Source organism: uncultured Methanobrevibacter sp., from assembly GCF_937881195.1.
Classification (GTDB): domain Archaea; phylum Methanobacteriota; class Methanobacteria; order Methanobacteriales; family Methanobacteriaceae; genus Methanobinarius.
In genome coordinates this window covers 1-57,671 of the sequence record NZ_CALGFC010000029.1, presented here as the reverse complement: position 1 = coordinate 57,671, position 57,671 = coordinate 1, and the positions used below count along the sequence as shown (strand labels likewise).

The 57,671-nt window shown below is 24.3% G+C and carries 54 protein-coding genes and 1 pseudogene; 1 reads left to right on the top strand and 54 read right to left on the bottom strand.

Annotated features, from left to right (window positions below):
• Positions 1–540: 540 nt before the first annotated feature.
• From Q0087_RS04630 to pdxS, 4 genes are all read right to left on the bottom strand, one after another.
• The gene (locus tag Q0087_RS04630) at positions 541–678 is read right to left on the bottom strand and encodes a hypothetical protein (protein ID WP_297898502.1); all 138 of its coding nucleotides are present in this window, start codon (positions 676–678) and stop codon (positions 541–543) included.
• Between the two features lie 214 nt (positions 679–892).
• Positions 893–1,231 (bottom strand): P-II family nitrogen regulator, encoded by a 339-nt coding sequence (locus Q0087_RS04625; protein WP_297898501.1) that lies wholly within the window; start codon positions 1,229–1,231, stop codon positions 893–895.
• 247 nt (positions 1,232–1,478) lie between these two features.
• Positions 1,479–2,693: an ammonium transporter gene (locus tag Q0087_RS04620; RefSeq protein WP_297898519.1), complete on the bottom strand. Its 1,215-nt coding sequence runs from the start codon at positions 2,691–2,693 to the stop codon at positions 1,479–1,481.
• Positions 2,694–4,621: 1,928 nt separating this feature from the next.
• Positions 4,622–5,503: a pyridoxal 5'-phosphate synthase lyase subunit PdxS gene (pdxS, locus tag Q0087_RS04615; protein WP_297898500.1), complete on the bottom strand. Its 882-nt coding sequence runs from the start codon at positions 5,501–5,503 to the stop codon at positions 4,622–4,624.
• 506 nt (positions 5,504–6,009) lie between these two features.
• Between pdxS and Q0087_RS04610 the strand changes: the two genes are divergently transcribed.
• Positions 6,010–6,186, top strand: coding sequence for a hypothetical protein (locus tag Q0087_RS04610; RefSeq protein WP_297898499.1), 177 nt, complete (start codon positions 6,010–6,012; stop codon positions 6,184–6,186).
• Between the two features lie 118 nt (positions 6,187–6,304).
• On the opposite strand, the gene Q0087_RS04605 is transcribed toward Q0087_RS04610, so the two are convergent.
• The 50 genes and pseudogenes from Q0087_RS04605 to Q0087_RS04360 form a co-directional block, all read right to left on the bottom strand.
• Complete coding sequence (locus Q0087_RS04605; RefSeq protein ID WP_297898498.1) at positions 6,305–6,991, bottom strand: HisA/HisF family protein; 687 nt, start codon at positions 6,989–6,991, stop codon at positions 6,305–6,307.
• 325 nt (positions 6,992–7,316) lie between these two features.
• A complete protein-coding gene (locus Q0087_RS04600; protein WP_323384418.1) occupies positions 7,317–8,135 on the bottom strand; it encodes a potassium channel family protein in 819 nt (272 codons plus the stop codon).
• Positions 8,136–8,490: 355 nt separating this feature from the next.
• Entirely contained in the window at positions 8,491–9,450 is a 960-nt protein-coding gene (locus tag Q0087_RS04595; protein ID WP_297898496.1) for an arsenic resistance protein, read from the bottom strand.
• 227 nt (positions 9,451–9,677) lie between these two features.
• Positions 9,678–9,872, bottom strand: a complete 195-nt coding sequence (locus tag Q0087_RS04590) for a hypothetical protein (RefSeq protein ID WP_297898495.1) — start codon at positions 9,870–9,872, stop codon at positions 9,678–9,680.
• A gap of 345 nt (positions 9,873–10,217) precedes the next feature.
• A complete protein-coding gene (gene feoB, locus Q0087_RS04585; RefSeq protein ID WP_297898494.1) occupies positions 10,218–12,233 on the bottom strand; it encodes a ferrous iron transport protein B in 2,016 nt (671 codons plus the stop codon).
• Between the two features lie 402 nt (positions 12,234–12,635).
• Complete coding sequence (locus Q0087_RS04580; protein ID WP_297898493.1) at positions 12,636–12,896, bottom strand: FeoA family protein; 261 nt, start codon at positions 12,894–12,896, stop codon at positions 12,636–12,638.
• Between the two features lie 568 nt (positions 12,897–13,464).
• Positions 13,465–14,187: a hypothetical protein gene (locus Q0087_RS04575; protein ID WP_297898492.1), complete on the bottom strand. Its 723-nt coding sequence runs from the start codon at positions 14,185–14,187 to the stop codon at positions 13,465–13,467.
• 660 nt (positions 14,188–14,847) lie between these two features.
• Positions 14,848–15,132 carry a DUF3194 domain-containing protein gene (locus Q0087_RS04570; protein ID WP_297898491.1) on the bottom strand — a complete coding sequence of 95 codons (285 nt, stop codon included), beginning with the start codon at positions 15,130–15,132 and terminating at the stop codon, positions 14,848–14,850.
• A gap of 277 nt (positions 15,133–15,409) precedes the next feature.
• Positions 15,410–15,757: a prefoldin subunit beta gene (locus Q0087_RS04565; protein ID WP_297898490.1), complete on the bottom strand. Its 348-nt coding sequence runs from the start codon at positions 15,755–15,757 to the stop codon at positions 15,410–15,412.
• A 304-nt stretch (positions 15,758–16,061) separates the two neighbouring features.
• Positions 16,062–16,286 (bottom strand): KEOPS complex subunit Pcc1, encoded by a 225-nt coding sequence (locus Q0087_RS04560; protein WP_297898518.1) that lies wholly within the window; start codon positions 16,284–16,286, stop codon positions 16,062–16,064.
• A 278-nt stretch (positions 16,287–16,564) separates the two neighbouring features.
• On the bottom strand, positions 16,565–17,077 hold the full coding sequence (locus Q0087_RS04555; protein WP_297898489.1) for a Brix domain-containing protein: 513 nt from the start codon (positions 17,075–17,077) through the stop codon (positions 16,565–16,567).
• Between the two features lie 438 nt (positions 17,078–17,515).
• The gene (locus Q0087_RS04550) at positions 17,516–17,647 is read right to left on the bottom strand and encodes a DNA-directed RNA polymerase subunit P (protein WP_224425925.1); all 132 of its coding nucleotides are present in this window, start codon (positions 17,645–17,647) and stop codon (positions 17,516–17,518) included.
• A complete protein-coding gene (gene rpl37A / locus Q0087_RS04545; protein ID WP_297898488.1) occupies positions 17,648–17,917 on the bottom strand; it encodes a 50S ribosomal protein L37Ae in 270 nt (89 codons plus the stop codon).
• Between the two features lie 541 nt (positions 17,918–18,458).
• Positions 18,459–19,253 (bottom strand): exosome complex protein Rrp42, encoded by a 795-nt coding sequence (gene rrp42, locus Q0087_RS04540; protein WP_297898487.1) that lies wholly within the window; start codon positions 19,251–19,253, stop codon positions 18,459–18,461.
• Positions 19,254–19,272: 19 nt separating this feature from the next.
• Positions 19,273–19,992 (bottom strand): exosome complex exonuclease Rrp41, encoded by a 720-nt coding sequence (gene rrp41 / locus Q0087_RS04535; protein ID WP_297898486.1) that lies wholly within the window; start codon positions 19,990–19,992, stop codon positions 19,273–19,275.
• Positions 19,993–20,331: 339 nt separating this feature from the next.
• Positions 20,332–21,219: pseudogene (gene rrp4, locus Q0087_RS04530) on the bottom strand (exosome complex RNA-binding protein Rrp4); the annotation flags it as partial.
• 256 nt (positions 21,220–21,475) lie between these two features.
• Complete coding sequence (locus Q0087_RS04525) at positions 21,476–22,174, bottom strand: ribosome assembly factor SBDS (RefSeq protein ID WP_297898485.1); 699 nt, start codon at positions 22,172–22,174, stop codon at positions 21,476–21,478.
• 743 nt (positions 22,175–22,917) lie between these two features.
• On the bottom strand, positions 22,918–23,685 hold the full coding sequence (gene psmA / locus Q0087_RS04520; protein ID WP_297898484.1) for an archaeal proteasome endopeptidase complex subunit alpha: 768 nt from the start codon (positions 23,683–23,685) through the stop codon (positions 22,918–22,920).
• 669 nt (positions 23,686–24,354) lie between these two features.
• Positions 24,355–24,765 (bottom strand): Rpp14/Pop5 family protein, encoded by a 411-nt coding sequence (locus Q0087_RS04515; RefSeq protein ID WP_297898483.1) that lies wholly within the window; start codon positions 24,763–24,765, stop codon positions 24,355–24,357.
• Between the two features lie 7 nt (positions 24,766–24,772).
• The gene (locus Q0087_RS04510; protein WP_297898482.1) at positions 24,773–25,537 is read right to left on the bottom strand and encodes a ribonuclease P protein component 3; all 765 of its coding nucleotides are present in this window, start codon (positions 25,535–25,537) and stop codon (positions 24,773–24,775) included.
• Between the two features lie 289 nt (positions 25,538–25,826).
• A complete protein-coding gene (locus Q0087_RS04505) occupies positions 25,827–26,255 on the bottom strand; it encodes an RNA-binding protein (RefSeq protein WP_297898481.1) in 429 nt (142 codons plus the stop codon).
• A 647-nt stretch (positions 26,256–26,902) separates the two neighbouring features.
• A complete protein-coding gene (locus tag Q0087_RS04500) occupies positions 26,903–27,448 on the bottom strand; it encodes a 50S ribosomal protein L15e (RefSeq protein ID WP_297898480.1) in 546 nt (181 codons plus the stop codon).
• A 483-nt stretch (positions 27,449–27,931) separates the two neighbouring features.
• Positions 27,932–28,252: a carboxymuconolactone decarboxylase family protein gene (locus Q0087_RS04495; RefSeq protein ID WP_297898479.1), complete on the bottom strand. Its 321-nt coding sequence runs from the start codon at positions 28,250–28,252 to the stop codon at positions 27,932–27,934.
• 103 nt (positions 28,253–28,355) lie between these two features.
• Positions 28,356–32,060 (bottom strand): right-handed parallel beta-helix repeat-containing protein, encoded by a 3,705-nt coding sequence (locus Q0087_RS04490; protein WP_297898478.1) that lies wholly within the window; start codon positions 32,058–32,060, stop codon positions 28,356–28,358.
• 1,092 nt (positions 32,061–33,152) lie between these two features.
• The gene (locus Q0087_RS04485; protein WP_297898477.1) at positions 33,153–34,358 is read right to left on the bottom strand and encodes a glycosyltransferase; all 1,206 of its coding nucleotides are present in this window, start codon (positions 34,356–34,358) and stop codon (positions 33,153–33,155) included.
• Between the two features lie 237 nt (positions 34,359–34,595).
• Positions 34,596–35,018, bottom strand: coding sequence for a pyridoxamine 5'-phosphate oxidase family protein (locus tag Q0087_RS04480; protein ID WP_297898476.1), 423 nt, complete (start codon positions 35,016–35,018; stop codon positions 34,596–34,598).
• Between the two features lie 189 nt (positions 35,019–35,207).
• The gene (locus tag Q0087_RS04475) at positions 35,208–36,215 is read right to left on the bottom strand and encodes an NAD-dependent epimerase/dehydratase family protein (RefSeq protein WP_297898475.1); all 1,008 of its coding nucleotides are present in this window, start codon (positions 36,213–36,215) and stop codon (positions 35,208–35,210) included.
• Between the two features lie 29 nt (positions 36,216–36,244).
• Positions 36,245–36,880, bottom strand: coding sequence for an HPP family protein (locus Q0087_RS04470; RefSeq protein WP_297898474.1), 636 nt, complete (start codon positions 36,878–36,880; stop codon positions 36,245–36,247).
• Between the two features lie 200 nt (positions 36,881–37,080).
• Positions 37,081–37,914 carry a 4Fe-4S binding protein gene (locus tag Q0087_RS04465; protein WP_297898473.1) on the bottom strand — a complete coding sequence of 278 codons (834 nt, stop codon included), beginning with the start codon at positions 37,912–37,914 and terminating at the stop codon, positions 37,081–37,083.
• Between the two features lie 703 nt (positions 37,915–38,617).
• The gene (locus Q0087_RS04460) at positions 38,618–40,705 is read right to left on the bottom strand and encodes an acetate--CoA ligase family protein (protein ID WP_297898472.1); all 2,088 of its coding nucleotides are present in this window, start codon (positions 40,703–40,705) and stop codon (positions 38,618–38,620) included.
• 813 nt (positions 40,706–41,518) lie between these two features.
• Positions 41,519–42,514 carry a carbohydrate kinase family protein gene (locus tag Q0087_RS04455; RefSeq protein ID WP_297898471.1) on the bottom strand — a complete coding sequence of 332 codons (996 nt, stop codon included), beginning with the start codon at positions 42,512–42,514 and terminating at the stop codon, positions 41,519–41,521.
• A gap of 408 nt (positions 42,515–42,922) precedes the next feature.
• A complete protein-coding gene (locus tag Q0087_RS04450) occupies positions 42,923–43,822 on the bottom strand; it encodes a formylmethanofuran--tetrahydromethanopterin N-formyltransferase (protein WP_297898517.1) in 900 nt (299 codons plus the stop codon).
• Between the two features lie 337 nt (positions 43,823–44,159).
• Positions 44,160–45,224 carry a hypothetical protein gene (locus tag Q0087_RS04445; protein ID WP_297898470.1) on the bottom strand — a complete coding sequence of 355 codons (1,065 nt, stop codon included), beginning with the start codon at positions 45,222–45,224 and terminating at the stop codon, positions 44,160–44,162.
• 356 nt (positions 45,225–45,580) lie between these two features.
• A complete protein-coding gene (locus Q0087_RS04440; RefSeq protein WP_297898469.1) occupies positions 45,581–46,933 on the bottom strand; it encodes a 4Fe-4S binding protein in 1,353 nt (450 codons plus the stop codon).
• A gap of 15 nt (positions 46,934–46,948) precedes the next feature.
• Complete coding sequence (locus tag Q0087_RS04435; protein WP_297898468.1) at positions 46,949–47,977, bottom strand: 4Fe-4S binding protein; 1,029 nt, start codon at positions 47,975–47,977, stop codon at positions 46,949–46,951.
• A gap of 129 nt (positions 47,978–48,106) precedes the next feature.
• Positions 48,107–49,231, bottom strand: a complete 1,125-nt coding sequence (locus tag Q0087_RS04430; RefSeq protein WP_297898467.1) for a nickel-dependent hydrogenase large subunit — start codon at positions 49,229–49,231, stop codon at positions 48,107–48,109.
• Entirely contained in the window at positions 49,232–49,720 is a 489-nt protein-coding gene (locus tag Q0087_RS04425; protein ID WP_297898466.1) for an NADH-quinone oxidoreductase subunit B family protein, read from the bottom strand.
• Between the two features lie 324 nt (positions 49,721–50,044).
• Positions 50,045–50,428, bottom strand: a complete 384-nt coding sequence (locus Q0087_RS04420) for a DUF1959 family protein (RefSeq protein WP_297898465.1) — start codon at positions 50,426–50,428, stop codon at positions 50,045–50,047.
• A gap of 63 nt (positions 50,429–50,491) precedes the next feature.
• Positions 50,492–50,827 (bottom strand): energy-converting hydrogenase subunit EhaL family protein, encoded by a 336-nt coding sequence (locus Q0087_RS04415; protein WP_297898464.1) that lies wholly within the window; start codon positions 50,825–50,827, stop codon positions 50,492–50,494.
• Between the two features lie 39 nt (positions 50,828–50,866).
• Positions 50,867–51,124: a hydrogenase gene (locus Q0087_RS04410; RefSeq protein ID WP_297898463.1), complete on the bottom strand. Its 258-nt coding sequence runs from the start codon at positions 51,122–51,124 to the stop codon at positions 50,867–50,869.
• A 369-nt stretch (positions 51,125–51,493) separates the two neighbouring features.
• Positions 51,494–52,357, bottom strand: coding sequence for a respiratory chain complex I subunit 1 family protein (locus Q0087_RS04405; protein ID WP_297898462.1), 864 nt, complete (start codon positions 52,355–52,357; stop codon positions 51,494–51,496).
• A gap of 36 nt (positions 52,358–52,393) precedes the next feature.
• Positions 52,394–52,609 (bottom strand): DUF788 domain-containing protein, encoded by a 216-nt coding sequence (locus Q0087_RS04400; protein WP_297898461.1) that lies wholly within the window; start codon positions 52,607–52,609, stop codon positions 52,394–52,396.
• Positions 52,610–52,745: 136 nt separating this feature from the next.
• Entirely contained in the window at positions 52,746–53,417 is a 672-nt protein-coding gene (locus Q0087_RS04395) for a hypothetical protein (RefSeq protein WP_297898460.1), read from the bottom strand.
• 223 nt (positions 53,418–53,640) lie between these two features.
• Complete coding sequence (locus Q0087_RS04390) at positions 53,641–54,345, bottom strand: EhaG family protein (protein WP_297898459.1); 705 nt, start codon at positions 54,343–54,345, stop codon at positions 53,641–53,643.
• 1 nt (position 54,346) lies between these two features.
• Entirely contained in the window at positions 54,347–54,889 is a 543-nt protein-coding gene (locus tag Q0087_RS04385; protein WP_297898458.1) for an EhaF family protein, read from the bottom strand.
• Positions 54,886–55,146, bottom strand: a complete 261-nt coding sequence (locus Q0087_RS04380; protein ID WP_297898457.1) for an EhaE family protein — start codon at positions 55,144–55,146, stop codon at positions 54,886–54,888. Before Q0087_RS04380 ends, Q0087_RS04385 begins: the two co-directional genes overlap by 4 nt.
• Positions 55,139–55,426, bottom strand: coding sequence for a DUF2108 domain-containing protein (locus Q0087_RS04375; RefSeq protein WP_297898456.1), 288 nt, complete (start codon positions 55,424–55,426; stop codon positions 55,139–55,141). The genes Q0087_RS04380 and Q0087_RS04375 overlap by 8 nt, the downstream gene beginning before the upstream one ends.
• A 35-nt stretch (positions 55,427–55,461) precedes the next feature.
• On the bottom strand, positions 55,462–55,713 hold the full coding sequence (locus Q0087_RS04370) for a DUF2109 family protein (protein WP_297898455.1): 252 nt from the start codon (positions 55,711–55,713) through the stop codon (positions 55,462–55,464).
• A 439-nt stretch (positions 55,714–56,152) separates the two neighbouring features.
• On the bottom strand, positions 56,153–56,653 hold the full coding sequence (locus Q0087_RS04365; protein WP_297898454.1) for a hypothetical protein: 501 nt from the start codon (positions 56,651–56,653) through the stop codon (positions 56,153–56,155).
• Positions 56,653–57,021: an energy-converting hydrogenase A subunit A EhaA gene (locus Q0087_RS04360; protein WP_297898453.1), complete on the bottom strand. Its 369-nt coding sequence runs from the start codon at positions 57,019–57,021 to the stop codon at positions 56,653–56,655. Before Q0087_RS04360 ends, Q0087_RS04365 begins: the two co-directional genes overlap by 1 nt.
• Positions 57,022–57,671 lie beyond the last annotated feature (650 nt).

Genomic DNA, 57,671 nt, shown 5'->3' with positions numbered 1-57,671 from the left:
TATATAATTAATCATTCTTATTAATTATTAATTTTATAATAATCCATTAATTGATTATTAAATTTATAATAATCAATGAATTAAGCATTAATTTTATAATAATTATATAATTAAATATTATTTTATAAAATTCCAGTAAACTTAAATTTAAAATATATTTTAGAAATAAAATAATAACTTATTCTATTTTTAAGAATTATAATATTATAATCTAGTGAAATTTTATATAAAAAAAAAATTAAAAATAGATTTTATATTAAAATGCATATTAAATAATAATTTTAAATTAAAAAAATGGCATTATAAAAAAAATTTATTAATTCTTTAAAAATAAATATCTTATAAAATTATGTTAAGTATTAATTAATAATTAATAGTAGCTATTAAAATTAGTGTTATTAAAATTAGTGTTATTAAAATTAGTATAAAATATTAAAATTAGTTAAAAATTAATTATAATTATTAATTAATACTTAATGATTTAAATAAAAAATAAGAAAAAAAATTTTCCTAATAATAAAATCAAATTATCTATTAATTTTAGTTTTTTTGATTTTTAGTATTATTAGTTGAATTTTTCTCCCAGGTGTTAATAATATTAATAATAATTGCAGTTATAACAGAAATTATCAATAATATTATAATATTTGTATAAACAGGTTCCAAAACTTTATTCATCTCCATATTAATAAAAAACTAGAATAAAATCTTTCTAAATAAAAAAAGAATTATTTAGTAAAAAAAATATTTATTTAAGATATTAGTAGAAATATTAGTTAACATATTATTAAAAATATTAATAAAAATATAATTAAAAATATAATTAAAAATATTTCTATCTAAATAAACGTTTTTACAAAAATAATCCATTATAATTTAATAGATTTTATTTCTAAACAGCTTCTCTACCATCCTCACCAGTTCTTATCCTTACAACTTGCTCTACAGATGATACAAATATTTTACCATCACCTATTTCACCAGTTCTTGCAGATTCCTGTATTGTTTCTAAAACTTTTTCCAGATCTTCTTTTTTTATTACAACTTCAACACGTGTTTTAGGTATTAAATCTATGCAATAATTTGAACCTCTGTAACTTTCTTTAATTCCAAGCTGTTTTCCACGACCTTTAACTTCATTAACAGTCATACCTTCACAGCCAACAGAAACAAGAGCACTTTTAACATCTTCTAGTTTTTCTTGTCTAATTATAGCTACAACTCTTTTCATATTTTAGCTCCTTAATTTACTTTTTAATAATATTTGTTTTAATAACAGTTATATCTTTTTAACATTTTAAAACATTATATTTATTAATAAATTTAAATATCATATTTTATTTTATAATTTATCTTTTAAATATCATATTTTATTTTTTCAAATATATTATTAATTTTTATTTTTTTGAATATATTATTAATTTTAAATATAATGAATTTTTCAATATAATGTTAATATCCTATTGATATATTCTGTTTTATAACATATATCCAGATTCTTCATGAAGTCTTGTATCTAGTCCTTCAACTTCATCTTTCTCTTTGACTCTTAAACCAATAGTTAAATCAAGGACTTTTGCAATTATAATAGTTACTACAAATGCATATGCTAAAGTTGCTACAACAGCAATTATTTGAATTGTTAATTGTCCAGGGTTACCATATAATAAACCAGTTCCTAATTCATTAATGAATGGTGCGGCAAATATTCCTGTAGCTATTGCTCCCCATATACCAGACATTCCATGAATTCCAAATACATCTAAAGCATCATCATATCCTAAACGAGGTTTGAGGTAAGTAATTGCGAAGTAAGAAACAAATGCAGCTCCTAAACCAATCACTATAGCTCCACTAGCATCTACAAATCCTGCTGCAGGAGTAATAGCAACAAGACCTGCTATAGCACCAGATATAGCACCAAGCACAGTTGGTTTTCCTTCTTTAATAGTATCAATACATACCCAAGTTACAAGTCCAACAGCTGCTGCAAGATTACTTACAAGTAATGCTGATGATGCAAGTCCACCGGCACTTAAAGCAGATCCTCCATTGAATCCCATCCAACCAAACCAAAGGAATGCTGCACCAAGTACAGAATATCCTAAGTTATGAGGTAATAATGTTTTGCTTTTTCTACTACCAAGAATCAATACTAATGCTAATGCAGATATACCTGAGGAAATATGAACTACAGTTCCTCCTGCAAAATCAAGTGCTCCCATTTGCATTAACCATCCTCCACCCCATACCCAGTGGGCGATTGGGACATAAACAGCAGTCATCCATATTATAATAAATGCTATCCATGCAGAGAATTTCATTCTTCCTATAACAGCTCCTGATATCAGTGCTGCTGTTAATGCTGCAAAAGTTAGTTGGAATGCAACAAATAACATTGAAGGAATTGTTCCACTAACATCATTTACACCGATTCCACTCATCAATAGGTTCGCCGGATAACCGATCAGCCCATTAATATCTGCACCAAATGCAAACTGATAACCATAAATTACCCATAGTATACTTACAATTGCAAACGCAATCAAAGTTAAAAACATGGTATTTAAAACGTTCTTCTTCTTTGCTAATCCACCGTAAAAAAAGGCAATACCAGGAACACTCATCAAAAGTACTAAAACTGTTGATATAAGTATCCAAGCAGTATCCCCTGTGTTCAATACATCTACCATACTATCTATTTCTCTTGTTATTTTTTTGGTATTAATATACCTATTTGACATTTATAATATGCCAATGGTACTATATACCTTATTAAGTTTATTTCTTTAATAGTGAAAGTCTATTGAGAAATAAATAATTAAAATCAATATTAGAACTAATTATTTAAATAAAATTATAATTTTAAAATTTATTGTTATAATAAATTAATAATAATTTATAAAATTAATATCATTGAATATTATTTTAATTTAAATGTATTATAAAAACACTATTAATAGTATAATCCCTTAAATTTAGCTTATTGTTAATTTTGATAGCTATTAACACATTTCAAAACTTCGGGATTTTGAAAATAATTTTCATGATATGGATTTTATTTTTTTGTTAAGTTATTATAATTTAATTCATTAATTTTTATAATTTATTTTTTAATTTAATTCTTATAGATATTCTAATTTCTTATATTTCTCCTAATATATTATTTCAATATGATAAAAGAGATAATTTGTTTATTTATTAAATCTATGTGAGATTTTATTTGGTCTTAAAATAATTTATTGATTTTTTCTCTATTTTTAATAGAAGTTATTGAGGAATTATTTTTATTTTATATTAATTAAAAAATATTAATTCAATATAATAAAATTTATATCTCTTTTCCATATTGATACTTTCACTTCTAGGAAATAGGAAACCTTTTTCCTATGTAATTAAATTGGATCTTTTTATATATAAATTTTTTGGTGTTTTGTCTAGATATAATTTAAAAATAAGTATATTTAATTATGTCATATAATGAGAATTTTTTAATAATATCCAAAAATTTTTAGAAATTATTTAAAAATAAGTCAATGTTATTGAATATATTTATAATTTTTACTAATTTTTAATAGAATTGACATAAAATTGAGAAAATTTAATAAAGTTTTTTCTAGAATTACTATTTTTTTATTTTTATATTTGATTAATATTAGTTCTTTCAATAAAATTTTTTATAGAATTTTTTATAGAATTTTTTACATATTTTTTATATTTTTAAAATAAAATATTAATAATATATTTGGATAATAAATACAAAATAAATAATAAAAATAATAGTAAAATAAATAAGAATAAAAATAATAAGAAAATAAATAAAAAAGATATAAATTACCAATAAAATAATCATTTATTATATTAACTATTATTTATTATATTAACTATTATAAATTAAGAAATTTTATGAAATTTCAAAATAAAATTGAATAAAAATAGAATATTATAAAAGTAAAATAGAATAAAATAAAATTAGCTATAATTAAATTATATGTTCCAATTAAACCATATCAGTTTTTAGAGGATAAAAATAGAATTAATAATAGAAAAAATCTAAGATTAATTTTTATATAATATCCTCATCAAACCTTTCAATTTTAATAAATATCAAATTAGATATTCAATGCTTTAATCCTATTTGTTACTGAATTATCACTTTTACTTTTTTTCTCTGAAATTTACAAGCACAAAATATACATGATATTAATGCATAGATATGCACTAATTATTACATAAATATGCATTAATTAATATATTTAAATTTATTAATAAATTTAACTAAATATCTGCTTTAAATCTTTAAATTATTAATAAAATATAAAAAATAGTTTTTAATATGGATAATATTTAAAATAATATTATAGTGATAACACTAGGATAATATGATAACATGAGGGTAATTATATTTTAGATTTAATTTAAAAGCAGAAAAAGACATAATTTACAAATTAATGAATAAAAAAGTATTAAGTTAATAAAGAAAAAATTAAAAAATAGTAAATTAAAAAATAGTAAATTAAAAAATAATAGTTATATAAATAAAAAATTAAAAAATAGTAAATTAATAAATAATATTAAAAAAAGTAATATATACTAATTTAATAAATATAATGAATATTAATTACCATCCTCTTTCTTGCATACGTTCATTTTCAGCTATTTCAGAAATTTCTACTCCTTTCATAGCTTCTCCAAGACCTCTTGAAACATCAGCTAATACTTCTGGCTTATCATAATTTGCAGTAGCTTCAACAATAGCTTTTGCAAACTCTTCTGGGTTTTCAGATTTAAAAATACCAGAACCAACAAAAATACCATCTGATCCTAATTGCATCATAAGAGATGCATCTGCAGGAGTAGCTACACCACCAGCAGCAAAGTTTACAACAGGTAATTTACCAATTTTTGCAACTTCTTTTACAAGTGGAAACGGAGCTTCAATAAATCTAGCAAAATTTCGAAGTTCTTCTTCATTTTTACCTTGAATTTGACGAATTTCAGAAGTAACCATCCTCATATGGCGAACAGCTTCGACAATATTACCAGTTCCAGGTTCTCCTTTAGTTCTAATCATAGCAGCCCCTTCATCAATACGACGTAATGCTTCACCTAAATTTCTTGCTCCACATACAAATGGAATAGTGAACTCTTTTTTGTTAATATGGTACTCTTCATCAGCAGGAGTAAGTACTTCACTTTCATCAATCATATCAACGCCCAAAGTCTCTAAAATCTGAGCTTCTGCAATATGACCAATTCTAGCTTTAGCCATAACTGGTATTGAAACAGCCTCAACAATTTCTTTAACTTTATTAGGATCGGCCATTCTAGCTACTCCACCACTAGCACGAATATCCGCTGGGACTTTTTCTAAAGCCATTACTGCTACTGCACCTGCTTCTTCAGCAATAGCTGCTTCATTAGCATTAACAACATCCATTATGACTCCGCCTTTTGTCATTTTTGCAAAGCCTTCTTTTAAAACATCAGTTCCTTTTTTCATATATATTCTCCTTAGTATTACCAATATCAAATGATAAAATATATATTATTATTAACTTTCATAAAATTTATAGATTAATTAAAAATTTTTAACCATTAAATATTTTTAATCAATATAATTTTTTTCTTTATTAATAATAAAACTTTCTAAAAAATATATAAAAGATAATAGTTAGAAAAAGATTTAATAATGATAAAAAATAAATTTCTAGAATAAATATAGAAGTTCATTGAAATTTAATTCTAAATAAAATTGTAAAAAATCTAATAAAATAATAAAAAATCTAAATAAAATATAAAAAATAGTAAATCTAAATAAGGAATTAAATTTAAATAAAAATGAAAAATCATATCAAATAAATTACAAATTTTTATTGTAATATAATAAATATCCAATATAAATTTTTATTTAAACTGCCAATGATAGGTAGTTATTATATATCTAATAAAAATAAAATTATATATTTAATTTTAACTTTAATTAATTAAAATCAACAATGTGATAAAATGGCAACAGGAACACTTATATTTTCACATATTATTCCAGCAGTTTTAGGCTTTTTTGGAGTATTACTACTAATATCAGGAATTATGGATAATGAAAAGAGAATAACAATTATAGGGGCTGCATTATTTATAATAGCTGCTATAAGTCCATTTATTGTATTAAGTTTTATCATATGATAAAATAAATGAAAAAATATTTATTTTTTTATTTAAATTAATATTTTTACTTATATTATACAATATTTATAATTACATTAATTATAATTATATTATATTAATTATATTATATTTATGATCATATGATTTTTACATCCCCATTATGTAATGCAGATCCAACCAATGCTTTTTTTATTCCTAAATTCTCTAGTTCATGAATTTCTTTTTTGTTTATTCCCCCACCAATAATTAATTTATCTTTAAAATAAGAAAAATTATTCAACAAAGTTTTATTAAATCCTTTTTCTGTTCCAACACTAGAAATATCTAACAATATAATTTCATTAGGATTAATTTCAATTAAATTTTTTTTAAATTCATTAAGACCAATTTCAAAATTTTTAGATAAAATATTGTTATTTTTAATATCAATACTAACAACAATTCTTTCTTTTGGATACTTATCAAAAATTTTGTACAATTCCTCTATAGATTCAAGAGTTTCAGTAGCTACAATTAATTTAGTAGCATAATCTAAATAAAAATCAAAAGATTTGATATCTTTTATACCACTATCTAACATAACTGGAAGAATTGTATTCAACATTTTAATTTTATCTAAATTATGTCCTTTTTTTTCAATCAAATCTAAATCAGCAATATAAAGCTGTTTTGCACCATTTAACTTAAGATTATTAGTAATGGAAATAGGTTCACTATCTGAAGCAAAAATAGTTTTAAGAGGAGTATAACTATCTCTATTTCCAGATTTTCCAGAAACAGCAGTGAAACTCATCAAATCTAAAACAGGAATTATTTCTATCATTTTAAACACTCCAATTATAATTAAATAAATATTTTAATAAATTAATAAGAAAGATAAAATAACAATATACAAACAAACAAATAACCTAATTATAGATAAAAAAAATAACATAAGCTAAACTAATAAAAAGCTACACAATCAATATACAAATATAAATTACACAATCAATATACAAATATAAATTACACAATCAATATACACAGATAAAAAATTATATAACTAATATACAAAATAATTAAATAAAAGGTATATAAAGAGATATATAATAATAATTAAATCAAATATGCCCATATTCAATTAAAAAGAAGGTAGTAATGAAAAAATTCTATTTTTCTAATTTTTTAATCATTTCTTTTATCTCAATTAGCTCTTTCTGATTTTTTTCAAATTTTTCTATTAAAAGTCTGTTCTGTTCATCAATTTCTTTGTCCCTACTAATTTTTTCTTCACGGAATTTTTGGAAAATTGAACTTGCTAATGATGCAGTAGCAAAGGTAGCAAATGAAACACCACTAACAATTAAAAAAGCTGCTATGACCCTTCCAGCTAAAGTAAATGGAACAATATCTCCATAACCCGTAGTAGTTATTGAAACTAATGAAAACCAAATTGCATCTTCAAATACTACAATATTAGGATTAAAATTAAATTCGAATATGTAAAATAATACAGAACCAACTATAAAAATCGTAGTAATTGCAATTATTCCATAACCAAGCCCATTTTGCTTTGAAAATGAAATAAATTTAGATCCTAAAAATTTTAATGTGTAAACCAATGCAATTAAATGAATAATTCTTAAAACATATAATATACCAAATATTAATGGGTCCATATTATGCCCAAAAATAATTAAAAATATAAACTCAAAGGGAATAACTGCAGGTATAATTACCAGTAAATTTGATGAATATTTCTTAATATTTTTAAAAAAGAAAAAATTAACAGCTAAAAAGAATATTAAAATTATACAAATAATTAAATCAAATTTAGCAACAATATCTTGATTATTTTGCTGAAATGGGAATAATGACTCCAAAATTAAGAACATTATATCGGCTATAATCAAAAACAAAAAGATAGTTAATAATGCTTGAAAAATGTTTCCTATAGTATTTTTAAGTTGATAATTAATTATAAACACCCACCAATTATATTATAAGATAATTCTATTATTTTATTATCATAAATAAAAATTTATAATTATATATAATATGACTATATCTAAATTTATAGCTATAACCTGTTAATACATATCTAAATATAAAATATTATTTTAATATTATTTAATATATTATAATATGGTTAATCAAAAGTTTTGCTTTAATATTTTTATTATAACTATATATGATTATTATAACTATTATATATGAATATTTCTAAAATTAAATTAATATCTATAATAACAGATAATAAAAAAGCCAAAATAAAAGCAGAAAATTAAGAAAATTAAAGAAAAAATTAAAAATAAGTTAGGGAAATGTAAAAAATGTAAAAAATCAAATCTCATTCCTAATATAATGTAATAAAATCTGAGAAGTAATGGCTAAAACAGGCAACTCAATTAAAGGTCCAATTACTAATGATAAAGCAACTAATGGCTGATTTGGAAAAGCTATTACAGCAATAGCTAGAGCAATAGGAGAGTTTCTTGCAAGAGTAGTCATTGCCAAACTAACAGAATCCTCATAGCAAAAATTCAATTTTTTACTTATAATTCTACCAATTAAAAAGTTCATAATAAAAAACAAGAACATAGGTATAATTAAAATAAAAAGAACCCATAAATTATTGACTAATACATACCCATTAGCAGCAAACATACAAAAAATAGCTAAACTTAAAAAAATTATTTGAGAAGATTCAAAAAAACTAAAGAAATTAGTTTTATAAACTTCTAATTTTTTAATATTTTTAAAAATATATCTAGCAATCTGAGCTAATAAAAATGGTAGAACAACCATTAATAATATACTTTCAAATAAAATTCCATAGTCAAAAGATCCTAAAACTCCTAAAAATAAAAGTAAATATACTGGAAGAAGTATTATTTGCAATACTAAATTTAAAGGAAGAATTGAAGTAGAAAGTGAGATATTGCCTTTTGCTATTCCAGTAAATATGAGATACCAATCAGTACAAGGAGTTACCATTAACATGATAAATCCAATCCAAATATCAATATGTTGATTTAAAAAGATAGCTCCAAGAATATAAGCAAACAAAGGAGTCCAAACAAAATTCATTAAAAGACTAATTTTTGTAAACTTGAAATTAGAAAAACTCTTTTTGAAATCAGTGAGCGATATAGACCCAAATGTTCCAAATAACATTAAAAATAAAAAAGGTATTATAAAATAAGATACATTATTACCAATAATAGCAATTTGACCAAATAATAGACCACATATTATGGCAAAAAGTATAATTACAGATTGAGATTTTTCTAGAAAATTCATATTATCAAATGATAAATAAAGTAAATAAATACCAGTAATATTAACTCCTATTATTAAAATTCTATAATTAAAATTTTATAATTAAAATTTTTATAATCAAAATATGATTATTAGAATATAATTATTAAAATCCAATTAGTAAGATATAATTATTAGGATATAATTAGTAGAATATACTTATTAAAATTAGTATGTATTAGGATATTATTAATTAAGTAATAATTAAATTATTCTTTTTTTCTTTTAAAATTTAATTTATCTTTTAAAGAACCTATAAATTTAAATTCTTCTTCATATTCAGGTGAATTACCATAACCACAATTAGGACAATGTACTGTTTGGCACTCTTTTTTTCCACAACCTTGGCAACTTTTACCTACAATTTTTTCATCAAATTCATAGCCACACATTCTACATTGCATTTTTTCACCATTATAAATTTCTGTAATTAAATATATAATATACAATTTTCTATATTAAATAATAAATTTTTAATATGTAAATTTTTCAATTGAATTTTTAATTGAATTCTTATAATTTTTTATAATCTTTTTAAAAATAAATTATACAATCAATAATAATTTTAATGTTAAAGATTCAGTTTTTAATATAAAAACAAATTTTGTTAAAAAATTATAATAAAATTAAAATTATAATAAAAAAATTATAAAAAATTATAAGAATTATAATAAAATAAAAAAATTAATAAATAAAAATTTTAATAAAAAAATTTAAATTTATTAATCCTAATTTTCAATATTTGAAATTTAGGCAAAGCCCAAAAGTGTACCGCCCTGATAAATAATAAACGATACGATATATGCAGTTACTGTTGTAACAACTACCATGAAAATTGGCCATTTCCAAGAGTTTGTTTCTTGTTTTATAGTACCTAAAGCTGCAAAACACGGCACATATAACAACACAAACACCAAGAAAGAATATGCTGAAAGTGGTGTGAATATTTCATGCATAGCTGATTCAATTCCCGATCCTTCCTCAGCTACTCCGAACAGGGAACTGAAAGTTCCTACAACCACCTCCTTAGCAACTACTCCAAATAATAGTGCTACTGCAGGTTGCCATTCACCAAATCCAATTGGTCCGAAAATTGGAGATATTGCAGTACCAATTTGACCAATTACACTTTCTTGTGATCCATAATCAACTCCCATAGGCAGACTACTTAATATCCATACAATTATAGATGCTGCAAGGATTATTGTACCTGCTTTTTTAATGAATCCATAGCCTTTTTCCCAAGTATGAATAAGAACTCCTTTTACAGAAGGTAATTTATATGAAGGCAATTCCATAACAAAAGGACTAGTAATTCCTTTAAAAGTTGTACGTTTAAGTATTGCTGCTACAATAATAGCCACAGCTATTCCTAAAAGATATAAAGAAAATATAACCTCTCCTTGAAAAGCTGTAAAAAAAGCAGCTACGAATAATGCGTAAACTGGCAGTCTAGCAGTACATGACATGAATGGAATTATCATCATAGTCAAAATTCTATCTCGTTCATGTTCCATTGTCCTAGTAGCCATAATTCCTGGAACTCCGCAACCAAATCCTAATATCATTGGAATAAATGCTTTTCCATGAAGACCTACTAATTTATGCATAAGTTTATCCATAACAAAAGCAGCTCTTGCAAGATATCCAGAATCTTCAAGAATACTAATCATTAGAAACATCAGAAATATTACTGGTAAAAATACAAGTACTCCACCAACACCACCAATTATACCATTAACAAGTAGTGATGAAAGCCAAGTTTCACCAAGAACCGCAATTATACCATCTCCAAGCATTACAAATCCCGCATCAATAAGATCTTGGAATGGTGCTCCAACAGTGAAAGTAATCTGAAATATGGCCCACATTATAATTAAAAATATTGGAAGACCCAAAAATCTATTAGTAACAACCCTATCAATTTTTTCTGTGAGTGATTGTTTTTCTATTTCTGGTTTTGTTATTGATTCTTTAACTAGACCATCAATGAAAGAATACCTATAATTAGCTATTACTTCTTCAGTAGTTTCATTAAAAACATCTTGAAAATGTTTTTTAACTTTTTCTACTTCATTAAATATTTCAATGAAATTTGAAGAAGATTTAACTTTTTCAATTATTATATCATCATTTTCTAATAGTTTTATAGCTGTCCAAGAAGAAGGAACATCCATTAATTCTTTATTTTTTTCAATTAATGTTTTAAGATCATCTAAATGTTCATTTAATTCCTTACCATATACTAATTTTTTGCTACTATCTATAGGATTTTTAACAGCTTCTTGAACTGCTTTTAACAGTTCATCTTTACCAGTATTATCTCTAGCTTCAATTTCAACTACCGGAATTCCTAATAATTCAGATAATTCAGTTATATCAATATTATAATCCCTTTTTCTAGCAAATTTATTCATATTAAGAGCAATGACTAAATTTGCGCCCAATTCCATCATTTGAGTAGTTAAATATAAATTTCTCTCAATATTGGTTGCATCAATAACATTGACAATAACATCAGAGCTTTCATCAACAATAAAATCTCTAGAAACTATTTCTTCAATAGAATGAGCACTAAGTGCATAATTTCCTGGAAGATCAATTACATCGATTCTAGAATCATTAAAATTTAGATGCCCCTCTGCTTTTTCTACAGTTTTACCTGGCCAATTTCCAACATGTTGCCGAAGACCAGTCAATTGATTGAATAAAGTTGTTTTACCCACATTAGGATTTCCAGCTAACCCTACTTTTATATTATTCATTAATTTTCCACCTTACTAAAAATGATAAATTTATGGAAAAATCAAGTACGAAATATATAATTTTTAATATTTTAATAAATTATAACTAACTGAAAATTGTAAAATAATTATAAAAATTTATTGTTATGACTACCTTTCTAAAAAATACAAAAATTTTATAAAAAATATAAAAAGATTAATGAAAATATAAAAAATATTTCATTAAATTATAGAACTATTCCATTAAAATATAACTCTATTTAATTATAATATAAACCAATTTCATTAAAATACAAACTTATTTAATTAAAATATAGATATATTTTATAAATAAATATTAAATATAATAAATATGGAATCCATTAATAATTATTTCATTATTTAGTAATAATTTATAATAATTTAGAATATTAAAAATATATATTAGTTCAATACTTCAACTTTGATATTTTCTGCTTCATTTTTACGAAGACATATAGAATATCCTTTTAATCTAAATTTAATAGGATCTCCTAAAGGAGCTATTTTTTCTAAAGTGATTTCAGAACCTTTAACAAATCCCATGCCTAAAAGATGTCTCTTTAATTCAACATCCCCTCTATCAGAAAAAGAAACAATAGTCCCTTTTTCACCGTTTTTAAGTTCATTTAATGTTTTTATTGAATTAATCTTTTTTTCCTCCATCTTTTCACCTTCTCACACCTTTTAATTTAAATTAATTAGAAATTTATAAAAATTTTTAAAAATCCTAAATATAATAAAATTTAGTAATGCCTAAATAATGGCTTATATGAAATAAATAGATAAATAATATTATTAAATCCTATTTAAATCGATTTTATTATATTTAGAACAAATATATTTAGTTAAAACCAAATATTATTTTAAATTTAGGCATACCTAAATAATATTTTTTATTTAGGAATACCTAAAGACAATTTTATATTTCTATTAATTAGTATATAAATGTTTAGATAAAATTAGGTGAACAAAAATTATTTTAAAAATTATTTAATTTAGGTATACCTAAACTAGATTAATATAATATCTTCATCCTATATAAATGTTTAGGTTTACCTAAAAATTTTTCATAGTTGAATTATAATTATTTATAAAAAAATATAGAATAGAAGAAAAATGAATAAAATTAAAAAATAATATAAAAAATAAAAGAGGTATAAAAAATAAAAGAGGCCTAAAAAATAGTTAAAATATAATATAAAAAAAATAAATCAAAAAAGAGATTAAATAATCAAATAGCTGTATAATCAAGGTTACCTTCATTGTATAACTTTTGTAAATCAGATAAATGGCTAATCTCATAAGGATAATACCTATTAGATAAATAAGGCCAAATTAAACCTTTTGCAACATAATAATATGCACCAAAACGACCATACTGTTTCCAAGATATTTGAGTATAAAGTGGAAAACCACAACCAGGATTAAGGTATGGGCCTCCTTGCCTTACAGTTCCATGATAAAACATTGGAATAGGTCCTTCTTGCCCATAATTTTTAGCTTCTTGATCAACATACGCTAAAGCTTCATCAAGAGTTTGGAAGGATATTCCATCTGCACGATAAGTATACCTATCCTCAGGAATCCCAAACATAAAAGTATAAAAAACTTCTCCCCAATCAACATAGGTTTTATATGTCGAAGGATCCACAAATGCTAATTCTATAATCTTAACTTCGCCAGATGAAGAAAGTGGACTTTCTTGAACGAATTGACGATAATTAGAATCTCCACCATAATGAACTACTAGAACACACTTTGAACCAGTTTTAGCAGCATAATCACCAAGTACTTCTGCATTACCATGATCTGGAAACATGTCAGGATTACCTATTTTTGTTATTGTAAGGCGTCCAACTGGCTCTACAAGACTAATTTGAGTCATTCCCCATAAATATGCTCCAAAAATTAATATAAGAGCCAATATTATTGTAATCAAAGTTGATCTTTTCATTTTATCACAAAAGTAGAATTAGAAAATTGTATATGATGATATAGAATATTAATATAGAAATTTTGTAATTTCTACTATAAAAAATTTTAGATTTTTAGATATAAATTAAATATAAAAATAGCCAATATAAACTTTTATATTAAACATAAAAACTAATTGATATAATAATTTAAAAAAGAGAATAGCTAATTGAATAGAAAAAGTAAAAAATCTATAAAAAATCTAATTTTATAAATAAAAAAATAAAAAACCCCATTTATAATAGATTGGGGAAACACCCCAAATCTAATATATTATAGTTCATTTTATGATAAACTAAGGAGTTGGACCCATACTTATAATATAAACTTTATAGTATTTAAAGTTTACTTGAGATTTTATAAAATGAAGTTGATAAAATTAAAATAAAATTAAGTTAATCATAAATTTTCATTAAAGACAAAAGAATTAATATAAATCAAGATTTAGTAAAAAGTTATTAAAAAATATTTTAAAATAGGAAAATATTTTAAAATTGGAAAATAGTTTAAAATTAGAAAATAGTTTAAAGTGGATAAAAATAATTAAAACTGATTAAAATAAAACTAAAATCTCAAAAAATAAAAAAAATTATATTATTAGTAGATTAGAATCTTCAAGTTAAATAAATAATATAAAATATTATTCTCGGTAATTTTCGTCAATAAATATATCCAATTGCTTATAAGATTCTTCAATAGCAATTTCAATATCATCATTTTTAATCTTAGAAAGCTCATCAAGAGCAATATCAACATCAATATTAATATCTAATTCCTCACCATCGTAAGTTGCATCAATATCAAGATCTAAATCTAAAACTTCTTTTGATGGAATTTTGGACAAAATAATTTCATTAGCTTTATCCGAAAAATATTGTGATATAGTGTCTAAATCCTCTTGAGATAATTTTTTAAGTTTGTTCAAATTAAAACATCCTAATTATATCCCCAATTAATAATTTAAGGGATAAAATTTGTAAATAAAATAATAAATAAAAATAGCTAATAAAAATAGCTAATAAAAATAGCTAATAAATAATAAAAAATTCGTTTTTAAAACCTATAAAAATAAAAAACTTTCATTAAATTAAAATCTTCATTTTCAGATTTATAAAAATAAAAAATTTATATAAATTACAATAATTTTATTATAACTGAATAAATTTTATAATTATTAAAACTATTATAATTATTAAAACTATTTATTGTGCTTGATTTTGCATAGCTTCTTGAATTGAAGATTGCATCTCTTGAAGTTTTTTCATGACTCTTTCTTCTTGTCTAGTCATTGTTTTTTCTCTTAATTTAAGAGTTTCTATTTTTTCTTCAAGTTCTTCATTAATTTCATTTCTATCTACTTTAATTAATAAATTTCCAGCAGTTTTAAAAACATCAGCATTCTCATCGGTTTTCTTTAATTCTTCAAGAGCACTTTCAGTTTCCTGAATTTGAATGTCTAAATTTTGTTTTTGTACAGTTACAGCTTGAGCTTGCTGTTGTAATTGTTGAAATTGAGTTAATTGATGTTGTATATTTTGAGGTACTTCCATATTTTCACCTTTATTATTTTATGATAAAAAAACTAAATATAATAACAAATTTAGCCCATGATATTAATATATTATAATATATTAATCAATTGAAAGCTTAATTTAGCTATTAATTTATTTATTTCTATAGCTATTTACTTAATTATAATAAATACCTATATAAATTTAATGATTATTCTAATAAAATATACTTAATTTACAATTCAATGTTTTAATTTTATAATAAATAAAAAACTTGTAAAAAAGTATAAAAAAGTATATTTATTATAGTATTTATTATTATCTAATATAAATATAAATTTTATTATTCTTCAACTAAATCATTAATATCTATTGCTAAACTAATCCATTTAATAGCAGAGTTTATAGAAGCTCTAAAAGAAGTTGCATCTTCAGATTTAATATTTATAATAAGTTCAGTATTATTTAAAGTAATATTCATTTTAGACCTATAATCTGGAGAAGAATCAAATTCTAATAAAACAGAGTCAAAAACAATTTTAGCAACTTTTTCACTTTCTAAATCTATGATGATATTGCCTTTAACTGAATTTAAAGTGTTGAAAGAACTTTCTGAAATAATAACTCCTCCATAAATAAATAATAAATTAATAGCTAATAAATAATATATTAATAGCTAATAAATAATAAATTAATAGCTAATAAATTAATTAATAATTTAATAATTAATATAATATTTAATATACAATAAATTGATATATAAAATTAATATTATAAAATTAATATTAAGAATAAAAGAATTAAATTAAATAAAAATATTAAATATGCACCTGATTTATAAACATATTACAATATAATAATTTTTCTTACATTGATTTTAAGTCCTGTATCTTCACCATCTCTATTATAGAAATGAATAGTAGCTATTCTTTTATTAAAATCTTCAACTTCATCATCATATTCATAATCTAATTTTTCAACATGAATATGATTTTTATTATAATCCTTATTAGATTCATCAATAGGTAAAATTTCACTGAGGATCTCTAATTCTGGAATTTCTGACTTAAAAGATAATTCAGAGGTTTTTATATGTAAACGTCTGTTAGTTGTATTTACTGATCCTAGAATAACTAATAATTCCTCACCATCATTAGAAAAAAAAGTTATTTTACTTGGATTACCTTTCATTTCATAAACTAAAGCTATATTCCTTAGACCCGAAGTAGCAGATTTCAATTGTAATTCTCTCATACTCATTTTACCACGATTTACATAATCTGTATCAAGAGCATGTGATAAATTTTTACAAAAAGCACGAGTTTTTGATGATGGTTTTCTTGAAGTTGAAATTAACATAAAAATCCTTTAAAATACATTATAATGAAAAATGAATATCTAAAAATTTTATAAGAAGAAAAATAATTAAAAAATTAATCTTAAAAATTAATCTTAAAAATTAATCTTAAAAATTTGTCTTAAAAATTTTAAAAACTAAAATGATAGTATTAAATAAATCTGTTAAATCATAGATTAATTTTAAAAAATTAGTAATTAAAAATAGATATTAATATTTAAGATATAGATAAATATGAAATTAATATTTTATAAACTAAATATTAATCGATATCTACTAATCAATCTAAAATAAATAGTTGAATAAATAATATCATTAAAACAAGCTATTAATAAATAAAAAATTTAATAATTAATTATATAAAGCTATTATATTATTTTTAGATAAATAAATGTATAGCTAATATTTAAATAATTATTTTGAGCTTAATATTTAAGTAATTATCTTGCTTTAATATTCCTTTTAACAGCTGGAACTTTTTTGAAGAGAATCCTATATCTACATTTTGGACATTTGTTTTCCATGTAGCTTTTTGGATCAATTTCAGTTCCACATTCAGAACATTTATACAATTAGTCCCCTCCGACTACCCTCTTAATGTTTCTAGTGGCTGTTTTGAGCATTGGAGTTTGAGGAACATAAGCTCCACCAGTAAATACAGTACCACATTTACTACATTTCCAAATACCTACAGCTTGTCTTTTAACAGCTGGTCTATCACATTTAGGACAAACATGCTTCTTTTTCATGTTTTCTTCAATGGATTTTACAGTTCTTTTAGCTTTTCTTCCGTATCTTGCTCCAAATCTTCCTGTAATTCCCACTTTTTTTGTTCTTGCCATAATATCACTTTTGTAAACTTAAAATAAATTATTTTTTAAAATAACCATTATGAATATGTATAAAACTAAAAATATCTAAGGAAATTTATCTATTAGTTATAACTATTTCCTTAATTAGTAAAATTCATATGATATAATAAATTGGTCTTAAATAGTATATAAAGTTAATGTTTTTAAGTATAATTTTTCTAAATATTATTATTAAGGCCACTAAGATTTTATTTTAGATTAAAGATTAATAAAATTTAATTAAATATTTGTTAAAATAAAATAAAGAATTAATATATATTTTAAAATTTATAAATATTATTTAATATTCAATCAAAAATTTAATAAATAATAATTAATATTTAATCTAAAATTTATAATTAATATTCAATCGAAAATTTAATAGATAATAATGAATATTTGATCTAGAATTTAATAGATATTATTTAATTTATGATATTAATAAAATTAAATAATTAATTAAAAATTATGATAAGCTAATGAAGATTTTATAATTTAATCAAAAAGAAAAATTAGATTGTTAAAATGCTATTTAAGCATTTTTAACTTTTTCTAATAAATCAGGTACCTTGGAATATGCTGTTTTAACCGCTCCTAAAATATCTTCTTTTGTCAATGTATGGTCTCCACCTTTTTGCATAGCACATATACTACCAGATTCAGTTATTCCAATTGAAAGTCTAGCATCCAATATTGCTTCCTCATCTAGGGCAGGATCTAAAACCATTTTTTCTCCTATTTTAACAAAAGTACACATAGCTTCTTTGTCTTTCAAAGGTAAACCAGATGTAGATTCATTATCAACGACAATTTCACCATCAACCATTTTAGCTTCAGGCAGTTTGGTATTTAGAAGCGCACTCATTACAGCTAATGTAGCTGTATCAAAAAGATTTCCATCAAAATCAATTATATGTAAATCAATAAATAGCATCCAAACTTTCTTACCTGGTTCAATACATAATTTTTCAAGATCAACCATTCCACTTTCACGTATACCCCTATCTACAACACGTGCAAGTTCAACTGATGTTTCACTTGGAGGTCCTGGTTCAAAAGTTGGATCTGCCATAGGTAACATTTCTCCATTTGTCATTAAAACTCCTACATCAGGAGTATCGGGGAATGGTTCGCCAATTTGAGGTTTTATACCTACAATAACTTGACTATTACCAATTTTAACTCTTGCAGAACCTTCAGCTTTAGATATAACCCCAGTTTCAACAATAATGTCCCTATATTCATCAAGATTTCTACCATCTTCTCTTTTATCATTATTAATAAGATCAGTAATGCATTCTCTTGTAATTTCAGGTATAATATTCATATAAATCACTCACATAAAATTAGCTTTCAGATTCAACATCTTGAGCATATCTTGTTTTAAGAGCTTCAATTTGAACTTTATTAACTTGTCTGCAACCTTCCATTGCTAAATCAAGTGCTTTTTCAAACTCTTTCTCAGATAAGTCGCCATCACTTTGTAATAAAGTAATTTCTTCAGTCCTTGGCATCATAGCTATAGGAACATCAGCTTGACCTTCTTTATCTTCTTTTTCAGATAAGTCTAAAACAATTTCATCATTGACTTTACCTGCAGCACAACCAACCACAAGATCTTTCATAGGAATTCCTGCATCAGCTAAAGCAACAGAAGCAGCAGTAATACCTGCACACCTAGTTCCTCCTTCAGCTTCAATAATTTCTATGAAAACATCAACCATAGACCTTGGAAATCCTTCTAACATTAATGAAGGCCTAAGTGCTTCAGCTGTTATTTTTGATATTTCTGTTGATCGTCTGTCTGGGCCGGGTCTTTTTCTATCATCAACTGAAAATGGTGCCATATTATATCTACACCTAATAACCCCAGTATTAGGTTTTAGTAATCTCCTAATATAAGACTCACGTGGACCATAAACAGCAACTAAAACCTTATTTCCACCAACTTCCAAATAAGCAGATCCATCTGCTCTTTCTAATACTCCTGCTTCAATTTTTAAAGGACGAATTTCATCATATGCTCGTCCGTCATCCCTTTTGTCATTCTTAGTGATAATAATCACCTCTTAATTAAAATCATTTATTTTTGAATTTTCAATAAAGACTAAATAGTAAATAGTAATTAAAATGAATCAATAACTATACTATTAGACAATAACTGAATAATATAAATATTAACTATTTTAAATCGAAAATATGTTTTAAAGATAAATCTAACTTCTTTTTCTCCAAGTAGTAACTGGTTTTATCCTATTATTAGTTTCATTTTTAGAAGAATTTTTTATATTCAAAGTAGGAGAACTAACATCATTTTTATCAATTTCACCTAAGCTATTATCATCAGATGAATTTTGAGCTTTAAATTGATTAAAAGTATCTAAGTAAGTACTTTTTTTATTTTCAGTATCTCCCTTTTTTATTTCATCTTCTAAATCTGCTTCAATCTCTTCTTTAATATTTTCAAGTTTTGGTTTTTCTAATACATCAAATTCTTCATCATCATATTTTTTTTCTTTATTATTAGAATGATTGTTTCCATTTCTTGAATTATTATTATCATCATCATTTAATGGTTCAAAATCATCAGAAGTAATTTCAAACTCTTCATCTTGAGGTAATTTTCCATCAACTAAAAGATAAAGTTTATCTCTGACTCTGTTTGTAAGTCCAGATGTATGAGCTTGGGCTTCAATTAAATTTATAATGGTTTTAGTGATCTGTTCCATTCCTTTTTCACCTTTAACCCAAACAAGCCCATTTTGACCAACAACAATCTTACATTTAGTTTTATCCTTAATCATGTTGATCATAGACCCTTTTTTACCGATTAATCGTGGAACCTTAGTAGGAGTAATATCAACCAAAATTCCTCCTTTAAATTTGCCCATTCCTCGGCCCTTTAAACCTAGCTTAACTTTTTTAACTTCATCTACATCAACAACTCTTAAAAATAGAACATCTCCCACATTAAATACTTTACTAAGTTCTTTTTTTTCTCTTCCAAAAACTTCAGATGCTGGTAATATTCCAGAGTAAGGTGAGTTAATATCTACTCCCCACATTGAAAAACGAACGTCATCAATTTCTCCAATTACTACATCACCTTTTTTTGGAACATATTTACTTTTAAGAGGAATCACACTAATCTTTTTGTTCCTGAGGGAAACTAAACCCATTAAAGATGAACAGACCGCATTTCCATCTTTGAAAGTTCCTCTTCCAGAATAAAAGCCCTCTTCAGCTAATATTTGTCCTGGAACAACTAATTCTTTGTCTTCTACGTGTATCATGTACAATATGCCCCCATAGGGTAATAAAATTTATGAACATCATGCAATATAATTTATTTTGATTATTAAATCATATTATAATTTTAAATATTAATAATGTAATTTCAAATATTAACAATGATATCATTAATATGTCATTAATAAATATTATAAAATTATTTAATAAATATTATTAATGATAAATATTTAATTAAATTTTAAAAATTCAATTTTCAAATAAGAAAATGAAAAATTCTTATTAGATTTTAAATAATTATTAAATAACTTTAGTTTCAGCATCCCCACCAGAGAGTTCACCCATTTTAAGATTAAAATCCTCTTGCAATCCTCCAGGAATTTCAACTATAGCTATCCAAGAACCATCCTGTTGCCATTCTTCATTAAGAATTTTGCCAAATTTAGATATTACAGAAAAAGCATTTCCAGCAACTGAGCCAGGTAATCTTACCGCAACTTTGACATGCTCAAATCTAATTGGTATCTTAACTTTTATAGCTTTCAGAACAATTTGTACTTGTTCATCAACTGATTTGAAAGGGTCTATTTTAACCTTAGTTTCTTCCATAGCATTTTCTATCCTGTTTACAGGATGTGGAAGTCCATTTTGAGGATTTATAGATTCTTTAGCTATTTTATTTATTACCATTAATCTTTTTTCTTCCTGCATATCTCTTTTTTGCTGTGCAGTAAGTTGAATATGGCCTTTGTTAATTATTTCTTTTGCAACTTCTAAAATGTCAGTATTATCAAATACTTTAATCATTGCATCATCAGAAGACTTATCTCCTTTTTTAGCATCTTTAAATATTTCTTCAACAGCTAAAACATCTTCAATAATAACATTATCTTTTTCAGGATTTTTAAAGTCTGCAGCTAAATCAGGATCAACTAAAATTTCAAATTTCTCTCCATGAGATTCTAGCCTAGCTATAATAGCTTCATCAATATTTACCATTATTTTTCCTCTATATTCATTATCCTTTATCTAATTTCTAATTATAAATTGTTTAATATAAGAATATTAATAAAAGTTCTTAAGATAATAGTATTATAATAAATGAAAGAAATCTAATTAGTATTATATATTAAAAGATAAAAATACTTTAATAATATTAAGTTAGCTAATATTTTAATAATACTAATTTAACTATATTTTAACAACATTAATTTAACTAATACTTTTGTAATATTAATAGATTTTAAATAAATATAAAAAATATTTTTACAAATATAAAAAATACTAATTTAAATATCCAAATAATAACCTTTTAAATTACTAAAGTAAATCAAACTAATAAATAAGTCATCAACTTATTAAAATAATAAATTAATAATCGGTTTAAAGATAAATTAATATTAAATTATTCCTTAATTAATATATAACTCTATTTATTAAGCAGATTAATCAAAACTAATTTTTTAAAATATCGAATAATTTTAAAGACTACATAATTATAAAAAAATTAAATATCCTTTAAAATATAACAATACCTAAAAAATTTAATGACAATAAATAATTTAAATAAATAAGTCGATTTAATATTTTAATAAGTTAAAAACTCAAATTAAAAAAGATTGATAAAGATTAAATTAAAATTAAATTAAAATTAAACAAAAATTAATCTAAAATTAAATTAAAACTAATTTAAAATTAATTAATATTAATAATATTTAATTAGAATTTAACTAAAAATTTAATTATTCTTCATCATCAATTTCTTCATCTTCATCATTAATATTTTTTCTTTCTAAAAGGAAATCAACATGCTTTGATACTTCTTCATCAGAAATTTTTCTATATTTTTTTGTTTCTTTATCAATGACCGCAATTTCAACACTTTCAGCAGTAGTTTTGCCTTCAGTAGCATCATAAACTGCATCAAGAGCTAAATCAATAGCTTCATTAATAGTCATGTCTTCCTTATAGTTTTCTTCAAATAATTCCATAGCAGCAGATCTTCCAGAACCAATAGCTGTTGCCTTATACTCAATTAAAGCACCACTGGGATCAGTTTCAAACAATTTACATCCACTATTATTTACTCCACCAATAATAAGAGCAGAACCAAATGGACGTACTCCTCCATTTTGAGTATACATTTGTTTCATATCACAAATCTTTTTAGCTAAAGATTCGACTCTTATAGGTTCATTATAAGTGATTTTATTAATTTGAGATTCCATTCTTGCTCTTTCAATTAATGCCCTTGCATCAGCTACTAATCCAGATGTAGCTGCACCTATGTGATTATCAATTTGAAAAATTTTTTCAATGGATTTTGATTCTACAAGTTTGCTTGTAGTTCTTTTATCTACTAAAAGCACAATACCTTCTTTTGATTTTACACCTAAAGAAGTAGTACCTCTTTTTACTGCCTCTCTTGCATATTCTACTTGAAATAGTCTTCCATCAGGGCTGAAGACAGTGATTGCCCTATCATATCCAGCATTTTGTAAAGGTTGCATATTTTGATACCTCTCATTTTTTTAGCAATGTTATTTTTAATTGTTATTTTGATTTATTAATTAATAAATATTAAATTAAATATTAATTAAAATTAAATTATTTTTATAATATATTAGTATAAATTATTTTTATATATATTAATGGTTATAGTCAACTATCAATTATTAAAATAAATTTAAATTTCATATATTAACTTCATATATTTTCAATTTCATATATTTTTCATAAAAAATAAATAATAACCATGAAAAATATTTATATAAGTTTATTTATATAAAAAAGATTTCTTTAATTACTATTTTAAATTATAATTTAAATAGTTACTTTAATAATATATAAGATAAGTTAATAATTACATAATATATTACACAATTTGATAAACATAATATTATCAATTAAAATATTATATATGCATTAATATTTATAAACACATTATTACGAATTTTTTTATTATTTTATTTATATTGTTTATGTTAGGCATAATAATTTTTTATAATATTAATCTTTCATATTATTTTTAATATAATTCATAATAACATTTATAAAAGCATATTTATAATATATGTAAAAATTTTAAATTAAAAATCCAAATCAAAAACTAAACTAAACCTCCATGATTTAGTGATAGATATTTTTTTATGTTTTATCCTTTCATATTTATATACAACTTAGTTAATAAACTTTTCTATCGATGATGCTATAGTCCCTGATATACCTATAGTTGTTATGGCTATTTTTTTATTATTATAATTAGATAATAAAGCTAAGCTTCCACGAACATTATCTTCAAAACCTCTTTGACAACGAAGAACTGCCTTAAAATGATAATATGAAATTTCATTATTAAAATTATTATCCATAATTGAATTACTATTTTTAGAAGAATAGTTGTTTAAATCATAAAATCTCATCAACCAAAGGTTAAAACTACTAGTTTCTAATTCCCCATATAACCTTAAACATCCATACCAAATAGCTGAAACTAATTCTTCTTTTGAGATTTTTACTTCGGACTTTATATCTAATACCAAATAACGATTATTAGGACGTAGAGTAGGAGGTAATATTTTTAATTTCATAATATCTTCACAAATCATCAAATATTTTTTTATCAATTTTTTTAACACCAATAACAATCATATTTTCTCTATCATTGTTAAATTCAACTAAATTAGAAGGATAATCAACCAGACATAATTCTAAATCTTCTTGAGAAAGCCCCAACTGATTAAAAATAGCTAAAATATCCCTAGGAGATTTCATTTCCCATATAGAAGATGCACCCGAAGTTATTATCAATGGAAATTTGAATTTGTTATACAATTTAATTATTTCTCTAAAATAAGCTAATGTTTTCGCCCTATAACTTAAATAACTAGACAAAATATCATTGAAACAAAGTTCAATAGCTACATTATTCCTAACTGCTTCTTTAGCTAAAACATGATTAATACCACAAGAAGACCTATTTCTAAAATAAGGTCTTGAAAGAACATCTATTAACCTATTTTCACAAGCAGCCCTATTTACAGCTAAATCTCCCCCTAAAACAGTGACATATTTAGACTTATTCCTATATTTTTTAGAAATTTTATAAAGTTCATTTTGATTTTTAGGATTAATTTCAACCCCAAAGTCAAATTTTATTCCATCTTTATTCCCAATATTATGAATTTTCATTATTTCATTTATATCTTCAATTAATTCATTTTTATAATCAATAGCTTTTTTAAAATTTTCAGGAGAATAATTAAGATTAATATACTTCCATCCTAAATTATACGCATTTAAGATCAAATCTTTATCTAATTTATAATTTTTTCCCTTTAAATTTAAATCATGAAAATTCATTAAATACCTCATAGATAATTACTTTTAAACTCATTCATGTTTATATAATACTTTTAAAAGATTATTCTTTGATACTGCTTTTAAAATATAATTTTTAATGTTTAATCTTAAAGTTTCATATTATTATTTAACATATTAATATAATTAAAATATTGTTAAAGTTAATGAAATTATAAGAATCTCCTGTTAATCAACTAATAAATAATAATAGTACCAATAATAGTACCAATAATGGTACCAATAATGGTACCAATAATATTAATAGTACTAATAATATATAATCTTAAAATTAAAGGTAATCTTCTAAAACCTCATTTAAAATAGATATTGCCACATTTTTTTTAGCAGGAAAAGCAGCAATTTTTATTTTAAGATGAATTGAATCTCCAGTATCGCAAATTTCCCATTTTTCTTCACAAGCGGAAGTTTTAGAGAAACGAAGGAATAAATTTCCATTTTTATCAGTTTTACTTTCTAAATCAGCAGATAATTTAGATAAAGAATCATTATCCATCTTTAAAAGATTATTTAAAAATTCTTTTGTCTCTTTTTTCCTATCAATTTTTCCAGAAATAATGATAATTTCATCTTCAAGCATACCTTCGGCTACTTCACGATTTGGTTTAGCTGTTGGAAGAAGATTTTTTAACCCTTTAATTAGATCTTCTTCATTTTCATCTTCATAAACAAAAATTCTGTATCTTATATTGTGAATCATTTTAATCAGTGCAAAATTAATTTAATTAAATATCTTAATTATAATAATTTAATTATAATAGATTAAATAATTATTTAATCAAATAATATATTTTTAATTTAGAATATATTTTAGTTTAGAATATATTTTTTAGTCTAGAATATGGATTTCTATACAATAATAAAATAGTCTTTTTATAAATATTATTTGACTATATCCCTAGTTATATATTTGATTATATTTTTAGTTATATATTTAATTACATTTTTTAATTATATATTTAATTTATATGTTTAATAATTATCTAATAATCTATTAAATTAATCAAGTTAATAGTGTAATATTTATTATATATTTATTTTAACCAGGTTTAAATATTTAATTCATATCCTAATTTTGATTTAAAAAGATTAAATGAATAACTAATAAAATAAAAATTAAAAAGCAAAATTAATCTATAATAATAATAATAAAAAAAATAAAAATATAAGCTAAAAGTAAAATCTAATAATAAAAATAAAATCTAAAAGTAAAAATAAATTACAATAAATTACAGAATTGTAAAAATAAGATATTTTAACTAGAAATAGTTTGTAACTAAAATAATAAATAAAAATAAAAAAAGGAAAAAAGAAAAGGAAAGGGAAAACAAGAATAAACTTGTTTTATTAATTTCTCTTTTCAGAACCTTTTCCTCTTGTTTTTCGTCCTCGACCTTTCTTACCAGCACTGGTTAAACCTCTAAGAGCTCTACTTCTGTGCTGTTTTTCACAAATCCAATTAATTTTAGGATCGTTAATAATAGAAGGACTTTGTGGATCTACTAAAATAACTTCAAAGAATTTGAATTTACCATCAGACCATACCCAGTATGAGTTTAAAACTTCCATATTTGGATATTTTTTACTTACACGTTCTTCAGCTATTCTTTGGATAGATTTTGAAGGAGTTATCTTATTTACACCCATACGTTTTGGTCTACGACCTGCAGTAAAACGGCTTTTTCTCCTTCCACCACGACGTACTCTTGTTCTAACAACAACATAACCTTTTTTAGCTTTATATCCAAGGGATCTAGCACGATCGATTCTTGTAGGCCTATCAATTCTTTGTATTACTTTTTCTCGTCTCCAAACTGGAGCTCTTTCCCACATAAGTTCTCTTACATAAGACTTATCAGGATTTTTCCATGCATCTCTAATATATTTATACATTTATACACCTCTTGTTCAGCAATTAAGCCACATCCAGGGAAAATTCATGAGAACTATCCCAAAAAGAGTTTTTTATTTAATAAAAAACACACCTAAAACAATTAAAAGAATTATAAAAATTATAATTTACATTGAAAATTTTAGATGATATTATAATATTCAACAAAAGCCATATAAAAAGCTTTCTGTTAAAATAAAAAAATAATCATGAAAAAAATAAAACCTCATAACTAAAAGATTGTAGATTAATAAAATAAAAAACTATAAAACCAAGTAGAAAAACTTGACAAAATTTAATATAAAAAATGGGAAATATAAAAAATGAAAAGTACAAAAAATGGGAAATATAAAAATGAAAAATATATAAAATGAAAGATATAAAAATGAAAAATATATAAAATGAAATATATAAAAATAAAAAATTAATTAATAAATTATTATTAATTAATAAATATTTAAAATAAATCAATTAGTATAAATAAACTAATCAATTACATCATATAATATCTTAACTGCTTTTACAAATGGAGGCATTCCAGAAGTAAGAAGAACAATTCTTAAAACATCCATTATTTCGTCTTTTGTAGCATTAAACTCATTAACTGCACTTTGTATTTGTTTTTGAACAGCTCTATCATCAGAATTTGATGCAGCAATAGCGAGTGCAATGAATTTTTGTGTTTTATAGTCAAGTGCTTTACCTGTATAAACAGCATCATTTAAAGTTACAATTGATTCATATATTTCAGGATAATCTTTTTTTATTGGACCCATACCTTTTCCATAAAATACATTTTCTTTCACAAAATCACCTTTTATAGCTTCTTTATATATTTATTAATTATGTTTTAGATGATATAAATAATTTTTTATAAAATAAATAATCATAAAAAATAAAATAAAAGTTTTATATTAATAAAACCTTTTTATTATTCTTGTAAGTTATTTCATTCATTGTTTTTTTAGGATTTAAAATAAAATACTGTTTTTTACAATATTTATGGTGAGCTTTATCTGGATAATAAGTAACAACAATATTTATCTTCTTATTTCCAGATATAGGTTTTATATTTATATATTTAGCTCGAATTTTAATTCCTTTACGAATATGCCATAACTTTAATTGTGTTTTCTTAGATTTCAAACTACCTTTATTCTCAATTGTAACAATATATTTACTTACTTGCCGATTATGAGTATTTCTAATTTTTTTAATTTTTAAAATAGCTAAATCAACTTTAGGGTTTACAATTTGATATTTTGAAGTATTAATAGATGAATAAATAATATCTCCATCATACATTGCACTAATCTTATACTTTCCACCTTTTAAAGAAGGAATATTAAAAATCGCAACTCCTTGATTATTAGTTTTTTTGAAATATGTTTTTTTATTAATAATAATATTAACAGATTGATAAGCCAAAGGATTACCCTGAGAATCAGTCAATATAATTTTAATATAAGTTTTTTTACCTTGATTTATAGTAGGTGCATATATACTAATTTTAGTATTCTTTTTAGTTGAAAATAAGCTTAAAGTAACATTTTCATTATCAATTAAAAAGTTGTAGCTAGTGAAACAATTTAGAATTCCAGAATATAAAGTTAAATTATCATTAAATCTAGCATCAAAAGAATTAACAACACATGAGGTGTTTAAATCGACTAAACACTCAAAATAAGGCAATTTTGAAGAATCAAAATTACTATTATCATTTAATCTAAAAACATATTTAAATAATGCTAAACCTTCATAAGCCACAGGAGTAGTATTGGTAATATTTACAATAAAATAGTTATTTAATAAAATCCCATAATATGCAGACGGAGTATTGTTTCCCCACCAATTATAATCTGCTATGACTTCACTATTTGTAACATTTAAATCATAAAAATTATTGTTAAACAATCTATTATAAACAATAAACACATTTTCACTATTATCAATATCAATACTATGAGTGTTATTTATAATATTACAGGACATAACAGTTATATTCTGAGATCCATAAATATAAATTGCTCCTCCCATTATTGCAGTATTATTTGTAAAGTTTGAATCTTCAATTGTTAAATTAATTGTTTCTTCATTATATATAGCTCCTCCTTTTTCTGTTGCAAAATTATTATTAAATTTAGAGTTAGATATTTCAATTTGATTACCTTTAATATAAATAGCACCACCAAAACCACTGACAAAATTATTTATAAAAGTAGAATGGTTAATTTTAGTACCATTAATAATCTCACCAACAATATAAATAGCACCACCCCCAATATCAGCACTATTATTAATAAATGTTGAATAATCAATATTAAGATTATTTATAATTCCATTAATGTAAATCGCTCCACCAGGACCAAAAGCTTTATTATTGGCGAAAGAAGAGTTTATGATAAATAAATTACCTAAAATATCATTGTCAACATAAATAGCCCCTCCAGGGCCATTAAACAAAATACTATTACTATCAAAATTAGATTTGATAATTGAAAAATTTCCTGAGATACTAGTGAAGTAAATAGCACCACCAGGATAATTAGCATTGTTATTATTAAAGCTAGAATTAGTAAAATTCACATTACCAATTATATCTGCAAAGTATATAGCCCCTCCAGGAGAACCTGCATTATTATCATTTAATAAACAATTTATTATATTTACATCACCATATATAATACTAGAAGCAATAGCCCCACCAGGACCATTAACATTGTTGAAATTAAAGTTAGAATTTTTTAGAGTAAAATTACCCCCAATAGTACAAAAATAAATAGCACCAGCAGTTCCACTACCATTATTATAGTTAAATGTAGAATTAGATACAATTAAATTACCATAAATATCATTAAACGAAATAGCCCCACCAGGACCATCAGCACCATTATTATCAAATTTAGAATCAGTAATAGTTACATTATTATAAATAACTCCTGTATTTATAGCACCACCAGGACCATATTTAGCATAATTAGAGATAAAAGTAGAATTTTTTATTAAAAAATTACCCTTAACATCTAAAAAATTAATAGCACCACCAGTACCTCCTAAAAGATTATTACAATCAAAAGAAGAACTAATAATAGACATATTGCCCAAAATACTACTAAAACTAATAGCTGCACCAACACCTCCTGCAGAATTATTATTAAAGCTTGAATTTATGATAAGTAAATTACCTCCAATATAATTACCAAAGTATAAAGCACCACCAGGACCACTAACATTATTGAAATTAAAAGAAGAATCACATATAGTCAAATTACCATCAATAAGACCAAAAGAAATTGCCCCACCAATACCTACAGCAGAATTATTATTAAAATTAGATTTAATAATATCTACATTACCATAAATATTATTAACAAAAATAGCACCACCAGGACCATTCAATTTATTTGAACTAAAAGAAGAATTAAATATAGTCAAATTACCAAATATATTACAAAAATTAATAGCTCCACCCATACCAGAAGCATTATTTTTGTTAAAAGTGCTATTGATAATAATAACGTTTCCTAAAAGATCATTTCCAAAATAGATAGCTCCGCCAGGACCATTGATATTATTACTGTTAAAATTAGATTTAATAATAATTAAATTGCCTAATAAATAACTATTAAAACCAATAGCGCCCCCAATTCCACTTGAAACACTATTATTCTCAAATGATGAATTGAAAATAGTTAAATTACCATTAACATTACTATCAAATTGAATAGCTCCACCAGGTCCACTAACATTATTTTTATTAAAAATAGAATTAAATATATCGATGCTAGAATTGACACTAGCTAAAAAATAAATAGCACCACCAACACCAAAAGCATGATTTTCAATAAAATAAGAATCAACAATACTTATAAAACCACTTACATTATTGTAAAAACAAATAGCTCCACCAGGCCCATTAGCATTGTTATTTTCAAATTTAGAATTTGAAATACGAGTATTACCACTTACAGAATTATTAAAAAATATAGCCCCACCTACATAACAGGTATTATTATAAAAGCTAGAATTGATTATATTAATCCCATTAACTTTTCCATCAAAATATATAGCTCCGCCAGGCCCAATTGCATTATTAGAATCAAATGTAGAATTGATAATATTTACATCATTAACATCACTAAAAACAGCAATAGCACCGCCATAATTATTACCATAAGGATCATAATCCACAGTATTATTCATAAAAATACAATTTTCTAGAGTTATAGTGCCCTCAGAATAAATTGCACCACCCCTATTAGAATGACCATTTTTAATTGTAATATTTATTAATGTTATAGAATTCCCACTAGAAATGTTGAAAATACCTGAAATACCTTTACCATCAATAATAGTGTTTTGTTTATCTTTACCAATTATAGTAATATTTTTATTTACTTGTATATTAGTATTATTTTCACCAAAATAGACACCATTATCTAAAAGTAATGTATCATTATTATTTAAACTATCAACTGCATTTTTTATTCCACCATCAGTAGAATTATTAATATGAATAGGATTTGCTCCATTAACAGATGTAAATGAAACAAAAGCTAAAAATAATAATAAAATAGTAATATAACTAAAATGCCTAGAATTTTTTTTAATCATTTATAAATCCCCCCAATATTTATATAAATAAAAAAATAATAATCTAAAAAATTTAAAATTAGATTAATTAAATTTTTTCTAAAAAATTGAAAATTAAATTAACAATATTTTTAATAATTAAATTTAACCAGTAAAATTAATCTTAATAATAGTGATAATAATTAATTTAATTGTCATTTAAATTCAAGTTAAGAATGCTTATATTATTAAAATTAGAATTAAAAATGTTTAAATTAATAAACAAAGATTATTAAATCAGTAAAACTGAAAAAATTTTTATATTAAATTTATTTAAAAAAATCAATAAGATATAATATAAGTAATTTAAAAATAGAATTTTAAAAAGACTAAATATTAATTCTAAAGAAAATTTAATAATTTAAGGTTATTATACTATAGGCAAAAAATTTTTATTATTATAAATAATCTAAAAAATAGAATATCCTAATCTAAAAAATAGAATATCATAATCTAAAAAATATATAATAAAATTATAGATAAATAATATAAAAAGGTAAATAATAAACCAATAATACAAATAAAAACCTATAAAAATGCCTTAATTATTGAATAATTTAATAACTATAAAATTTTATTCCAATCAATATATTATACAATCAAAAATCAGTTATAGCTAAATTAAAGGATTATATTACAATTCAAATATAGCAATAGAAAAAGAGCAATAAGTAGTAAATTAATCCAATAATATAATATTTTAACCCCCCAAATAAAAAAATATCTTATCGAAATAAAATACAATAATTTTTAAATTTAATAATATAATCAAAATATTTCATTCTAATTATAATAGATATAAAGTATAATATAAAGATTACTAAATTTAAGTGAAACTAAAAATAAATGTAAGTAAACATTGTTAATATAGATTGAAACATTCTATCATTTTAATAATTAAAAATGAAAAAATAGACCGAAACAAAAATTAATTAAAAAGATAGTAAGTATTAAAATAATATATTTTTTAATAAAAAAGATAGTATGTAATAAAACAATGAAAAATTTTAATAAAAAAATAGTAAGTATTAAAATAATATACTTTTTAATAAAAATAATATAAACTGATGAAATTTAATTTTCTTTTTTAATTAAGTCATATAAGACCTTTTCGAAATTATCTGTAATAACATTCCAATCATTATCTTTAACAAAATCACGACCAGAATTAGCTATATCTTCATAGTTTCCATTTTTTATAATAGATTTAACACTTTCTAAAACATCTTTAGCTTCATTAACATAAACAATACCATTAGACTCTCCAAATTCTTTGAATATTCCTGGAAGTTTAGTTGCAATAACAACTTTTTTCATAGCTAAATATTCATATAATTTAATTGGAACAATATCCTGCATAATTTCTTCATCAATATAAGCTGGAAGAAGGCAAAAATCAGCTAAACTTAAAAACTCGGGGATTTTAGTATAAGGTTGTTTACCGGTTAATATTAATTGACCAGATAAATTATAATCCTCTTTAATTTTTAGTATATCTTCATAAGCATCACCATCACCAACTATGACAATTTTGATGTTTGGATATTCATTTTTTCTTTTACCTAATTCAATAGCTAATTCTTTCATACCTGCAAAATCATAAATCCATCCCATGAAAAAAAGAACAATATCATTTTCAGCAATATTTAATTCATTTCTTATTTTAAAATCATCTAAATCTGGATTATAAGAATCAAAATCAATTCCTGCATCAATTACAATAGTTTCATTTTTATTTGACCCTAAATCAATAGCTAAACTTTTTAACTGTTCATTAATTGTAATAACAAGATCAGAGTTAGAAACTGCTTTTTTATTAATCATTTTACCAAATGATTGAAAAGCTTTTTCCGGAATTAAAGTGTATAAAACATCGATAAGGTAATAAACAAAAGGTATGTTCTCTTTTTTAGCAATTTTAGAAGCTATATAAGCATTCATAAGACCAAGCGCAATAATAACATCAGGTTTGAAATCTTTAATCTGTTTTTTTATTTCCTTTTTATGAGAATTAGCTAATGATAAATAACTAATAACTGGAAGTTTAATAAAACTTGGACGAATAACCTGTATATTGGCCCTTTCATCAACTTTAGAAACATTATGAAAAGTTTTTTTAGGATAAACTAAACTATTATCTGATTTGTCCTTTGGCCAATCAATAGGATAATCGATAACATGAATTTCATGCCCCCTTACAGCCATTCTATCCATAAGATGATGTTGCTGATGTGGGTTTCTTTCTAACCAGTCAGACTCCTGAATAACTAAAATTTTCATAATATTCACTCTAATAGATGTAAAATAAAAAATATTCTCTAAATTTCCTAAAATAATCAATAATAAAATATCAAAATACAAAATTAATGAAATTTTAATTGTTAATCAATATTTAATAAATTTTTAGTCAATATTTAACAAATTATTAATTAATATTTAACAAATTATTAGTCAATATTTAACAAATTATTAATTAATATTTAATAAATAATGAAAACAAACAAAAATTATAAAAATCTAAAATTCAATAATATCTTTCGGATCAAGATTAGTAGCCATTGTCCAAAAATAAGCTTTTCCAGAAGAAATTCGGAATATAAAAAGTTCATCACTTTCAGCAGTTAAACCAAAATCTTTTAAAAATGGCCTATCTTCTAAACAAAGTTTTTTCATTTCAAAGTCATCAATAATCTCTGCTTTCCCTTCAACACGAAGCATTGTTCCAGTACCTTCATCAGGTTTGAAAAATGCTATTTCAATTTTATTATTATTTTTAATTTGATTAACTAATTCTTTCATAGAAGATGATTGAAAATAAAAACCAGTCTCATCAGCATACCACATACCCATAGCTCTAACATGAGGTTGATTATCTTCAGAAGTAGCTAACCATGCTACAGGGTTTTCATTTGCAAAATCAACACAATCATTAAAATCCATCTTTAAACCTCCAATTTATAAACCATATTAAAAAATAATTAAAAAAAATAAAAATAAAATTAAATATTCAATATTAAAAAATTTAATATTAAAAAATTAATATTGAAAAAGTAATATTAAAAAAGTAATATTGAAAAAGTAATATTAAAAAAATTAATATTAAAAAATTAATATTAAAAATTATTTAATTTAATAATCAAATTCTGCGCTTTCTTCAATATCATCCCAATTATCTTTAAACCATTTGTATGTATATTCAAGTCCTTCATCAAATGAAACTGATGGTTTATAGTTTAAGATATCTTTAGCTTTATCGATGGAAGATAAAAGTTTATTTTTAGCATCCCAATTTCTTCTAGCCCTATAAGAAATACCTTCTTTATTTCCAGTCAAACTATTTACTTTATTAGCCATATCAATAACTTGATGATCCTTACTAGAGCCTAGATTAATAGCTTCACCAATAGCTTTTTCTTCAATCCCCATAGCTAAAAGACCATTAACAATATCTCCAACAAATGTCCAATCCCTAGTTTCACTCCCATCTCCAGTAATCGGAAGTGCTTGATTTGTCATAGACCAATAGAAAAAATTAGGAATTACATTCCTATATTTACCTGGAACTTCACCAGGACCAAAAACATTGAAAAATCTTGCATTTACAATTGGCATTTCATAAAGATTATTAAAATAATTAGTATAAAGCTCTCCAAGGAGTTTAGTTACTTGGTAAGGAGTGTGTAATGAAATAGATATATCATGTTCTTCAAAAGGCATCTTAGAATCAAGACCATAAACACCACAACCAGAAGAAGAATAAACAAAACGTTCTACACCAATCAACTGAGCATGTTGAAGTACTTTAAGGATACCAATCCCATTAACCATTAAATCTTTCTCAGGATTATCAACACTATTTTGATTCGCAAAATGAGCTGCTAGATGAAAAACATGAGATGGTCTTTCTTTAAAAACTCTTTTTAGAACAGATTCATCAAGAATATCTCCTTTAACAAACTCAATATTGTCATTTTTTGGTATATTCCATTCATAAGCAGATGATAAATTATCTAAAATAATGACTTTTTCTGCACCTAATTCTGATATTTTTTTAGATAAATTACTACCAACACATCCTGCTCCACCAGTCACAAGAACTGTTTTTCCCTGATATTCATTAAAATTATTTTTACTCATTGTAATCCTCAATAATTAACTAAAATACATTATTTTCTTGCTTTGCCTATTTTTCTTGCAATAACAAGTTCTCCAACAGCAATTAAACCAACAAAAAACTTTTCAAGTCCTCCAGTAGCCCATATTGCCTCCCCAAAGGTAGCATTCCGAATATTTCTTTCATAATCTTCTGCTTTAACACGTTTTCCAGTTGCCCTACGAGTAATGATAGCTGAAGCTTCCATTAGTTCTTCCCATGTAACCCCTTTAAGCTCTTGTTGCATAGCTTCATAAAGTTTATACACTTTAACATCATAAAGAGAAGATAATGTATCAATAATATCAAAAGATCTGATTACTCCTATAACAACCTCTTCCTGATTGATAACAGGCATACTTATTAATTTATGATTTGAAGTTTCAATAACTGCCAATCTAGAAGGATCATTCTCATGAATATATAGAATTTCTTCTTTTGGATGCATAATTTCAGAAGCAGTTTTTTTTCCTTCTCTTAATCCCTTAGTAACATCTAATGAGGTTATCCAACCGATTAATTTCATATCAGGACTAACAACCGGAGTAGTGAATCTTCTTGATTCTTCCATCTTTATAGAAACATCAGTTACAGTATCTTCTGGTGATACATAGATAAAATCTTTATCCATCATTTCTTTTGCTTTCATAAAATCCCTTCAAAATATAATTTTAGTTAAGTAATTTTTAATCATTGTAATTTTAGTGTTTTTATAATTTTTCCTTAAAATTGAATATACAATTATAAAACAATTGATTTTTTTAATATAAATCATAACAGATAGATAATTATAAATAAATTTTAAGATAAATAATATAAATAATAATAGTAGATATATTTACTTTTAAATTAATCAATTTCCTCATTATTTGTTAAATTTTTCAAGCTTAGAGCATTTACTGGACATTTACTTGAGCATACATTACATCTAATACACTTGTCATTATCTAATACAACTTTTTCGCCATCTAATTTAATAGCATCAACAGGACAAGATTCTTCACAAAGATAACATTGTACACATGCATCTTGATCTATACAAAGAGATTTAGTTACAATCACAGGACCTAAAATTCTATCCAAAGTTATTGCATTAGTATCACACAGATTAACACATGACCCACAACCAACACAAAGTTTTTTATCAATATAAGGATATTCTTTATCCTCTAAATAAGGATAAGAAGTATCATCAGCAGCTTCGATTATTGATTTTTCTTTAATAGTAATAGCTTTTGTAGGACAGAACTTAATACAATTCCCACAATTATTACATTTAGTTCTATCAATACTAATATTTTCCATCCGAAGAACACGATGAGGAACTTTTACTTCTTTCAAAGAATATTCAACATTATTATCTTCTTTATTAATTGTCGATTTAGTATCCATTACATAAATACAAGAAACGGGACAGGTTTGTGCACAAATTTCACATTTAACACAATTATTTTCAACTCTAGATTTTTTGACCACACTAGAAGGAGAAATTGCATCAACAGGACACTCTTCAACACAAAGATCACATCTAACACAACGCGGAGAAATAGTTATAAGCTTATCATACCCATCATAAGCACCAATATCAACTTCAAAATCATCGATATCATCATCTAAATCTACTGATTTAAGAACAACTTCTCTTTGAAGATTCTCAATCTGTTTTTTAAGTTTTATTTCCATAAATCTTCCTCTATAATATGAGCATATCAATATTAATTTTTATAATAACCCAAATTATGTAATAAATTATTGAATATAAATAAATCAGAAATTATATAATAAATTACAAATTAAATCACAAAATACATAATAATTAATCTTTATGATAAATGTAAAAATCATAGGATTATATTATAAAAGATAAAAATATTTTTATTAATTCTAATATATATTATTATCTTCTTAATTCAGAAGAGATTGAATTTTTCATTTATTATTTTTACATTTAATTATTAAAATTACTGTCCTATCCATATTTTTACCATAGAACTTTAAATTTTTTACAATTTATTTATTTAAGGCAAATTAATAGTATTTATTTAATAAAAGATTATAAAATTTAATAAAAGATTATAAAGAGAAATAAAATAAATATTAACAAACTTAAAACTAACTACTAATTAAAAAATATAATATTAGTTCAATAAACTTTAAAAAAAATAATTGAAAATATAATTTGATTTTAAAAAGTCTAAAACCAAATTAATTAAAGATAAATAGCCATTATTAGATCTAAAAAATAAAATTAAATATAAAATTCATATAATCTATAAAATCCTGTTGAAAATAGAATAATAGGAGTATAATGAAATCAATATAATCCTATTAAATCTAAAAAAATAAAATTAAATGAAATATATAAAATTTATAAAATATTATAAACCTAATTATTTTCTTTTAATACTAACCTCATATCAACAGCTAATGCACCTTCACCTTCATCAAAAACAATTAGAGGATTAATCTCAAATTCATTAATTTCAGGGAAATCAGTTACAAGTTGAGAAATCCTTAAGATTACTTCAGTAATTGAATCAATATCCGCTGGATTTTCACCACGAGCTCCCTCTAAAAGTTTATGTGTTTTAATATTTTTTACCATAGAATAAGCTTCTTCATGATTTACTGGTGCAATTGCAAATTTAACATCTTTTAATATTTCAACATATATACCACCAAGCCCAAACATGATCATTGGACCAAATGTTGGATCTTTAACCATTCCGACAATAACTTCCTTACCACCAGATAACATTTTTTGTAATTGAACCCCTTCTAAATCAGCATCAGGTTCTATTAATGGAATATTTTCCATCATATCATTATAAGCTTCTTCAACTTCCTCTTTATTATTTAAATTAAGCTTTATTCCACCAACATCTGATTTATGAGAAATCTGAGGAGAAATGATTTTCATAACAAGAGGATATCCAATTTCTTCAGCAGCAGCCACAGTATCCTCAAGTTTAGTTGTAATAGCTGTACCTACAGCAGGTATTCCATAAGCTTTTAAAATATCAAAAGATTCCAATCCTAAAGATAAATCACCATTATCATAGGCATTTTTAATAATCTCTTCAACTAATTTTTTATCAACATCAAATTTAGGAGGTTCCTGATATTCCATATCTTTTATTTTACTATATCTATATAATGCTTTCATACTATTAACAGCCATCCTAGGATATAAATAATTAGGAATACCTTCCTTTGAAAGTATTTTCTCAGCTTTTTCAAACTCAGTTCCTCCAAAGAAACTACATAAAATTGGTTTGTCTGTTTTCTTAACAGCATCAATAGCTACTCTAGCTGTACCTTCACCATCAGTTACAGATTGAGGAGTCACTAAAAAGATCACACCATCAACATTAGGATCATCTAAAACCACATCAAGAGCAAATTTATATGTTTCAGGGCTTGCATCACCTAAAATATCAACAGGATTTTTAACACTAGCAGTAGGAGCTAAACCTTCTTTTAATCTATTTTTAGTATCTTCTGAAATTTCAGCAAGTTCCATTCCCTGCCTTATTATTTCATCAGTGACCATAATACCTGGACCACCAGCATTTGTGATTATAACTATTTTATTACCTTTAGGTAATGGTGATAAAGCAAAAGCAGTACTATAATCCATCATTTCAGCAAGAGAATCAATTCTTAAAACTCCTGCTTGGGAAAATGCAGCTTCATAAGCTGAATCTGACCCTGCTATTGTACCTGTGTGAGATGAAACCGCTTCTGAACCTTTAGAGGTTCTTCCTGATTTGATAATAAGAATAGGTTTCTTTTTACTAGCTTCTCTACATGCAGTTATAAAATTTGGACCATCCACAATTCCCTCAAGATATCCTATTATAACCTCAGTATTAACATCCTCAACAAAATTTTCAATACAATCCTTTTCATTAATAATTGCTTTATTTCCAAGACTTACAATTCTAGAAAATCCGATATTTTTTTTATCTGCATAATCCAAAATAGCAGACATTATAGCTCCAGATTGAGACATGAAGGAAATTTTACCCTTAAGAGCCATGTCAGCAGAGAATGATGCATTCATATCATTATAAGTATCTATAACTCCTAAACAATTTGGACCTACTAATTTAATGTCATATTTATTACATATTCCTATAAGTTCATTTTCTAGTTTAGCTCCATCTTCGCTAATTTCTTTAAATCCTGCAGATATAACTATTATATTTTTTATTCCAAGTTCACCACAATTTTCAACAGCATTAATTATATGTACAGCAGGTATAGCAATTACAACTAAATCAACAGGACCATATTCTTCTAATGATTTATATACTGTTAGTCCTAAAATTTCTCCACCCTTAACATTTACAGGAATTATTTTACCTTCATAACACTTTAATAGTGATTTTATTATATCATTACCAATTTTACCTTTTTTATCTGTTGCACCTATTACTGCAATTGATTTAGCATTAAATACTCCATGCATTCTATCACCTTGTACTTTTAAACTACAGATTAATCTTCGATATAGATAAAAAATCTAATTAAAACCTCTAATATAGATACAACATAAATTTATCAATCGAATAATCTTTAATTAATTTAATATACAATATTTTAATTTATTATTTAAAGTTAGGAATGAACATACATATAAAAACTAAACAAACTCAAACACTAAAATATAAATTTAATCAATAATTAGATTGTAATTAAATAAATATTAATTAAATGAAATATTAATTAAATAAAATATTAATTAAAATATTAAAACATCCGAATAGCTAAAATAAAACATCAATAATATTTTAATTATAGCATGCGAAAAAATGGATTAAAACATAAAAATAATTTAAAAATAATAATTATTAAATTAAGAAATATTATTAAATTAAGAAATATTATTAAATTAAAAATAATACACTTATTAAATTAAAAATATTATTAAATTAAAAGTAATATAATTATTAAATTTATTATATAATAAAATTTCATTCAAATATTAAACTTAAAATATTCAAATATTAATCAAAATTTCAAGAAATATTAAGAAGATATTAATATAAAACTTAATATGCTAAATATAATATAATTTTTATTATTTTAATCTACTTTTTTTATATTACACTTTTTATAATATAAACATTTTGAAAAAATAATGATAAATAAGCCAGTAATAATAAAAATAATTACTTTTACATTAATAATTAGGATTCGTATAAATTGTAAACCCTAAAACAAGAAATTATACAAAAAACATGAAAAATTCATGGAATAAAAAATAATAATAGAAAATTATTTAATGATTAGTATCATCTATATTATTTTCAAAATTTTCTAATTGAGTTTTATTTGGAAGACCAATAGTACAAATATTTTCAACACATTTTGAAGCAACCCAATTTCCAATTAAACAAGATTTTTCAAGAGAATATCCTTTTAAATAAGAATATAAAAATCCTACATTAAATGAGTCCCCAGCAGCAGTTGTATCTACAACATCAACATTGAAAACTGGAACTTTAACCTCCTCATCTTTATTATTAATGGCATAAACACTTTTTGATCCTCTTTTAACAACAACTGTGTCAATTCCATCGTCAAGGACATGAATAGCAATATCCCTAAATGATAAACCTTCATCAGAATCTATTAAACCATCAACTTCAGAATAATAATTTTCAAATAGTAATTTAAGCTCATTTTCATTAATAAGGAGAATATTTGTCCTATCTAAAAGTTTTTTTATATCTTTAATCTCTTTTTTGGCATAGAACATTCCTGGATCTAAACTCAATATAACAGAATCTGGAATATAATCCAATAGTTCCAATTGAGTATTAAATGAATCTCCTAAAAAAGAAGAATAATGAATTATTTTTGTATTTTGGATATTTTTAAGATTAATTTCATCAATAGATATTTCATCATTAACTCCTGAATCAACATATAATGCACGTTCACCATTCTCATCAATAAATCCAAGAACTTTCCCAGAATTACCTTTTTCAGACATGATTAAATTATTAACAAATACTCCCTCAGAGATTAGTTTTAATTCAATACATTCTCCTTCCTCATCATCAGCTATTTTACCAATGTAAGATGTGTTTAATCCTAAACGAGAAAGACCCATAATAGTATTAGCTGCTGATCCTCCAGGATTGGAATCTAAATCTTTAATATAACTTTCTTGGTCTTGACAAGCAATTTCATTAACATAATACATTTTGTCAAGATTTAAAGCACCAAAACCAATTACATCAACAGGAATATTATTATTTATAATACTCATATTTTACTCCCTAATATTTTAGATTATTTTATAGACATGAAAAATAATTTAATAATACATAAATTTAATAATACAATTTTAATGAGATAAAAATTTATTAATACACTCCTAGTAAGATAAAAATTTATTAATACACTCCTAGTAAGATAAAAATTTATTAATACCCCCTAGTAAGATAAAAATTTATTAATACCCCCTAGTAAGATAAATATTCATTAATACCCTTTAATAAGATAAAAATTTACTAATTAACCAATCTAATAATTAATAACTTAAATAATTAAATTTTAAATAAAATAGTAGGATATGATAATAAATAAAAGAATATAATACTAAAATTTATAAAAAATCATTTTATAAAAGATTTAATAAAAGATTCATTTTATAAAAAAATACTAAATGATTTATTTATAAAAGATCTAATAAATTAATATTATACTCTCCAAGTTCACCATTAAAGTTCCCAGCAGATATTTTAACAATATCATCTGCATATTCACTCTCTAAAACAGCCCCAATAGATTTTTTCATAGCTAATTTCGCAGTATCCATATTAATTCCATTAATAACAATTTCAGGAATATAATTAACTTCATCAGGGACCTTAGATAAATTTTTAATATCTTTCTTCAATGATGGACAATAAGGATGGTTTGTAGTAGGTCCAATCCAAGGATAGTTTGTTTCAACCTTAGAAGCAGCAGAACATATCCCAAAAGGAGCTATTGCACCTTCAACATCCATTATTGCATCTATAGCTAATTTCCCTGCTTCAAGAACTGCTTCTTTAGTTTTACACATATACCAAAAATTAGCACCCATTATTCCCTCACCATAATATAATTCATTTTCTATTTGAAAGTCAGGAACTGCAATAGGAACATTTATCATTTCACGATTGTAGACATTTTCAATCCATTCATATCCATCACCACAATGTCCAACTTGTTTCATCATGTTAATAGACCCTTTTCCATCAGCTATTTTAGTATAATTGAACATTTTCGTAAAAGGTTTAACCAAAACATCTTGACGAATTCTATAAGATAATTCTAATTCATATTTTTCCATATCATCAAGGCCAAACCAATATTGTACAATTGCACCAATACGACCATCAGGAGTTTCATCTTTATCAACAAAACATTCCACTCCTCCTTCAATTCGCCCAATAACTGCACTAGGAGTTGAAGTAGAATCATAAGCAGCTTGTTTTAGAGTATCTTTATCATCAGCAGTTATTAATGCCCTAATATATTTTCCAGAAAAGCATTCTGCAAAAGTATCTTCAATTAGATTTTCGTTTATCATAAAACACCTTATTATTACTATATAAATTATAAACAATATTATTATATTAATATTATAAATTATAAAATTTACTATAATATATATTATAAAATAAAAAAAATTAAGAAGTAATAATAAAAAGGAAATATAATTAAAAAAAAAAGGAAATATAATTATAAAAAAGAGATATAATTAAAAAAAGAGAATATAATTAAAAAAAGGATCTATAGTTTAAAATGAAAGTATGATTATAAAAAAGACTGTAAAAAATTTATTATTATATTATAAGATAATTGATAATGAATAAAATAAAAAAAAGATAAAATATATTAAAAATTTATTAAAAATTATCAAATTATCCTAAAGAACCAATATCTTTTCCTCTGAGTTTTTTTCTCATTTTTAAACTTTCAGAAACAAGCATATCAATATTATCTTCTTTAACAATCTCAATTATCGGCAAATCTTTATTCTTAAATATTTCATTAAACTCCTCTATAAGAGCAAACCCGATTCTGAAACTTTCAAAAGCCCTTTTAGTATCAGTAGAATAAGATTTAACAAATTCAAAAACATATTCCCTATTGAATTTACTATGAAGATCTATCAAAAAAGAAGTAGGAATAGTATTATCTGAAATTATAGCTATATCTGCTTCTCTTATAGCTACTTCATTACCATTAAAAGAAACAGCAATCCCTCCGTTTTCTTTTGCAAAATTTAAAGGTTCAACATCGGTATGACTATCCCCTACATACATTATACTAGCTTTATTAAGTTCCAATTTAGACATTATGTCTTCAATAGCATTTTTTTTACCAATTCCGCCAATACATTTAATATCTTTTATTATATTAAATATATCCATCATAGGAATTTCTTCAAAAAATATTTTATTTAAAGTTTCAGTATCTAATTCACCAGTTTTAGACTCTTTTTTAGCAATTTTAACAATATCTTCTTTAAATTTAAATAATTTTTCTCTTTCTTCATTAGATATCTCATAATCATCTAAATTATTTAATTTTGTAAAGTATGTATTTTCAAAAGGAAAATCAAGATAATCAGATATAGCTTCAATATATTGACCATAACTAGTACTTACAATAAAAGAGTCCATAGTATTTATAGCTAATTTGATTGTTTTTTCTGCATTTTGAACTAAAAAAATATGTTCTTTAGAAAAATTAATAATATCCTTATTAGATATATTGTAAGCTTTAAAAAATGGTATAATAAGTTTAAGAGTATTTCCAGAGTTATAACCTTCTTTTTTAACTACATCGACTAAATAATCATCAAATAAACTAATAATCCTAAAAAAATCGTCCCCAGAAGGAATAAATTCTTTTGCAAGTTCATATGCATTATCATTCAAAGATAATGGGCCTTCACAGTCAGTTACAAATAATCTTTTCAAAAAATTTCCTCCATTTAAAAATAATAATAATAATAATAATAATAATGATAATAAGAATAATAATAGTAAGAATAATAATAAAAATTATGATAATAAGAATAATAATGACATGAGAATAATAAAAAATTCTATAATAAATTGATACTTTAAAAATTATTAAGCCATTAAAAATAATTTACTAATATAGTTTTAGAAATATATGACTAAATAGTTTTAGAAATATATGACTAAATTTTAATTAATAATTTAAGTTAAATGATAAAAAAATTAGATGAATAAAATAATATAATTAATTACCATATTATAATCACTTATAATTGTTAATAATTAACCATTTTATAATCAAAAATTAACTATCATTTTTTTAAGCAAATTTTAATAGCATTAACAGGACATAAAGCTTCACATTCCCTACAAGATATACATAAATCTTGATCAACAGAAATTTCATCATCATCTAAACTCAATGCATCAACTGGGCATTGGTTTACACAAACTCCACATGCTTGACATAAATCTTTATGAATTTTAAATTCACCATCTCTAACAGATTCAATATTTCTTCTAATGAAATAAATATCATTTTCACGAGTTTCAAAAAATTCTTCAGTTAATTCAATAGCTGTTACAGGACAAGTTGAAACACATTTACCACAAAATACACAGTTATCTTCAATATGAATTGGTGATGGTAACTCTAACCAAATAGCATTTACAGGACAAATTGGAATACATTCCCCACAGCCAATACAATTATCCTCAAAAACTTTAATTTTACGAATAGGAGGGAAATATTCGACTAAATCATTCATATCAACTACAGAAATATCAGAAACTGTAATATCTTCAATTTTATTAATTATAGATTTAGTAACATTTATTTCAAAATCTTTATCTTTTTTATCAGATGATTCATGAGCCAAATCTGATAAAATTGAATCAACTTTTGCAATATCATTTGATAACTTTTTGATATCTTTATCAATAATGCTGGAAGCTATTTCTAAAGATCGAATTTTATTAAAAGATTCATAAGCTTTTTTACGAGAAGAATATTTAATAGCTGAAGATGGGCAAACTTCCATACATTCCTCACATCTTGCACAATAGGAAGGGTCAATGTAAGGTAATTTACTTGTTTTACCAACATTAATAGCTCCCCTAGAAGGACATATTCTTGTACATGTCATACAACCAATACAATTTTTTTGATTTACAACAATTGCTCTTCCACCAGAGACAGTTCTAGGGAGTATTTCCCCATATTTAATTGCATCTGTTGGACAAGATCTAAAACAATAGCCACATCTAACACATTTATCTTCATCAATTTCACTATGAACCTCTTCACTCCCAGAAGAAGTTAAATGAATTGCTCCTGTTTTACAAGAAGAAACACAAGCCCCACATGCCCTACAAAGTTTAGAATTTATATTAGGAATATTTTCACTAATAGGATCAGCTAACTTTGTTTTCATTTTTATAGCATCATATGGACAAGCTTCCCTACATAAAACACAACCAAAACATTTTTCATTTATTTTAGTAGTGTCATCATCTGAATCGATATAAATAGCTTCAACTGGACAAGCTTTAAGGCAAGGTTTATCTTTACATATTTCGCACTTACTATTGTCGATTTCATAATCGACTTCAACTTCCCTTAAAGGCTTAGTGCATTTTTTAGTAGAAACCTCGATAATAATCATCCCCTAATATAATATTCACCTATTAGCTAATTGAGATTCTTTTAATGTGATTAAAATTACTTTTTCTCCATTAACATCATCAAGTAAAAATTTTGCTATGAAATACTTAACAACAGAGAAAGGACAAGTTTGATAACAATTACTACATCTTAGACATTTATCAGAGTCTCTTTTAACTTCATTCTTTTCAGAATCATAACTAATAGCTTTTGTTGGACATTCATCAACACATAAACGACATTTTTTACACTTAGATTCATCCCAAGTGATAATTCTAATTTTTAATCTATCAGTAGCATTTTCAATTATTTCTAATGCTACTTCTTCATCAGGCAATATATTTAATGCCTTATCCCAAATTTCGGATAAAGGCAATTGTAATTTAAGAAGTTTTTCAGAAGGCAAATTATTGAGTTCATCTTCTTTACTTTCAATAAACTCTTCAAGAGTGTTTACAACAAGTCGAATTATTGCTTTTTGATCTTCAAGGTTATCAATAAATACTCCTTTCATAGCTCCTTTCACAGGACATGCCTCTAAGCAATTCCCACAAGAAATACATTTTGATTGGTCCACCATAATTTTATTATCTTTTTCAATAATTGCTCCTTCTACAGGACAGGATTTAATACATTTTTTACATTTAATACATAAAAAATCATCTACAGTATACTGTCTTTTAGATGGAATTATATTAAATTCTTCCCTAATTAAATGATTCTCACCACAAAGCAATGTTTTAGGTTCTGTTGGACAGACTTCTGCACAAAATCCGCACCTAATACAAGCTCTTTTATTTATAACAGGATATGCTTTACCTTCACCATCATGATCATCTCCATCCCTAACAAGTTTAATAGCATGAGGAGATGGACAAGATTGAGTACAAGCCCCACAACCGATACAATATTCTTTAAGAACTTCTGGAAAATCCCTAAACCTATCCGGCTTTTCAACAATATCATGTTGAGATTTTGCATCAGTAATCCCTTCTAAAAAAGATTTCCTAGCAAATTCATACAAATACCAAATTACAGAAGACATATTTTACCCTTAATTAATAAATTAGATAATAAATTATAGTTTAATAATTAATTACATTCAAATTAATAATTAGATATAATTATACTTACAATCCATATTTAAATACAATTAAATTTAGAATTATATAGATTACTTCAAATTATAAAAATCTTTTGAAGTTTCACCTTTATCAACATCTATAATAGCCACCCTTTCAGCACAAGCAATACAAGGATCTGCACTTGCATAAGTAGCTACAGCATCTGAAACTGTTGCAACATCTTTAAGCATATATTTAGCACATGAGTCAATATTCATAATACTAGGAGTTCTAATAGAAATATGCTTAATTAAATTACCATTAGTTTCAATCATATAAACAACTTCACCTCTTGGAGCCTCATTTCTCCACTCAGCATATCCAGAACCAATCTCAACTTTAGTTCTGATATCGCCTTCAGGCAAAACATCAATTGCTTGCCTTATTAAATCAATAGAATTAGAAATTTCTGTAAATCTATTCATAGTCCTTGCATAATTATCTCCTTCTTTTCTCCAAACAGGTTTAAAATCAAGATAATCTCTGTAAGTATGATGTTGTTCTCTTAAATCATGCTTTAAACCAGAAGCTCTTCCAATAGGTCCAACTGCCCTACCTTTTAAAGCTTGATCTCTTGTCATTTTACCAACATCTTTAGAACGAAGACCAACAAGAGGCCCTTCACTGAAAATTTCAGTATATCTATCTAAATCTTTTTCAATTAAGCTAATATTTTCCAATATTGCATCAAGGTGGACTTTTTTTGCATCCATACGAACACCACCAACAACATTCCAACCCATATTAACCCTATTACCAGTTAAAAGTTCAATAGAATCCATTGCATGTTCTCTCAAAGATAAAACATACATAAATAAAGTTTCATGTTCTATAGTCTTGAAATATGTAGAATTAGCTAAAAAATGACTTTGAATCCTATCTAACTCATTAGTAATAACTCTCAAAAGTTGAGCACGTGCAGGGGCCCTAACATCAGAAATTTTTTCTATTGTTTCTGCAAATGTTTGTGTATGTTCATAAGAACAAATTCCACAGACTCTTTCAGCAAGGTAAATACATTTTTGCCAAGTTTTACCTTCCATAATCTTTTCAATTCCTCTGTGAACATAACCATAATCAATTTCGGCTTTTAAAACTCTTTCACCTTTAGTTTGTAATTTTAACCTTAGAGGTTCTTTTAAACCAGGGTGAATTGGACCAATAGGTAATATCATTTATTTGCCTCCATTATTAGATTCTTTTGCAGTTTCTTTTCCATTAGCTTCCCTTCCTCTAGCTGCAATTGCTCCAGGAGCAACTGTAAGAATAGCTTCTAAAATTTCACTAGGTCTTGGAGGACAGCCAGAAATCTCAGCATCTACTGGAATAAAGTCAGAAACAGGAGCGTGGACTTTTCCACCTTCTTGGTTAAATACATCCCCAGATAATGGACAATTACCAACACAAGCAACTACTTTAGGTTCAGGGGCTTTTGTATATATTCTTCTTATTTTTTTAATCCATTGTTCAGTAACAGCTCCAGTTATTAATATAACATCTGCTTCACGAGGATTATTGTGAACATAAATTCCATATTGTTCAAGATCATATCTAGGAGATAATAGTGAAACAATCTCTACATCACAACCATTACATCCCCCACAATTAACTAAACAAACATGGATGGAACTTTTTCTAACAATATCTTTAAGAGTATTTAGCATTTACTGACCTCTTAGATCAAACTTAATTTTAAATTAGATTTAAATAATATTTAATGATTTAAACAATCTTAATATTTAATGATTTAAACATTCTTTAATAATATAAACTAAAAATTATTATAATAACTATAAACTAAAAATTATTATAATAACTATAATCTAAAAATTATTATATTCTATTATAACTATTTATAATTAGATTATATTTATTTATATTTATTTGATTACTATTTCATTAATTTTTATTAATTTTTTAATAAATATATTAACAATTTTTAGCAAATGTATAATTAAAACATTAATAACATATAATAATAAAAATATTTACATAGACAATAAGTCTAAAACTTGCTTTTTGCCATCTTTTAAAACTAAATCATAATCTTTTCCATTAATTATTTCTTTTACTAATGAAAATTTAATCCTATTAGCTTCTTCAATAGTTATTATCTCCATTACATCACATAACCAACAAAATCTTAAATCTGCATGAAGCTTTTCAGAAAGGCATTTCGGCTTAGCTGATTCAAGAGTGGCATGAAGAGCTTCTAAACTAGACATATCTAAATTATTCATTAAGATTTTTTCAAGTTCTTCATTTGAAATTTCTAATTCATTAGCTAAAGGAGTAACAACATCTTCTTTCCACTTAAAACTCCGAAGAATTCTTAATTTCATTGTTTCCAATAGCTTTTTATCCTCATCCACATTATCACCAATATAAAGTAAAAATTTTTAAACAATAATTTTTAAACATATTTCCTTAAAAATCTAAATCAATATATAAACACCAAACCATATTAAAGCAGATATGATTATTCCTATAAAAGTTTCTTTTCTCCCATAACCTGGCCTCATACCCATTACTAAAGCTATTAGGAATAAACCTATAGATATCAATATTTCTGGAGAAATAAAACCAATTATAATAGAAATAATTCCATAATTAAATAATAATATCCATCCAATTATAGCAATTATTAGAGAAACTATTTCAATATCATTTATAATAAAAGGTTCTCCATGCTTTTTATAGCTTATTAAAAGACCTAAAATAGATCCTATAATAAAGACAAGTATATATATTAAATAGGATAATTCATTCATTCATATCACCCAGTAAAGATTATAATTGGTTAATAAATACTACATAGGCTTATAAAGTAGTATAAATGATACAATAATGATAACTAAAGTTATCATAAATATTATATTTTCTAAATTTTCAGTTATATGTGCAAATTTTTCTTTATTTTGAAGTAATATCAAAGGAAACATGAGAAATCCAAAAATTGTTACAGGGATAACCTCCCATCTTTGAATTACCATAGCTAACCCACTAGCTATTATAATCCCAAGAGCAACACATGAGGTTAATACAATAAAATCTTTTTCTTTATTCATAATATATCCTCTTTATTCATAATATCCCTCATTAATTAATTCATTGATAATTTTAAATCAAATCTAAACAAAACTTTAAATTAAAGTCAATTATAGTTTTAATACTTAAATCAAATGATAAGCCTATTAAATTATAATTTAATCAATTATAAATTTAAATCAAATATAATATTTAATATTAAATTATATCATAACAATTCATATTATAATAATTCATATTAAATAATTCAAGTTATAATCATTTAATATTATAATAATTATATCTTATAATAATTTTATTTATTTTTTAATTATGAACTTAAAAATGATGAAAATTAAATATATTCATTTTAAATTAAATATATTCATTTTAAATATATTTTATCATATTTAAGCTATAAACATTAGTAATAGAGATCCAACTATTCCAATAATAGCTAAAGAAATCTGACTCATGACAGAATGATTAGGGTTTAAAATTGGAGTAGTAACATTTATAAGCGCAACTATAGCAGTAATCAATATCATTCCAATTAAGTATCCAATTATTGAAAGAGGTCCGAAGAAAACTGTTAAAAACACCCATAACAATATATACCATGCTATGGACTCTGAAAGCATCATATAACCTCTTAAAACACCAAAGTGCTCAGTTTCAAAACCAGAAATAATGTCTTTTCCTTTAGTTATTGAAAACGGAGAATATGGTGATTTAGAAACTATAAGAACAAAGAACATTAGTGCCGCTAATGGTATTGAAAATATTAAAGGACCATTAATTGATTGATATGTTACAATCTCTCCCAAATTCATAGTTCCTGTTTGAAGAAATACAATGACCAAAACTGCAAATAGCGGAATTTCAGCTGCTGCTGAAAAAACTGCCCTGACACAACTCATTTTACCATAAGGAGAACCAGATGAAGATCCTGCATTGTGTTCAACAATTTTATAAACAGCATATACACCAAATATTATTAATAGTGAACCATAAGAAACAGGTCCAGCAATCACAGCAACTACCCATATAGCACAATACATACAAGCAATAGCTATATAAAATGGCATAGATGCAGTTTTTGGGAATGAAGATTCTTTAAAAAAGAATTTTAAAGAATGAAGAAAATGTTGTATAATAGGAGGCCCTGGTCTAAGCTGTATTCTTGCCATTACTTTCCTATGGAATCCTAACAGCAAACTTCCAAGTAAAAAAGCTATTACAACATTAATAATGATATTAGCCATTAAATTCATGGTATCAACTAAAGATGAAAAACTAAACATAAAGACTTAATATCCAATGAATGGTTCTTCAGTTCTTTCCTCCTTCTCTTCTTTTTTAGCTTTTGCCATAGTTATTAAACCTAATGAAAGTATAAATATTGGTATGAATACAATAGCTATCCCATAAACAATCCAAGCAGATGGACTAAATATTAAAGCATATAATATTAGTAGTATTGATATTATTAACAATGAGTAACTAGTTAACATTAGTTTATTCATTTTCACACCTAATTATTCTAAATTTTATTTAAATTAAATTTTTATAATTATTTATTTTATATAATATTATTTTATATAATATCTATTTTATATAATATGATTTTATATAATAGATAATAACTAATATAGATCTGAATTATGTTACAATTATTAGTAGTACTTCAATCACCCTTATAATTATCATTAAGGAACTTAAATGAATAATTAATAAAAATGGAGAACCAGGAGTCCTAAACATTTCTGCTTTTGTAGCAAAAAATGGAGCTATACCAGTTTCACCAGCTACACCTATTAATATAAGTATTGCTCCAAAGATCATCATAGGAGATGTACCAATTCCTGAAAGTACAAATAAGCTTAAAGTACCAGTAGCAGCAAGAATTATAGCTGCTCCACCAAACAATGGAAGTGATGAAATCATAGCCATTATACCATATTGATAAGCGGCATCAAGAACATCTACCTGTTTTACTGCAGAAACTATACCTACATTAACAATACCTATTAATGCAATGAATAGAGTCAAATTGAATAAATCTCCAGTAATCATTGCTCCAGCAGTAGCTAATCCACAAACAATAGCTAAAAATCTTCTTATTTTAAATTCACTTAACCCTATTGAAACTTTATTTTCTTTTAAAGTTCCAAATTCTGCCTCGACTTGAGTTTCAGTTCTACTAATAGCTATAAGAAATGTGAATATTAAAACAACTGCAAACATGAATAGATGGAATGGGGTTAAATATAATACAATATCCCCTAAAGGTATTGTTCCAAGTAAATTACCACCTAATGATGTAATATCCATATTAATCCTCTTTATTTTATGATAAATTAATCCATTATATATTATTTTTTAATAAATTTATTTTATAAATTATTTTTATAAATTTTTTTTAGTAAATTTTTTAAACTAATCTTTTTTAATAAATTTTTTAAACTAATATTTTTTAGTAAATTTTTTTAAACTAAATTTATTAATATTTTTAATTTGAATCTTCTTTCTAGATTCATTAATCTCAATAAATCTATTATTCTCTTCTAAATTCTTCAGTGAGAATTGATCCAATTAAACCTAATTTTGAAGCTACTTTTAGAACTAACCCACAAGCAGCCATAAACAATCCAAGAAGCCAATATTGAGGAACTAAGAATAATAGAACAAATCCAACTATCCATAAACACCATGAAATACCAGATACTGCCCCAATACCTTCAATTACAAATACAGGCAATCCTCTTGCTTTTCTACACATCATATAAAACAATATTCCCCCACCAGCTACTGCACCACCGGTAAATCCAGTTAAAAATGCTCCATAAAGTATCATTACAAGAGCTAAAAAATTTGGAGCAGTTTCCATTATTTCCATGTCTAATTTTAAAGGAAGTGGGAATACAGAAGGTTTTTCTGTAATAGTCCTATCTTTAGGAACAGCATTTTCAGCTTTTCTCATTTCTCGAGATATTAAAATTTCTGAAATAGCCATTATCTCTGCTAATTCTACAACTAATCCTGGAAGTATCAATGCTTCAGCTAAATCAGTTCCAACAGCAGCAACAACTATTAACATTGCAAAACCGACAAGATCAGTTAGTATTAAAATATGAATGTCTCTTTTTTGAATTGCAATTCCAGTTAAACCAATGAATCCTACTAAAATAGCTACATATAATGCAGGAAGATATAAAGATGCTGTAATAGCTGGAACAACTTCTGGAACTAAAGTTACCATATCACTGCTCCTCCTTATTTAAATTCAAAGAATCATTTTTAGAATTACTATTACCATTATTTTCTTCTTTTTTTCTATTTATAGTAAAATTAAGGGCTAACCAAGAAGCTATAATAAATGCCATCATCAAAATAGATGATTCTAATATTGTATCGAAACCTCTTGTATAATAAAGAATTTCATCTATAAGGCCTCCAGGCGAAGAATATATCGAAGTTCCAAAATAAGGAGAAATCGACGAAACAAGAATCGCTTGAGGAGTCATATAAGAAGTTATCATACCTAAAGACTTAGCATTTTCAGGATATTGAGCTTTTGTAATTCCTGGAACTTCTAAAACAACACCTCCTCTATCATAAGGAGCAAGTGGAGAACCTTCTTCAACTTGAACTTGAGGTGCGGGACGTGGATATAATTGATTAACATCTAAGCTCAAAGGAACTATAAAACCAACCAAAATAACTACTGCCAAAATTATAGAAAATAATTTAGGAATTTTATCAGGATTAGCAAGAGAATTCCACAGACGTCCAATCCGACTCATACATCTGCCCCCATTTCTTCTAATCTGGTTATAGCTCTAAGTAATATAAGAGTAATAGCAGCAGTAGCTGCTACAAAAGTCATTAGTGCTAATGTATGATTATAAACAAGAAATATTAATGATATTCCAACTGCAGCAATTTCTGTATTGAATGTTCTAACAATAGGATCATTGACACCAGGGCCTGCTACAGTAGCTATACTTCCAACTATAGCCAATATACAACCTGCATAAAATAACATTTGAATTTCAATCAAATAGCTCACCTTCAGGATTGTTTTTATTTCTCTTTCTAATATCATTAATTTTTATTATAGATAAAAGGAATATAACAGTAGAGATTGGTCCAAACAAGGCAATTACTAAAGCCACATCTAAATATCTAAATGAAACAACAGCCAATAATAACCCTGCTTCCATTACTGCAAACATTATAAGTTTATCAAGTGGCTTAACAAGCATTATGATACCTGCAGCACCGATAAACATTAGGATTATTGATATTGAGGTTACATTAAGAAAATCTAAAAAAATCATTAAATTCACCAATTATAATAGTAATATATTATATTTCACTCCTCAAGAATAATTTCATTTTCTAATCTATCTAAAGTATAAGCTATTGCATTAGAACCAATAGTAGAAGTTATGAAAAATGTAATAGCAATTACAAGACCAAAAGGACTATTAACAGTCAATGCAATAAGTGCTGAAACAGCAAAATCAATTACATTAACATAAAGCATTCTTTCAGCTTTATTCTTAGCTAAAAGTGTTCTTATAGCCATTATGATAATAATTACTCCAATAATTTCTTCTATCATACTTAACATTCCAATAACACAATTTTGTTTATAGATACAACTTACATCAATATAATTTTTACATTATCTAATTTTTATAATATAACATGTATCTATAAAATATAATTTAAATATAAATTTTAATTTAATATAAAATTTTAATATAATTTTGATTTAATATAAAACTTTGATTTAATATAAAATTTTAATATAATTTTGATTTAATATAAAACTTTAATATAATATAAAATTTTAATATAATTTTAAATAAAATACCAATATTATAAAATTTGTACTAACTATAATATAAGTTTAATATATTTTGTCTAACAAATAAGATTAATTATTATAATAATTTTAATCTTAAAATTTATAAATCTTATAAATTTTTATAAATTAAATACTAAAATCATATATAAGTTAATTAGCTAATTTTTTACCAAATTTCATAATATAATGATTATTCTAATTTAGTATGTCTATTAAATGATTTAGCAATACATCCAATTAATTTAGATGAGCTTGGATGATGTAAACCTTGAATAGTAGTTATAGCTATTACCATTCCTACAACAAACATTTCTGGTGTTAAACCAATGAAAGATGTAAGATATATTAAAACTATTGTAGTCAAAGCACCAGTAGTCCCAGCATATCCAGGATCTGCACATAACCTATTTCCAATATACACAAAGAAAGCAGCTATTAATCCTCCTTCAATTCCAATCAACATATAACCGATTGAAGCTAAAAGAGTTCCTGCAGAAGCGTCCGGAGAACATAGTATGTTTCCTTGGAAAAATCCCCCTGCTAAATCACCACCTCTCTTTTTAATTTCATGACCTACAATATCTGCACCTTTAACACCAGGAGCCTCGGGTAGTCCAAGGTAAGTATCAATGAGAACAAAATTTAGCCAAGCTATAATAGTTGCAAATATGATTCCTAAAATTTCATTCATTAATTACCCTCCTCTGTTTTGGAAATTTCATTAGAAGAATTTATATCCAAATCACTCTCACTCTCATTATTAGAAGGCTTTGGAAAAACATAATCAAAGGCATATTTAACAAATAAACCAGAAACAACACCCCAGAACACAGCTAATATCATTCCGTTATAAATCCAATAGAAATTCACTGAAAAACAAATTGCTAAAAATCCCATAGCAAAAATAGGAGTAGGAAATATCGCACTTTTATCAAAAGAAAACCTAATAGGTTTTTTTGGAAGTAGGGGTAAACCTAGCCCTAAAGCTATTACTATAGATACAATTACGGTAATTAATATATTTAGTAATAAGTATGTTTCATCAACATGAATAATCATGATAAAATGTAAGCTCTATAAGATATATAAATGTTGTTACTTGAAGCTTGAGTAAACCAATATAAAGTTAATAATTTTGTATACCTAACATTGATAATTTATACATAACTAAGCTAGAATCAAAGATTAAAACTAAGAAAATTTGAATATAGAAATATTTAAACATAAAATGATAATATTTCACCAATTATCTTAAGATATATTGAGTATTCTAAGCTATTTATTAAGATTTTCATAAATTTTATTAACAAAAAAACTCGAAATAAGAATTAAAAGTTATTATTAATTAAATAATGATTATTCTTAATAGCAATCCAATTAAACATACATATTAATCTATATTTAAATTGAATCAGAATATTAAATATTAGTATTTATATCAATTGGCATTAGGGATCATATAATATAGTAGATAAAAATAGTAAATTCAATCTATATTTTACTAAATTAAACAAAAAGAATATTAAATATTAATAATTTTGATAATAGAACTAATAAAAACCAATAAAACTAAACAAAAAAATTAAAAAATTAAAGATTAATTTAAAAAATGATTAAAAAATTTAAAATTAAATTTAGAAAAAAAATTAAAAAATTAAAGATTAAAGAATTTAAAATTAATAGATTTAAAATTTAAATTTAAAGATTAA

What these genes read in the sequence shown, in the direction of transcription:
- Q0087_RS04365 (WP_297898454.1), bottom strand. Translation starts at nt 56,653, where the DNA reads ATGAATGAAATTTTAGGAATCATATTTGCAACTATTATAGCTTGGCTA.
- Q0087_RS04440 (WP_297898469.1), bottom strand. Translation starts at nt 46,933, where the DNA reads ATGATTATTATCGAGGTTTCTACTAAAAAATGCACTAAGCCTTTAAGG.
- Q0087_RS04485 (WP_297898477.1), bottom strand. Translation starts at nt 34,358, where the DNA reads ATGAAAATTTTAGTTATTCAGGAGTCTGACTGGTTAGAAAGAAACCCA.
- Q0087_RS04430 (WP_297898467.1), bottom strand. Translation starts at nt 49,231, where the DNA reads ATGATATTACCTATTGGTCCAATTCACCCTGGTTTAAAAGAACCTCTA.
- Q0087_RS04505 (WP_297898481.1), bottom strand. Translation starts at nt 26,255, where the DNA reads ATGATTCACAATATAAGATACAGAATTTTTGTTTATGAAGATGAAAAT.
- Q0087_RS04630 (WP_297898502.1), bottom strand. Translation starts at nt 678, where the DNA reads ATGAATAAAGTTTTGGAACCTGTTTATACAAATATTATAATATTATTG.
- Q0087_RS04395 (WP_297898460.1), bottom strand. Translation starts at nt 53,417, where the DNA reads ATGGATATTACATCATTAGGTGGTAATTTACTTGGAACAATACCTTTA.
- Q0087_RS04510 (WP_297898482.1), bottom strand. Translation starts at nt 25,537, where the DNA reads ATGAATTTTCATGATTTAAATTTAAAGGGAAAAAATTATAAATTAGAT.
- Q0087_RS04575 (WP_297898492.1), bottom strand. Translation starts at nt 14,187, where the DNA reads ATGAAAAGATCAACTTTGATTACAATAATATTGGCTCTTATATTAATT.
- rrp42 (WP_297898487.1), bottom strand. Translation starts at nt 19,253, where the DNA reads ATGAATATTATACCTGAAATTACAAGAGAATGCATTACTGATCTTATT.
- Q0087_RS04590 (WP_297898495.1), bottom strand. Translation starts at nt 9,872, where the DNA reads ATGCAATGTAGAATGTGTGGCTATGAATTTGATGAAAAAATTGTAGGT.
- psmA (WP_297898484.1), bottom strand. Translation starts at nt 23,685, where the DNA reads ATGCAACCTTTACAAAATGCTGGATATGATAGGGCAATCACTGTCTTC.
- feoB (WP_297898494.1), bottom strand. Translation starts at nt 12,233, where the DNA reads ATGAATAATATAAAAGTAGGGTTAGCTGGAAATCCTAATGTGGGTAAA.
- Q0087_RS04435 (WP_297898468.1), bottom strand. Translation starts at nt 47,977, where the DNA reads ATGTCTTCTGTAATTTGGTATTTGTATGAATTTGCTAGGAAATCTTTT.
- pdxS (WP_297898500.1), bottom strand. Translation starts at nt 5,503, where the DNA reads ATGAAAAAAGGAACTGATGTTTTAAAAGAAGGCTTTGCAAAAATGACA.
- rpl37A (WP_297898488.1), bottom strand. Translation starts at nt 17,917, where the DNA reads ATGGCAAGAACAAAAAAAGTGGGAATTACAGGAAGATTTGGAGCAAGA.
- Q0087_RS04475 (WP_297898475.1), bottom strand. Translation starts at nt 36,215, where the DNA reads ATGAGTAAAAATAATTTTAATGAATATCAGGGAAAAACAGTTCTTGTG.
- Q0087_RS04480 (WP_297898476.1), bottom strand. Translation starts at nt 35,018, where the DNA reads ATGGATTTTAATGATTGTGTTGATTTTGCAAATGAAAACCCTGTAGCA.
- Q0087_RS04455 (WP_297898471.1), bottom strand. Translation starts at nt 42,514, where the DNA reads ATGAGTATTATAAATAATAATATTCCTGTTGATGTAATTGGTTTTGGT.
- Q0087_RS04515 (WP_297898483.1), bottom strand. Translation starts at nt 24,765, where the DNA reads ATGAAATTAAAAATATTACCTCCTACTCTACGTCCTAATAATCGTTAT.
- Q0087_RS04610 (WP_297898499.1), top strand. Translation starts at nt 6,010, where the DNA reads ATGGCAACAGGAACACTTATATTTTCACATATTATTCCAGCAGTTTTA.
- Q0087_RS04490 (WP_297898478.1), bottom strand. Translation starts at nt 32,060, where the DNA reads ATGATTAAAAAAAATTCTAGGCATTTTAGTTATATTACTATTTTATTA.
- Q0087_RS04410 (WP_297898463.1), bottom strand. Translation starts at nt 51,124, where the DNA reads ATGAATAAAGAAAAAGATTTTATTGTATTAACCTCATGTGTTGCTCTT.
- Q0087_RS04525 (WP_297898485.1), bottom strand. Translation starts at nt 22,174, where the DNA reads ATGGTAAATATTGATGAAGCTATTATAGCTAGGCTAGAATCTCATGGA.
- Q0087_RS04400 (WP_297898461.1), bottom strand. Translation starts at nt 52,609, where the DNA reads ATGAATAAACTAATGTTAACTAGTTACTCATTGTTAATAATATCAATA.
- Q0087_RS04370 (WP_297898455.1), bottom strand. Translation starts at nt 55,713, where the DNA reads ATGATAGAAGAAATTATTGGAGTAATTATTATCATAATGGCTATAAGA.
- Q0087_RS04375 (WP_297898456.1), bottom strand. Translation starts at nt 55,426, where the DNA reads ATGATTTTTTTAGATTTTCTTAATGTAACCTCAATATCAATAATCCTA.
- Q0087_RS04605 (WP_297898498.1), bottom strand. Translation starts at nt 6,991, where the DNA reads ATGATAGAAATAATTCCTGTTTTAGATTTGATGAGTTTCACTGCTGTT.
- Q0087_RS04565 (WP_297898490.1), bottom strand. Translation starts at nt 15,757, where the DNA reads ATGGAAGTACCTCAAAATATACAACATCAATTAACTCAATTTCAACAA.
- Q0087_RS04425 (WP_297898466.1), bottom strand. Translation starts at nt 49,720, where the DNA reads ATGCTAAATACTCTTAAAGATATTGTTAGAAAAAGTTCCATCCATGTT.
- Q0087_RS04460 (WP_297898472.1), bottom strand. Translation starts at nt 40,705, where the DNA reads ATGCATGGAGTATTTAATGCTAAATCAATTGCAGTAATAGGTGCAACA.
- Q0087_RS04470 (WP_297898474.1), bottom strand. Translation starts at nt 36,880, where the DNA reads ATGAAAGCAAAAGAAATGATGGATAAAGATTTTATCTATGTATCACCA.
- Q0087_RS04500 (WP_297898480.1), bottom strand. Translation starts at nt 27,448, where the DNA reads ATGTATAAATATATTAGAGATGCATGGAAAAATCCTGATAAGTCTTAT.
- Q0087_RS04465 (WP_297898473.1), bottom strand. Translation starts at nt 37,914, where the DNA reads ATGGAAATAAAACTTAAAAAACAGATTGAGAATCTTCAAAGAGAAGTT.
- Q0087_RS04390 (WP_297898459.1), bottom strand. Translation starts at nt 54,345, where the DNA reads ATGGTAACTTTAGTTCCAGAAGTTGTTCCAGCTATTACAGCATCTTTA.
- Q0087_RS04625 (WP_297898501.1), bottom strand. Translation starts at nt 1,231, where the DNA reads ATGAAAAGAGTTGTAGCTATAATTAGACAAGAAAAACTAGAAGATGTT.
- Q0087_RS04555 (WP_297898489.1), bottom strand. Translation starts at nt 17,077, where the DNA reads ATGTTAATTTCAACTTCAAGAAAACCATCATCAAAAACTCGTGCTTTT.
- Q0087_RS04405 (WP_297898462.1), bottom strand. Translation starts at nt 52,357, where the DNA reads ATGAATTTAATGGCTAATATCATTATTAATGTTGTAATAGCTTTTTTA.
- Q0087_RS04415 (WP_297898464.1), bottom strand. Translation starts at nt 50,827, where the DNA reads ATGAATGAATTATCCTATTTAATATATATACTTGTCTTTATTATAGGA.
- Q0087_RS04595 (WP_297898496.1), bottom strand. Translation starts at nt 9,450, where the DNA reads ATGAATTTTCTAGAAAAATCTCAATCTGTAATTATACTTTTTGCCATA.
- Q0087_RS04620 (WP_297898519.1), bottom strand. Translation starts at nt 2,693, where the DNA reads ATGGTAGATGTATTGAACACAGGGGATACTGCTTGGATACTTATATCA.
- Q0087_RS04580 (WP_297898493.1), bottom strand. Translation starts at nt 12,896, where the DNA reads ATGGAGGAAAAAAAGATTAATTCAATAAAAACATTAAATGAACTTAAA.
- Q0087_RS04360 (WP_297898453.1), bottom strand. Translation starts at nt 57,021, where the DNA reads ATGATTATTCATGTTGATGAAACATACTTATTACTAAATATATTAATT.
- Q0087_RS04385 (WP_297898458.1), bottom strand. Translation starts at nt 54,889, where the DNA reads ATGAGTCGGATTGGACGTCTGTGGAATTCTCTTGCTAATCCTGATAAA.